Origin of the sequence: Pseudomonas sp. GL-RE-26, from assembly GCF_019956275.1 — a bacterium.
GTDB classification, from domain to species: Bacteria; Pseudomonadota; Gammaproteobacteria; order Pseudomonadales; family Pseudomonadaceae; genus Aquipseudomonas; species Aquipseudomonas grandcourensis.
The window spans coordinates 112,014-169,684 of the sequence record NZ_JAHBDI010000005.1 but is presented as its reverse complement, the minus strand read 5'-3'; the positions used below and the strand labels follow the sequence as shown (position 1 = coordinate 169,684).

General features: G+C 56.9%; 48 protein-coding genes (2 of these 48 cut by a window edge). 20 read left to right on the top strand and 28 right to left on the bottom strand.

What is annotated here, in order from left to right; translation table 11 throughout:
- From tagF to KGB07_RS04200, 12 genes are all read right to left on the bottom strand, one after another.
- Positions 1-199, bottom strand: the 5' end (the start) of a protein-coding gene (gene tagF / locus KGB07_RS04255) for a type VI secretion system-associated protein TagF (RefSeq protein ID WP_223464676.1). Its footprint begins 728 nt before the window's first position; the window shows 199 of its 927 coding nt (coding positions 1-199); it begins with the start codon at positions 197-199; its stop codon lies beyond the left edge, outside the window.
- A 31-nt stretch (positions 200-230) separates the two neighbouring features.
- Entirely contained in the window at positions 231-4,103 is a 3,873-nt protein-coding gene (locus tag KGB07_RS04250) for a type VI secretion protein IcmF/TssM N-terminal domain-containing protein (RefSeq protein ID WP_223464674.1), read from the bottom strand.
- Between the two features lie 30 nt (positions 4,104-4,133).
- Entirely contained in the window at positions 4,134-4,847 is a 714-nt protein-coding gene (gene icmH, locus KGB07_RS04245) for a type IVB secretion system protein IcmH/DotU (protein WP_223464672.1), read from the bottom strand.
- Positions 4,844-6,187: a type VI secretion system baseplate subunit TssK gene (tssK, locus tag KGB07_RS04240; RefSeq protein WP_223464671.1), complete on the bottom strand. Its 1,344-nt coding sequence runs from the start codon at positions 6,185-6,187 to the stop codon at positions 4,844-4,846. The genes icmH and tssK overlap by 4 nt, the downstream gene beginning before the upstream one ends.
- Positions 6,184-6,930, bottom strand: a complete 747-nt coding sequence (gene tssJ / locus KGB07_RS04235) for a type VI secretion system lipoprotein TssJ (protein ID WP_223464669.1) — start codon at positions 6,928-6,930, stop codon at positions 6,184-6,186. Before tssJ ends, tssK begins: the two co-directional genes overlap by 4 nt.
- A gap of 23 nt (positions 6,931-6,953) precedes the next feature.
- Positions 6,954-9,557 carry a type VI secretion system ATPase TssH gene (gene tssH / locus KGB07_RS04230; protein ID WP_223464667.1) on the bottom strand — a complete coding sequence of 868 codons (2,604 nt, stop codon included), beginning with the start codon at positions 9,555-9,557 and terminating at the stop codon, positions 6,954-6,956.
- Positions 9,554-10,624 carry a type VI secretion system baseplate subunit TssG gene (tssG, locus tag KGB07_RS04225; RefSeq protein WP_223464664.1) on the bottom strand — a complete coding sequence of 357 codons (1,071 nt, stop codon included), beginning with the start codon at positions 10,622-10,624 and terminating at the stop codon, positions 9,554-9,556. Before tssG ends, tssH begins: the two co-directional genes overlap by 4 nt.
- Positions 10,588-12,420, bottom strand: coding sequence for a type VI secretion system baseplate subunit TssF (gene tssF, locus KGB07_RS04220; RefSeq protein ID WP_223464662.1), 1,833 nt, complete (start codon positions 12,418-12,420; stop codon positions 10,588-10,590). The genes tssG and tssF overlap by 37 nt, the downstream gene beginning before the upstream one ends.
- Positions 12,420-12,902, bottom strand: a complete 483-nt coding sequence (gene tssE / locus KGB07_RS04215; protein WP_034150988.1) for a type VI secretion system baseplate subunit TssE — start codon at positions 12,900-12,902, stop codon at positions 12,420-12,422. The genes tssF and tssE overlap by 1 nt, the downstream gene beginning before the upstream one ends.
- A 25-nt stretch (positions 12,903-12,927) precedes the next feature.
- Positions 12,928-14,430, bottom strand: a complete 1,503-nt coding sequence (gene tssC, locus KGB07_RS04210; RefSeq protein WP_056723981.1) for a type VI secretion system contractile sheath large subunit — start codon at positions 14,428-14,430, stop codon at positions 12,928-12,930.
- A gap of 10 nt (positions 14,431-14,440) precedes the next feature.
- Entirely contained in the window at positions 14,441-14,974 is a 534-nt protein-coding gene (gene tssB, locus KGB07_RS04205) for a type VI secretion system contractile sheath small subunit (protein ID WP_007978739.1), read from the bottom strand.
- A 68-nt stretch (positions 14,975-15,042) separates the two neighbouring features.
- Entirely contained in the window at positions 15,043-15,795 is a 753-nt protein-coding gene (locus tag KGB07_RS04200; protein WP_046042535.1) for a hypothetical protein, read from the bottom strand.
- A 700-nt stretch (positions 15,796-16,495) separates the two neighbouring features.
- Between KGB07_RS04200 and KGB07_RS04195 the strand changes: the two genes are divergently transcribed.
- Positions 16,496-18,661, top strand: a complete 2,166-nt coding sequence (locus tag KGB07_RS04195) for a M48 family metallopeptidase (RefSeq protein WP_223464660.1) — start codon at positions 16,496-16,498, stop codon at positions 18,659-18,661.
- A gap of 35 nt (positions 18,662-18,696) precedes the next feature.
- Here the strand turns inward: KGB07_RS04195 and KGB07_RS04190 are convergent, their stop codons facing one another.
- The 8 genes from KGB07_RS04190 to KGB07_RS04155 form a co-directional block, all read right to left on the bottom strand.
- Positions 18,697-18,975: a DUF6966 domain-containing protein gene (locus tag KGB07_RS04190; protein WP_223464658.1), complete on the bottom strand. Its 279-nt coding sequence runs from the start codon at positions 18,973-18,975 to the stop codon at positions 18,697-18,699.
- A 34-nt stretch (positions 18,976-19,009) separates the two neighbouring features.
- Positions 19,010-19,357, bottom strand: coding sequence for a hypothetical protein (locus KGB07_RS04185; protein WP_223464656.1), 348 nt, complete (start codon positions 19,355-19,357; stop codon positions 19,010-19,012).
- Positions 19,358-19,396: 39 nt separating this feature from the next.
- Positions 19,397-20,305 carry an immunity protein Tsi6 family protein gene (locus KGB07_RS29570; RefSeq protein WP_317850405.1) on the bottom strand — a complete coding sequence of 303 codons (909 nt, stop codon included), beginning with the start codon at positions 20,303-20,305 and terminating at the stop codon, positions 19,397-19,399.
- A gap of 170 nt (positions 20,306-20,475) precedes the next feature.
- Entirely contained in the window at positions 20,476-20,940 is a 465-nt protein-coding gene (locus KGB07_RS04175) for an SMI1/KNR4 family protein (RefSeq protein ID WP_046042531.1), read from the bottom strand.
- A gap of 239 nt (positions 20,941-21,179) precedes the next feature.
- On the bottom strand, positions 21,180-21,413 hold the full coding sequence (locus KGB07_RS04170; RefSeq protein ID WP_080925365.1) for a hypothetical protein: 234 nt from the start codon (positions 21,411-21,413) through the stop codon (positions 21,180-21,182).
- A 128-nt stretch (positions 21,414-21,541) separates the two neighbouring features.
- Positions 21,542-21,916 (bottom strand): hypothetical protein, encoded by a 375-nt coding sequence (locus KGB07_RS04165; RefSeq protein WP_223464654.1) that lies wholly within the window; start codon positions 21,914-21,916, stop codon positions 21,542-21,544.
- A complete protein-coding gene (locus tag KGB07_RS04160) occupies positions 21,894-22,199 on the bottom strand; it encodes a hypothetical protein (RefSeq protein WP_046042530.1) in 306 nt (101 codons plus the stop codon). The genes KGB07_RS04165 and KGB07_RS04160 overlap by 23 nt, the downstream gene beginning before the upstream one ends.
- Positions 22,200-22,201: 2 nt before the next feature.
- Positions 22,202-23,668: a DUF6861 domain-containing protein gene (locus KGB07_RS04155; RefSeq protein ID WP_223464653.1), complete on the bottom strand. Its 1,467-nt coding sequence runs from the start codon at positions 23,666-23,668 to the stop codon at positions 22,202-22,204.
- A gap of 719 nt (positions 23,669-24,387) precedes the next feature.
- On the opposite strand from KGB07_RS04155, the gene KGB07_RS04150 reads away from it, so the two are divergent.
- From KGB07_RS04150 to KGB07_RS04120, 6 genes are all read left to right on the top strand, one after another.
- A complete protein-coding gene (locus KGB07_RS04150; protein WP_223464651.1) occupies positions 24,388-26,223 on the top strand; it encodes a type VI secretion system tip protein VgrG in 1,836 nt (611 codons plus the stop codon).
- 23 nt (positions 26,224-26,246) lie between these two features.
- Positions 26,247-26,834: a DcrB-related protein gene (locus tag KGB07_RS04145; protein ID WP_046042527.1), complete on the top strand. Its 588-nt coding sequence runs from the start codon at positions 26,247-26,249 to the stop codon at positions 26,832-26,834.
- Positions 26,831-28,063, top strand: a complete 1,233-nt coding sequence (locus tag KGB07_RS04140) for a PAAR domain-containing protein (RefSeq protein ID WP_223464649.1) — start codon at positions 26,831-26,833, stop codon at positions 28,061-28,063. The genes KGB07_RS04145 and KGB07_RS04140 overlap by 4 nt, the downstream gene beginning before the upstream one ends.
- On the top strand, positions 28,060-28,641 hold the full coding sequence (locus tag KGB07_RS04135; protein WP_046042525.1) for an Imm5 family immunity protein: 582 nt from the start codon (positions 28,060-28,062) through the stop codon (positions 28,639-28,641). The genes KGB07_RS04140 and KGB07_RS04135 overlap by 4 nt, the downstream gene beginning before the upstream one ends.
- A 467-nt stretch (positions 28,642-29,108) precedes the next feature.
- Complete coding sequence (locus KGB07_RS04130) at positions 29,109-29,822, top strand: SMI1/KNR4 family protein (protein WP_223464695.1); 714 nt, start codon at positions 29,109-29,111, stop codon at positions 29,820-29,822.
- A 401-nt stretch (positions 29,823-30,223) separates the two neighbouring features.
- Positions 30,224-30,577, top strand: a complete 354-nt coding sequence (locus tag KGB07_RS04120) for a hypothetical protein (RefSeq protein WP_046042524.1) — start codon at positions 30,224-30,226, stop codon at positions 30,575-30,577.
- A gap of 310 nt (positions 30,578-30,887) precedes the next feature.
- On the opposite strand, the gene KGB07_RS04115 is transcribed toward KGB07_RS04120, so the two are convergent.
- The 3 genes from KGB07_RS04115 to KGB07_RS04105 form a co-directional block, all read right to left on the bottom strand.
- Positions 30,888-31,172 (bottom strand): hypothetical protein, encoded by a 285-nt coding sequence (locus KGB07_RS04115; protein ID WP_223464648.1) that lies wholly within the window; start codon positions 31,170-31,172, stop codon positions 30,888-30,890.
- Between the two features lie 137 nt (positions 31,173-31,309).
- Positions 31,310-31,942 (bottom strand): response regulator, encoded by a 633-nt coding sequence (locus tag KGB07_RS04110; protein WP_046042521.1) that lies wholly within the window; start codon positions 31,940-31,942, stop codon positions 31,310-31,312.
- Positions 31,943-31,950: 8 nt separating this feature from the next.
- On the bottom strand, positions 31,951-33,321 hold the full coding sequence (locus tag KGB07_RS04105; RefSeq protein WP_046042520.1) for a cache domain-containing protein: 1,371 nt from the start codon (positions 33,319-33,321) through the stop codon (positions 31,951-31,953).
- Positions 33,322-33,533: 212 nt separating this feature from the next.
- Here KGB07_RS04105 and KGB07_RS04100 point away from each other — a divergent pair, with 212 nt between their 5' ends.
- A complete protein-coding gene (locus KGB07_RS04100; RefSeq protein ID WP_223464646.1) occupies positions 33,534-35,591 on the top strand; it encodes a carbon starvation CstA family protein in 2,058 nt (685 codons plus the stop codon).
- Positions 35,592-35,593: 2 nt separating this feature from the next.
- Positions 35,594-35,791, top strand: a complete 198-nt coding sequence (locus tag KGB07_RS04095) for a YbdD/YjiX family protein (protein ID WP_046042517.1) — start codon at positions 35,594-35,596, stop codon at positions 35,789-35,791.
- A 63-nt stretch (positions 35,792-35,854) separates the two neighbouring features.
- On the opposite strand, the gene KGB07_RS04090 is transcribed toward KGB07_RS04095, so the two are convergent.
- Positions 35,855-36,061 (bottom strand): hypothetical protein, encoded by a 207-nt coding sequence (locus KGB07_RS04090; protein ID WP_223464645.1) that lies wholly within the window; start codon positions 36,059-36,061, stop codon positions 35,855-35,857.
- A 309-nt stretch (positions 36,062-36,370) separates the two neighbouring features.
- Here KGB07_RS04090 and katG point away from each other — a divergent pair, with 309 nt between their 5' ends.
- Positions 36,371-38,566, top strand: coding sequence for a catalase/peroxidase HPI (gene katG / locus KGB07_RS04085; protein ID WP_046042512.1), 2,196 nt, complete (start codon positions 36,371-36,373; stop codon positions 38,564-38,566).
- Positions 38,567-38,694: 128 nt separating this feature from the next.
- Here the strand turns inward: katG and KGB07_RS04080 are convergent, their stop codons facing one another.
- Together KGB07_RS04080 and KGB07_RS04075 are read right to left on the bottom strand one after the other, a co-directional pair.
- On the bottom strand, positions 38,695-39,777 hold the full coding sequence (locus KGB07_RS04080) for a 2OG-Fe(II) oxygenase (RefSeq protein WP_223464644.1): 1,083 nt from the start codon (positions 39,775-39,777) through the stop codon (positions 38,695-38,697).
- 205 nt (positions 39,778-39,982) lie between these two features.
- Complete coding sequence (locus tag KGB07_RS04075; RefSeq protein ID WP_223464643.1) at positions 39,983-40,546, bottom strand: TetR/AcrR family transcriptional regulator; 564 nt, start codon at positions 40,544-40,546, stop codon at positions 39,983-39,985.
- Positions 40,547-40,695: 149 nt separating this feature from the next.
- Here KGB07_RS04075 and KGB07_RS04070 point away from each other — a divergent pair, with 149 nt between their 5' ends.
- The 4 genes from KGB07_RS04070 to KGB07_RS04055 all read left to right on the top strand — a co-directional run bounded on the left by KGB07_RS04070 (position 40,696) and on the right by KGB07_RS04055 (position 47,005).
- Positions 40,696-41,001 carry a LysR family transcriptional regulator gene (locus tag KGB07_RS04070; protein WP_046042509.1) on the top strand — a complete coding sequence of 102 codons (306 nt, stop codon included), beginning with the start codon at positions 40,696-40,698 and terminating at the stop codon, positions 40,999-41,001.
- A gap of 140 nt (positions 41,002-41,141) precedes the next feature.
- Positions 41,142-42,383, top strand: coding sequence for a multidrug efflux RND transporter periplasmic adaptor subunit MexE (mexE, locus tag KGB07_RS04065; RefSeq protein ID WP_046042508.1), 1,242 nt, complete (start codon positions 41,142-41,144; stop codon positions 42,381-42,383).
- Between the two features lie 12 nt (positions 42,384-42,395).
- Positions 42,396-45,587, top strand: coding sequence for an efflux RND transporter permease subunit (locus KGB07_RS04060; RefSeq protein WP_223464642.1), 3,192 nt, complete (start codon positions 42,396-42,398; stop codon positions 45,585-45,587).
- The gene (locus KGB07_RS04055; protein ID WP_223464641.1) at positions 45,587-47,005 is read left to right on the top strand and encodes an efflux transporter outer membrane subunit; all 1,419 of its coding nucleotides are present in this window, start codon (positions 45,587-45,589) and stop codon (positions 47,003-47,005) included. The genes KGB07_RS04060 and KGB07_RS04055 overlap by 1 nt, the downstream gene beginning before the upstream one ends.
- 166 nt (positions 47,006-47,171) lie before the next feature.
- Here the strand turns inward: KGB07_RS04055 and KGB07_RS04050 are convergent, their stop codons facing one another.
- Both KGB07_RS04050 and KGB07_RS04045 read right to left on the bottom strand, forming a co-directional pair.
- Positions 47,172-48,737 carry an aldehyde dehydrogenase (NADP(+)) gene (locus KGB07_RS04050; RefSeq protein WP_223464693.1) on the bottom strand — a complete coding sequence of 522 codons (1,566 nt, stop codon included), beginning with the start codon at positions 48,735-48,737 and terminating at the stop codon, positions 47,172-47,174.
- Positions 48,737-49,369 carry an isochorismatase family cysteine hydrolase gene (locus KGB07_RS04045; protein ID WP_046042501.1) on the bottom strand — a complete coding sequence of 211 codons (633 nt, stop codon included), beginning with the start codon at positions 49,367-49,369 and terminating at the stop codon, positions 48,737-48,739. Before KGB07_RS04045 ends, KGB07_RS04050 begins: the two co-directional genes overlap by 1 nt.
- Before the next feature lie 99 nt (positions 49,370-49,468).
- Here KGB07_RS04045 and KGB07_RS04040 point away from each other — a divergent pair, with 99 nt between their 5' ends.
- From KGB07_RS04040 to KGB07_RS04015, 6 genes are all read left to right on the top strand, one after another.
- Positions 49,469-49,996, top strand: a complete 528-nt coding sequence (locus KGB07_RS04040; RefSeq protein WP_223464640.1) for a winged helix-turn-helix transcriptional regulator — start codon at positions 49,469-49,471, stop codon at positions 49,994-49,996.
- Between the two features lie 183 nt (positions 49,997-50,179).
- Entirely contained in the window at positions 50,180-50,632 is a 453-nt protein-coding gene (locus KGB07_RS04035; RefSeq protein WP_223464639.1) for a cupin domain-containing protein, read from the top strand.
- 428 nt (positions 50,633-51,060) lie between these two features.
- Positions 51,061-54,936: a hypothetical protein gene (locus KGB07_RS04030; protein WP_223464637.1), complete on the top strand. Its 3,876-nt coding sequence runs from the start codon at positions 51,061-51,063 to the stop codon at positions 54,934-54,936.
- A 485-nt stretch (positions 54,937-55,421) separates the two neighbouring features.
- Positions 55,422-55,832: a hypothetical protein gene (locus tag KGB07_RS04025; RefSeq protein WP_223464636.1), complete on the top strand. Its 411-nt coding sequence runs from the start codon at positions 55,422-55,424 to the stop codon at positions 55,830-55,832.
- A gap of 184 nt (positions 55,833-56,016) precedes the next feature.
- On the top strand, positions 56,017-57,207 hold the full coding sequence (locus tag KGB07_RS04020) for a hypothetical protein (protein WP_223464634.1): 1,191 nt from the start codon (positions 56,017-56,019) through the stop codon (positions 57,205-57,207).
- Between the two features lie 304 nt (positions 57,208-57,511).
- A protein-coding gene (locus tag KGB07_RS04015) for a hypothetical protein (protein ID WP_223464632.1) crosses the window boundary here: on the top strand, positions 57,512-57,671 show its 5' end (the start). It continues 752 nt past the right edge of the window; the window shows 160 of its 912 coding nt (coding positions 1-160); the start codon lies at positions 57,512-57,514; its stop codon lies off the right edge, out of view.

Below are 57,671 nucleotides of genomic sequence, written 5' to 3'. Positions count from 1 at the left end.
GTAACCAGTTGCCGCTGCGCGCGCGGTAGCTGAAAAAGCACAGCGGCAACCCGTCGAACAGCTCGCGCCAGTCGTCGCGATGCTGCAGGGCGGCCAGCGCCCCTTGCAGCCAGCTATCGAACTCGCAGACGTCGTCACCCGCACCTTGCAGACTGACGAAGTCCGGGCTCGCGGGCACCTTTCCGAAGCAGCCGATCATTGGCCGCAACCCTGCTTCAAGGCTCGGCGGCTCACAGCGCTTGACCTTCTTTGCTGTTGAGCGCGCTCAATGCCTTGACGTTGGCAAGGTCGGTCAACTTGACGCCGCCGTAGTTGCGCACGGCGAGGCTGACCGGGCCACTGCTGGTGTTCCAGCTGAAGCGCTGCTGGATGCCGTCAAGATCGCTGACCCGCGCGCTGTCGTTCATGCGCAGCAGACCCCAGCGGCCCGGGTAGTCGAACACCGTGATGCGCTCGCCGGTCAGGGTGACCACATCCAGGCGTGCGCCCGGCGTGGTGGTCGTGCCCGGCCACGAGAAGCGGCTCCAGCTGGTCTTGCCGTTGCGGTAGTGCTGCACCTGGCCATCGAGGGTGAAGATGATGTCGGTCAGGTTGGCGGAAGGTTCGAGCATGATCTCGAAGCCGTTGTCGCGGTCCGACAGGCTGGCGATCACCTGGCCCAACGAACTGGCCTTGTCGATGCTGTTGACCATGTTCGGGTTGACCAGCGGCGTTGCCTTGCTGTTGCTGCTCATCCCCAGGCCTTCGCCACCGGACAGATTGCCGATTTCGTTGCGCTTGAAGTTCGGCAGCAGCCCGGATTCCGGGTCGACGAAACGCTGTAGATCCTTGACCGAGGCTTCATTGCGGCTACCGGGCGCAATCGGGTAACGGTGCGCCATGACCTGCTCCCAGGGCTTGGCAATCTGCTGCGCCCAGGCCTTGGCAATCTGTTGGCCGGCCGGGTCGCGCAGGGTTTCCCAGGCAAACTGGATCGGCAGGCTGAACAGGCCCTGCAACGAATCGGACAGACCGCCCTGGCTGGTGTCGACGGTGGTCTCGACATAGTTGCGCACGCTGGTCACTTCACTTGGCAACCCTTCGAGGGTTTCGCTGATCAGCTGCTTGCTGCTCTTGCCAACGTCCTGGGAGCGCTGGATGTTGTTCATCCGCACTTTGAGTTTGCGCAAGGCCGCCAGGTAGCGGTCCATGATCGTGCTGTCGGCGCCTTCGGCGTTCTGCACCGCAAACACCCGCGACACTGGCTCGAAGCGTTTGGCCAGGCTGCCGTCGTCGACCGCCGGTAAAGGCGAAATCAACGTACTTGCCGATGAATTCTTTCCATCGAAGATCCCGGTGACGCTGCTCCAGAATCCGTCATCGGGCTTGATGCCCGCTGGCAGGGTTTCGCGGGGGGCAGGGACGTCCCATTGAGTGTTGTCGTTGATCGCCGCCAGGAGGATTTTCACCGGCGAGTTCTGCACGTCGCTGAGCAGCGACAGTTGCTGGGTCGCATTGGCCATGTCGGTGAAATGACGAACGCCGACGCTGTCGATGAAGGTGTACCAGGCTTGTGTGTAGTCGCGCTTGTAGCGCGTCATGAACTCACGGATGAAGTTGGCTTTCTGCACGATGCTGTCGCCGCCTTCGCCGTCGAGCACCCAGTCCGATTCATTTTGCAGGTTGCCCGACACCAGCTTGATCAGCTCGGGCTTGACGAACTGTTCCCAGCCCTGGCGGGTGAAAATCGCCGGGACCGCCTCGGTGCCGTACAGCAACTGACGGCCTGGCATCGGCACCAGGTCGCTCAAGCCCACGGCCGGGAACTGACGGCTGGATTCCAGTTGCAGACGCAGGTATTCACGGTCCACCAGCGAGCTGGAAATCATGAAGGACTTGAGGCTGTTGCGAGTTTCGCTGATCAGCTGCTCGTTACGCGACAAGGTCGGTGCCTGGCCATTCTTGAGCAATTGCACGTAGACCGGTGAGTTGTCCTGAATCACCGCGGTGCTGACAGGATTGTCGGCACTGGCGGTATTGGCCCAGGCCACCGGCAATGCAGCGCCGACGAACTCCGGATCTGGATGGGTGCCGGGTTGCGTGAGCATCAGGTAGAGCTTCAGCGCGTTGTAGGACTCGATGATGGACGCGACTTGGCGCTCATCCAGCCGGCCGAGCATTTCCTCGGACAACGACAGCCCGCCGGTGGTCGCCGACAAATCAGCGGCATCGCTCGCCGTGGCTGGGTTGCGCAGTGCCGTCAGCGCATCCCCCCGTGCCTTGTTGGCGGCACCCTTGGCGGCACCGGTCAGGCGGCTGGCCACATCACCGCCACTGCGCGGCAGGTTGTTCAAGCGCACTGGCAGTTTCTGGCCTTGCGCGCGGGCTTTGACCGGGTCGGCTTTGTTTGGCGCAGGCGCAAAGCTGTTCTGCGCGTCCATGGTCTTGGCGAACTCATTGAAGGCGCGCATCTGCAATTGCAGTTGCAAGGTGACCGGTTCCAGCGCCTGGGTGCGCAGTTGCTGCAAGTAGGCAGTCTGCGCGACGCGGTAGATGTCGTCACCACGATAGAGGCCCGCGCCGAGTTGCAGCGGCACACCTTTGGCACGGTACTTCTCGATGGCCGAGAGTTGATCGCGCAGCAGTTCCAGGCCCTGGCCCGAGGCGAGCAGCCCGGCACGGTCCGGGGACTGTTGCAGTTCGGTCAGTTGCTCGCGCAGTGTGGCCAGCCACTGACGGTTGTTCTGGAACGACAGGGCTTGCCAGCCAATGAACGCAACCCCGGCCAGCACCGCCAGGCCCAGCAGGGCAGGGCTGGCGGAGGTGTTCTTGCCCAGGCGCGACTGATAGAGGGTCAGGTCACGGTCCGGGAAGATCACCCGACGGAACGTATCGGTGATGAAGTAGCTGCGGTCGCTGATTTTCTTGCCGCTGCTTTGCTCCAGTTGCTCATGCTCCGCTTGCAAGGCAAACGACTCGGCCAGGTCGTCTTCATACACCTGGCTCAACTGCTGGTCGGTCTGCAAGGCGCTGGTGAAATACAGCCCGCGCAGCAACAGCGGCGCACCGTTGCGACCGCTCTCGGCGAAGTGCTGGAGAAACTGCTCCAGCACCCCCGACAGCTCGGCGAAATAGTTCGGGAAGTTCAGCAGGGCGCTGTTGGCATCGGCACCCAAGGCAATCATCTGGGCGTCGACGTGACGACGAATATGGCCGTGCAGGTTGGCCAGCTTGGCATCCAGCACCGGGCGCAGGCCCTGGTTGCGGATCTCGGACAAACCGAAGGTCATGCCCAGCGGTTGCTGGCGCTCGTTCAGGTCCAGGCCTTCAAACGCCTGGCTGAAGCCCGGCAGTTGATCGGTCTTGCTCAGCATCAGGTAGATCGGTGGACTGGCGTCCAGGCACTCGTTGTATTCCTCGATGCGCGACACCAGTTGTGCGGCCAGTTCGTTGCGCTCGGTGGCGCTACACGCCAGCAGTTCCGGCAGGCTCACCACCAACACAAAGCCGTTGACCGCGGCTTTGCTGCGCTGCTTTTTCAGCATGCGCAGGAAGGCGGCGAACTCGCTGGCCGACGGGTCGTCCCGCAGGTAACGGCCGGCCGTGTCGATCATCACGGCCTCGGGGCTGAAATACCAATCGCAATGCTGGGTGCCGCTCTCGGTGTCGTTGGCGCTGCTGGCAATGCTCGCGGACAGGCCGGAGCGGGTCAGCAACGAGGTCTTGCCCGCTGCCGACATGCCGATGACCAGGTACCACGGCAAATCATAAAGCGCCGACGAGCCGCCGCCACCGGCCGAGCGATCAGCGCGCAGCATCGCGATGGCGTGCTTGAGGCGTTCGCGCAGCACTTGCTGATCGCGGAATTCACCGGCGGATTTGAGCGAGCGATCGACTTCGATCTGCACCAGGTTTTCAAGGTTGTGCTCGGCGCGGATGCGCTTGTACTGACGCAGCACAATGATCAGCAGATAGAAGGCACTGACGATCGCCATCGCTTCCAGCGCATAACCGCGCAGCCAACTCACGTGCGGGGCCACGAACCAGCAGACCGCCAGGCTCGCCAGCCACAGGACGGGAACGAGGAACCAAAAACTTTTCAACGAACGCAATAATGTCTTCATGTCTTCCTGACTCGATTACCTGACCTGTTTTCAGGCACTGAACAGCTGGCTGATTTGTTCGGACAATGCGGCTACGTCTTTGGCCAGCAACCAGTCCAGCGTCAGGTAGACACCCGCGCAGACCAGCGCAATCAGCGCCAGGTAGAGCCACAGGGGAACCTCATGGCGCAGCATCTGCGAGACCTGGTCGGGCAACGCCCAGTCAGGCGAGAGGGCCTTGGGCGTCTTGCGAAAACGCGCGATGTCCTGGCCCAGGGTATTGGCCAGGTAGCGCAGCTGGTCCTTTTGCCCGAGGCTGAACTTGCCTTCGAAACCCAGGGCCAGACACAGGTGGTAAACCTCGAGCACATCGAGGTTCTGTTTGACGTCGCCACGCAGCGCATCGATTTTTTCGAAGAAGCCTTCGCCGGCCAGGTGCACGCCGAAATAGCGGAACTGCAGCGGCTGCAATTCAAAGTGCCGACGCAACTCGTTGTCCCCGGAGCGCAACACGCTTTCATCAAGGAACGCACACAGGGCGTACTGGGTGTCCTTCACCTGTTCAACGCTGTAGTTGGCGCCACGGGCATCGCGTTCCAGCGCCTTGAAGAAGGTATCGACGCTCGCCTCGAAGGCGCTGACCGAAGTCACCTGGCGACCCTTGCGCACGATCAGCGCCATGCTGATGAAGTCCTGCACCAGGTCTTTGAGTGTCGGTTTTTCACGGGCGGCCGCAACGGCGCCTTGCAGTACGGCTTCGGTCATTTGAGTACCGCCATCAGTTCAAGCTTGAGGTTGGTGAACGCGCTGGGCGCATAGAAAGAGATGGCCTGGGCACTCATCATTCGTTCGTAGACCCGACCATGGGGCTCGATGGAGAAGTAGTGATTGTCCAGTCGCACCGGAATCGCATTGGGCAGGCGGGTCGAATGATTGAGGGTGACCCCAGGCATGGCGCTGTTGACCACCACTTCGATGTCTTCCGGCGAGCCGACCTTGAACGCCCGAGGCACCAGTTCCAGCAGGCTCGCCCCCAGCATGTCGGCGTGCACGGAGATGTAGAAGTCCGCCTCCGCCAACCGTGGGTCGTGCAACTGCCCTTGCCAGTAGGAGGGTTTGGTCTGGGTCAGGTTGATCACCACACACTGGTTCGGCACCACGTTGTCGAGCAGCACGCGAATCATTTCGTCGAGCTTGACCAGCGAGGCCGCCGGGTCGTGGTGGTCGTACTCGGGGATGTCGTTGAGTTGGGTGTCCAGCGAGAACGTCAGCAATCCGCCGGCGAGTTCGGCCAGGAACAGATACAAGCGCTCGGGGTGCAAGCGCGGGTGCGCAAGCAGGTGCGCCAGGGCCGGGTGGGCACGGTTCACTGTGTTCAACAGCCAGAACAGGGTCACGTCGCTGGAGCCGAACTCGGCGATCTGATCCGCACGCTCGCGGCGACGGCCCGACAGCGCCTTGCTCTTGGATTGCAAGGCACCGAGCAAACGCTTGCCCAGTCCGATCAGGGTGTCGTGGGTGCCCAGGTGCAGCGTCGGGTGCACGAAATGCCCATCGAGGTTGAAACCGCCGATGTTGTTGCGCGACAGCCGGGCAATCGGGCACCAGGTGTAGCCATCGAGGTTGTCGCCGTCGATCAGCATCACCACGTTCAGGCGCAGGCTGGTGATTTCGTTTTCCAGGTCGCCTTCGTTGAGGTCCGGCAAGGTGTCGAACTGCTTGCGAAAGCGCCGCCCGGTTTTTTGCTCCTGGCCGTCTTCGACGTAGTTCAGGCCGAAAGGCTCAGGCAGTTTCAGCGCGGCGTAGACCTTCAGGTCGTTACCCTTGAGCAGGTCCTTCAAGTCCCGGGCGGCAGGCAGCGGATCGTGCTGCGGTGCGTCGAACAGGCTGCCGTCGGGAAACACCAGTTTCAGCCGCTTGAGCTGCAGGGAACCGGTGGCGAGGGCTTCCTCGTCCACTTCCAGCAACTGCACGCCCCAGTGAAAAGGCGTGTTGCGCAGGGTCGCCTGCGCCAGCTGATGCTGGTGGAACTCATCCTGATACTGGAAATGCTGTGGCAAAAGGAACATGCCTTCGGACCACATCACCCGGCTTTGCTTACTCATTGAGCGCCTTCCAATAATGAATTCAATTTCGAGTCCACGGCTTTTTGCGCGGAGGCACTCGCCTGGTCCTGGGCCTTCTGCACCACAGCGTCCTGCACACGGTCGGTCAGCGTGGGTTCGGCCGGTTGCTCAGCGGCTTTGGCCAGTTGTTCCTGGGTCTTGGGTTTGTCCAGCACGTCGACGCCGCTGACGGCCGACACGGTGTTGTTGTCCGCCAGCACCCGCAGGCCGTCGGAGGAGAACCAGATGCCGTCCTTGCGCAGGGAGTTGGCGTCAAACGCGACCTTCCAGCGACTGTTCTCATCAGTGCGGAAAAAAGCCGCGACGCCGACATAGCCGGCTGCTTTGTTCAGGGGCCACTTGTCGACTTGCCCCATGCCCGGCAACAAGGTGATTTCGCGGTTTTCCAGCAGGGTATTGCCGAGAGCCTTTTGCGGGTCGTCCCACAGCGAGTCGGCATCCACCGACGCAAAGCGCTCCAGCGATGTCAGCTGGTACACGCGCAGCACCACCGAAAGCGGCTTGCCGGCCGCGTCGGGATTGAGCTGGTTGCCGCCGTCGGACGTCAGGATGACTTTCTCGTTGTCGTCGAACAGCATGTCGCCGGCCCACGTGTCGTCGACCCGCTTGCCGACCCGGTCGGTGACGCCACAGGCGCTCAGTACCGCCATCATCACCACCGCCGTCAGGCATTTAGCCAACGCCGTCTTTTCGGGACGCTTCCCTGGATATCTCTTGTCCATGACCACTACCTGTAAATGCCCGATCAGTTCAGGCGATAGGCGAAATCGCCGTCGCTGCCCAACTCGATGTTCAAACTCTGAATCGGTTTGTCCTGCGCCATGCGCTCCAGGACCCGCTGGGCCAGTTCCGGCATCAGGGTCTTGGACAAAATGTTGTCGATGTTGCGGGCGCCGCTGTCGACTTCCGTGCAGCGCGAGGCAATGGCCTTGACCAGCGCCTCGTCATAGCTCAGGACGGCCTGATGATTGCGCTCGAAGCGCTGGCGAATGCGCGCAAGCTTGAGCGCGACGATGCGCTCCAGGATCGCGTCCTTGACCGGGTAGTAGGGGACGATGGTCAGGCGGCCGAGGAAGGCCGGCTTGAACACTTGGTTCAACTCGTCACGCAGCCCTTCGACGATGTCTTCCGGCGTCGGTTGTGGCTGCGCATTGAGGCACCACTGCATGATGCGGTCGGTCCCGGTGTTGGAAGTGAGGATGATCACGGTGTTGCGGAAGTTGATCTCGCGACCTTCGCCGTCATCCAGCACGCCTTTGTCGAACACCTGGAAAAACAGTTCGAGCACGTCCGGGTGGGCTTTTTCCACTTCATCGAGCAGCACCACGCTGTAGGGCTTGCGTCGCACGGCTTCGGTCAGCACGCCGCCCTCGCCATAGCCGACATAACCCGGTGGCGAACCCTTGAGGCTCGAAACCGTGTGGGCTTCCTGGTACTCGGACATGTTGATAGTGATGACGTTACGCTCGCCGCCGTACAGGGTGTCGGCCAGCGCCAATGCGGTTTCGGTCTTGCCGACGCCGCTCGGGCCGAGCAACAGAAACACGCCGATCGGTTTGTTCGGGTCTTCCATGCGAGCTCGGGAAATCTTGATGCGCTTGCCGATTTCCTGCAGTGCGTGGTCCTGGCCGAGCACACGCTCGCCCAGCAAAGCCGGCAGGCGCTGCACGGTTTCGATTTCGTTGCGCAGCATCTTGCCCAGCGGGATGCCGGTCCAGCCGGAGATCACTTCGCCGATGGTGCCGCCATCCACCAGGGCATGCACCAGCGGTTGCTCACCCTGGACGCTGGCCAGTTCGGCGCGCACCGCGGCAATCTCCTGGGTATCCGGTGCCTGGTTCTCCGGGTGGCTGAGGGCGCCGAGTTTTTCCACCAGTTGCAGCTCGCGTTGCCACTGTTGCTCGAGGGCATCGCGAGTCTGCTGTTCGCTCAGCAGTTCGGTGTTGAGGGTGGCCAGGCGTCGGGCATGGTCGCTGCCTTTGGCGGCTTCCTGCTGCAGTACCGAGATTTCCGCCTGCAAATTGTCGATCTGGCGTTTGCAGTCTTCCAGCGGCCCCGGCTGCGCCGATTGCCCGAGGGCGACCCGGGCACACGCGGTGTCCAGCACACTGACAGCCTTGTCCGGCAGTTGGCGCCCGGTGATGTAGCGATTGGACAGGCGCACGGCCTGCACCAGCGCTTCGTCCATCACCGTGACCTTGTGATGCTCCTGCATCTTGGCCAGCAGGCCGCGCAGCATGTGGATCGCCTTGTCTTCGTCCGGCTCTTCGACCTTCACCACCTGGAAGCGGCGGGCGAGGGCGGCATCTTTTTCGAAGTACTTCTTGTACTCGGCCCAGGTGGTCGCCGCGATGGTGCGCAGTTCGCCGCGAGCCAGGGCTGGCTTGAGCAGGTTGGCGGCATCGTTCTGCCCGGCCTGGCCACCGGAGCCGATCAGGGTGTGCGCTTCGTCGATGAACAGAATGATCGGGTGCAGGCTGCGCTTGGTTTCTTCGATGACTGACTTGAGGCGGTTTTCGAATTCGCCTTTCACCCCGGCTCCGGCCTGCAACAAACCGAGGTCCAGGGTATGGATGGCAACGCCCTTGAGCACCGACGGCACGTCCCCTTGCACGATGCGCAGGGCCAGGCCTTCGACCACGGCGGTTTTGCCGACGCCGGCCTCACCAGTGAGGATCGGGTTGTTCTGGCGGCGGCGGGTGAGGATGTCGACCATCTGCCGCACCTCGAACTCGCGACCGAGCACAGGGTCGATCCAGCCTTCGCGAGCGCTTTGCGTGAGGTTGATGGTGTATTGATCGAGGGCCGGGGTCTTGCCGTTGCCTTTGATCGGGCTGGTGCTGGCGACGTCCGCAGTGCCCAGCGGTTTGGCCAGGGCCGATTCGGCGCTGCCTTCCACCAAGGCGTTGAGGTTCAGGCGCAAATCGTCGGCGTTGATCTTCTCCAGCTCGGCCGCGCCCGCGATCACCACTCGGCGCAGTTCGTCGTCATCGAGCAACGCCTGCAACAGATGACCGGTGCGGATCTGCGCCTGGCCGAACTCGATCGACGCCAGCACCCATGCCTGCTCGATCATGCGGGTCAAGTGCGGCGACAGTGCCGGGGTGCGGGTGTTGCCCTTCTTGAACGTCCCCAGTGCCGTCACCAACTGCGCCTGCAGGCGCTCAGGCACCACGTCGTAATGCCGCAGGATGGCCGGCAGGTCGTTATCGTGGCTGCCCTGCAACTGCAACAGCAGGTGCTCGATTTCGACATCGTAGTGGTGTTCCGACAGGCACAGCGCCGCGGCGCTTTCGGTGGCGGTACGGCTGGTGTCGTTGAGCTTGGCGAACAGGGACTTCAGGTTCACAGGGAGACCCCATCAAAAGGAATGTGAAAGAGCGCGCAACGGGAGGGTTCCACGTCGACGCCTGGTCGTTTGAGCCAGCCGAGCCGGCCCAGCGAAAGGTTGCCCTGGCGACCCAGGCGGGCGACGGGTACGGACTGCGGTTTGAGCTTTGGCGCCAACTGGAAGTCGAGTTCCGCGCCGACATAGAAACGCACCAGTTCCACCAGCTTCTGGTAGTCCTCGGTGCCTGGCTGGAAGCGTTGATAGTCGCCCAGTTCCAGCGGGCCCATCTCGATGCGCACGCATGACTGGTAGTCCCAGACCCGATTGCCGGCGACGGCGCTTTGCCCGAGCACGGCGTTCTTGCGCCCTAGCTGCGCACATTGGCTGGCGTCGAGTTTCAGCCAGCGACCGGCAAACGGCTTGACCTTGAACGGCAGGGAAAAATAGAAGCTGAGCATCACTTCCAGGTTCAGCGCGTTGCGTGGTTTCTGGGCGAACAGGCCGGAGAAGTAGCTGAACAATTCACGGCGCAGGGGCGAGCCTTGTTTGTCGAATTTCTGCTTCTGCGCCTCGGGGCCGAAACCCACCAGATTGAGCAGGTAACGGTCGAAATCCGAGGTGCCGTTGCGTTCGTACTCGATGTAGAACTTGTACTTTTGCCAGGCCTCGTAGAACAGCGTGGTCATGCGGTGCGAAAAGATGTCGAGGAACGCGTGGGCCGCGTCGTCCCGGTACTGGATGTGTCGCTCGATCAACAGCTCGGTGTACGGGCGCGGCAACACGCCCGACGGCCCGACCAGCCCCATGAAGGTGACTTGCATCTCGGACAGCGGCAGGCCGGCCACGGAGACCTTGCCTTCACGCTCGAACTGCAGATCGCTGACTTCACTGGCCGGGAAGTTGAGCGACAGCTGCGAGCGAAAACGCAAAGGGTCTTCGTGCGGTCGGGTTTCCAGGTCCATACGCCCGGTTCTGCTGTAATGCAGGCGAAGCAAGCGCACCAACTGGAAAAACTCGAATCGGTGCGGCTCAGCCCGTGCCTGGTCGATCAGACCAGGGGTTGATCGCCGGTTCGCGGTGGCCATTGGACGACTCTCTTTTCGCGCTGCAAGGTGCGAAGGGTTAATTGGGTAAAACTGTTCATCGAGCAGTACTGACCAAAGAAGTGATCGAGCACCATGCCGAACAAAAACACACCGCTGCCGGTGTACTGGCTTTCATCGAAATTGAGGGTGATGCCGACGCCGCGCACGAAGTTTGGCCGCGGGTGGCCGATGCGTGCGACAACCGGCTCGCTGTTCACCGAGACAATGCCGTTGATCTGTTTGCGGATCGCCGACACGTTGCGATAGTTGTAGAGCGACAACAGTTCCAGCAGCACTTCGCGACCACGGGACACCAGCGACATGTGGTTCAGCGACAGGTGTGAAATCAGCCGCCAGATCACGCCGTTGCCCAGCGGTACGCGCGCGGTGGCGGTGGGCTTGCGCAGGCAGCGGATGTCCTTGATCACCGAGTTGCCCGGAATATTGAAATCGCCACGCTCGCCACCGAACGGCAACATCAGGGGCAGGTCACGGTTGCTGCAGGTCAGGCGGATGCTCAACGCATCGTTGTTGGACTCCATCAGCCCCAGCTCGCGATCCACCACCCGGATGAACACGTTCGAGCCGTCGCGCTGGCCGCTCTGTACCGCACGGCGCCGGGCAATCCAGAAGCTTTGGCCCGGGCCCTGATCGCCTCGGGGTTCGAAAAACGGATGGCAGGTGCCGACCTGATCGATGCCGCCGACCTTGCGCACCCGGCGTACGCGATCGATGGACACCACCTCGGCCGAACCTTGCAGGCGCACATCCGGCGTCACTGCGTATTCGTGCTGGGCGTGGGTCAACTTGATCGGCTCGGCCTGCTGGCGGAACAGGTTGATGATCGGCGTGCAATTGAGCTTGAAGTTATTGCGCCCGATGTTTTGCGTCAGGCGCGCCAGGCGGTCGCTCAGGTCGTAGTCGGAAAAGTAGAAATTGACTTCGACTTTCTCGACGACCTTGCCCGCCAGAATCCGCGCAAAACCCGACAGGTCGAAGAACATGAACTTGTCGGGGAAGGTGAAGTACTCGTGCAGCAGGCGGTAGCCGAGGAACGAGCGCTCGGAGTAGTCCACCAGGCCTTCGTCCAGACCATAACCGACGGCTTTCAAGGCGTTGGCCGGCAAGACGACTTCGCGGGTACGCCCCTGATCTTCGAAGGTCAGCGTGGCCTTGGCCAGGTTGTTGAACAGCAGTTCGTACAGTTGCAGCATCAACGTGCTTTCGCCGTCGAGGAAGAACCGCAGGCTGTCCAGTTCCAGCTTGCCGAACATCACGTCGGAGGTGGCCATCAGGCCGATGCGCAAGCGTGCGACCAGGTCAGCGCTGTGGCCGTTGAACGCCGAGCGTTCCATCTCGATGAACGATGCCTGTTGCACCGCCACCGGCCACAGCTCGACCGGGTAGCAGGTGCGGAATTTACACACCACGCCATCGATCGGGTTGGCGCTGAGTTCGGTATGCCGGGGCACGCGGAACGCTTCGGTGACTTTTTCCTGTTTGCCCAGGTTGAACTCGACGATCGACATCGACGGGGTAGGGCGCAGGTAATGCGGGTACAGCACTTCGAGAAACGACTCGACGATTTCCGGCAGCTCGTCGTCGAGTTTTTTATGCACCCGCGCCGACAGGAACGAGAACGCTTCGATCAGGCGCTCGGTATGCGGGTCTTCGCAGTTATCGCCCTCGATGAGCAACCGCGAAGCGATTTTCGGATACTGGCTCGCAAACTCCTGGCCCAAAAAGCGCAGGTGCGACAGTTCCTTTTCGTAATAGGGCAGCAGATCGTCGAGCATCAGTTGAGGTTCTGCACTTTGTATTCCTGGGTGTTGACCTGCAGCACCGCGTCGAAGGACACCTGACGGGTGACGTCTTGCAGGCGCAGGACCGCGTCCACGCGAAAGGTCAGCATGCGTTGGCCGGTCTGTTGGGCGAGCAGTTGCACTTTGACGCTGCGAAAGCGCCGGTCGCCGACCGTGATCGCTTTCTCCAGTTGCCGCTGGATCAGCAGGCGATCTTTCGGATCAAGCACGCTGCGGCTGGTGAAGTCCGGCATGCCGTAGTCGAGGATGCTGCCGCTCAGGTTGACGAAACCGTCCAGTTCGTTGGCGACCAGGGACTGGCGGGTGTTGACCAGGATTTCCAGGTCGCGAACGATGCTGGCCTTGTAATCGGCCAGCGAACACAAGCGCTGCGATGACGCTTCGATGGACTGATGCGGACGATCGTCCAGCAATCGGTCCAGCAGTGATGGCAACAGCTTGTGTTGACTGGTCATGGTGCCTCCCTGGCAATGTGCTCGATCAGCCGCGGGTCGATTGCGGCAATTCAGCGACCAGGCGCAATGAAGCGGTCAGCTCGTCCAGTTGGTAGTGCGGGCGCAGGTAGGTCACAGCCTTGTACACCCCCGGCTTGCCCGGTACTTCGAACACCTCGGCGCGGGCTTCGCGCAGCGGGAACTTGGCCTTGGCTTCCTGGCTGGCGGTGTCGTCCAGCAGCACGTAGCTCGACAGCCACTTGTTGAGGAACAGCTCGACGTCCTTGCGCGAAGCAAAGCTGCCGATCTTGTCGCGCATGATCGCCTTCATGTAGTGGGCGATGCGCGAGGTGGCGAAGATGTACTGCAACTGCGCGGAAAGCCGGGCGTTGGCGTTGGCGATGTCGGTGTTGTACTGCTTCTGCTTCTGCGCCGACTGGGTGCCGAAGAACGCGGCGTAGTCGGTGCCTTTGCAGTGCACCAGCGGAATGAAACCGAGGTCCGACAGCTCTTTTTCACGGCGGTCGGTGATGGCGATTTCGGTCGGGCACTTGAGGGCGATTTCACCGTCATCGGTCTTGAACGTGTGGGTCGGCAGACCTTCCACCAGGCCACCACCCTCGACACCACGGATCGCCACGCACCAGCCGTAACGGGAAAACGCATCGGTGACCCGGGTGCCCAGCGCGTAGGCGGCGTTCATCCACAGGTACTTGTTGTGGTCACGGCCATCGACGCTTTCGACGAAGTTGAATTCCTCGACCGGCGTGGTATCCGGGCCATAAGGCAGGCGACCGAGCACGTGGGGCAGGGTGAGGCCGACATAACGCGAGTCTTCGGAAGCGCGGAACGACTTCCACTTGGCGTATTCGACGGTGTCGAAAATCTTCGCCAGATCCCGTGGGCCGGACATGTCGGTGAACGAATCCCAGCCGAACAGCTCAGGCGAGGCCGCCGAGATGAACGGTGCGTGGGCGGCCGCGGCGACGTGGGAAATCTCTTCGAGCAGGTACATGTCTTCCGGGCTGCGGTTGAACTCGTAGTCACCCAGCAGCATGCCGAACGGTGCACCACCGAAGGTGCCGTATTCTTCTTCGTAGATCTTCTTGAACAGCGCGCTCTGGTCGAATTCGGAAGCGGCCTTGAGGTCGCGCACCAGGTCTTTCTTCGACGCATTGAGCAGGTGGATCTTCAGCGTGGTGCTGGTCTCGGTCTGGTCCACCTGATACTTCAGGCCGCGCCAGGACGCTTCCAGCTGCTGGAACTCACTGGCGTGCATGATCTCGTTCATCTGCTCGGAGAGCATCGCGTCGATCTCGGCGATGCGCGCATCGAGCACGGCGATCAGGTCCTTGCTCGGCGTCATTTCGCCTTCCAGGATCTGGTTGACCAATTCGCCGATCAGGTCGCGGGTACGGGTGCGCTCGGTCTCGGAACGGGCCACTCGGCTTTGCGAAATGATGCTGTCGAGCAACGAGGATTGCGCGGTGAAGCTGTCCACTTCAACCAGCGTGCTGTCCTGTTGAGTCACGGTTTGCTTGTCGTTCATCGTCAGGCTCCTACGCTTTGCCGTCGGTGGCTGGAACGGCGGCTTCGCGGCCGAATTCCTTGCCCAGGGTTTTCAACTTCTCGGTGTTCTGCAACACGTCCATCAGTAGCTCTTCGAGCTTGTCGTTGCCGCCCATCTTGTTGCGCAGGTCCGCCAGCTTGTTGCGCACTTCCAGCAGCTTGCGCAGCGGCTCGACCTGCTTGACCACGTTCTGTGGTTCGAAGTCTTCGAGGGCGTTGAAGTTGAGCTCGACGCCCAGTTGCGTGCCGTTCTTGGCCAGGGTGTTGTCGACGCGGTAGGTCAGGCGCGGCTTGATGCCCTTGAGCACGCCGTTGAAGTTGTCGCGGTCGATGAAAATGAACTTGCGGTCCTTGAGCTTCGGCAGCGGCTCCAGCGGGTTGCCGGAGAAATCGCCCAGCACACCGACGACAAAGGGCAGCTCTTTCTTTTCCTGAGCGTCACCGATATCCACGTCGTAGGTGATGTGGACCCGAGGCGCGCGAACGCGGTCGAGTTTGTGCTGGGTACTTTCCTTCTTCGCCATCGTGATCTCCTGTGCGAACAATTCGCTGCAAGTCGTTTGCGTGTCGGTTCAATGGGTGGCCGAGCGCGTTACATTCCTTCGATCGTCAGCAGCAGGCGCTGACGGATTTCATCGTTCATTTCCATGATGTTTTCAAAGCCCACCAACTCTTCGAAGCTGGTGTTGCCGGCAATCTGGGTGCTGCTGCGGATCACGGCCTCGTCGGGCAACTGCGAGCGAACCGGCGAGCTGATGACGCAGAAGGGCAGGTCGCCGAAGTCCTTCAAGCGTTCGAAACTGACGGGAAAACGCAGGCCTTCGAGCAGGCGGCTGATGCCGGGCGACTTGCTCAGGCAGTAGAACAACACGAGGTAATGCACCACGAAGCGGTACAGCTCGGCGCTGCTGCGATTGGGGTCTTTGATGACGGTACGAAAACGGGCCAGGTCGAACGAACTGAAGCCCACCACCCAGCGTACGGGGCTGGTGATGCGAATGGATTGGCCGCTTTGCGACAGCACCTTGTCGTACTCCAGCGCAAACAGTTGCGGAGTGGTGCTGAGCAGGTTGAGGGGCACTTCGAGTTCGTTGACCAGCTGGAACGGAGCGCCCGAGCCGATGCGGTCGTAGAGCTCCTTGAGTTCCTTGAAATGGTGCTGGGTCTCGCGCCCGCTGCTGCGTTGCGCACCCTGCAGGTACTCACCGAAAAACGCTTGCGGACGGATCAGCAAAGCCAGGGTCGCCAGATAGTCCGAAGCCTGCGCCTTGAGCGCATCGGAAATGGCCCGGGTCTGGCTTCGCAGCTTGATCAATGCTTCAACATCAAAAAACGTCTGAGTCATCGGTACATCGTCCTTGAACACTACGCGACGACTACCCGGATATACACGGGAGTGCGTGCGCAGCGACTAATTTCTCGATTGAACACCTGTTCACGAGTTGTGATCGCTGATGTTTGACATCAAAAAATCACACTGCCAGGAATCATTGGGAGTGCGATGCTGGCATATGGATATCGAGTTGCCAGTAACGTCGTGTATGGCAACAGGATGTGTAGGAAAGTTCCTACGCGGCGCGGATTTTTTCTTTTTTTTGATACATGTCGCAATGATGTCTTGTTGCCATCACTTGCTCGAACTGAATGCCGGAAGTGTCTGAAACCCAATTAATTCAATGGTTTCAGGTCGATAATGGATCCAATTTTTAATTGAAAAAAATTGAAAAAAGGTGAACCGGTTCACCCAAAGCCCGCTTGATGTTCCGCTGAGGAAAAGGTTGAAGGATAAGTGTCATATAACCGGCAAGGAAGTGATGGCATCTCAGGGGGGCGGGATATACAACGCATCCTTTCCATTGCTGAACGAGTGTTCGGGCAATATGGCGTTACATATCGTCGATATTTCTGTATAACGCGCCGGGTACGAGTGCGCCCCGTAACTTTCATGTCGGGCCGTGCAATAGCGTGAGGGCTTTCGGCCTTCGTTAAATGGAATTTATGCTCGCCACGGATGTAAGGCGACGCGACTATTGAGGCCCTGTCTCATGAGAACGTTGAAACTCATTGCCGTACTTATTCTCCTGCCACTTTGCCTGGGTTTGTTTGGTGTCTGGGAGTTACAACGCAGTACCGAGAGCATCACGGAGTTCGCGGATATCAACGCCGAACTGAGCGAGATGCGTGTTGAACTCCAAGCGATGGCTGCAAAGCCGGGATCGAGCTCGGCAATGGTCGATATCAATGGCAAGCGCATGAGTGTTGCCATGGCTCTATCGCGTATTACTGACGCCGAGCACGACCTGACCATCCTGCAACCGGTAAGTGCCGTGATGAGCAACCTGGCCAAAGGCGTCATCGTCCTCGGCCTGCTGGCCTCGCTGGTCGGCGTACTGGGGCTGTCGGGGTTGCGATGGGCAGGTGCCCGCGCGAGTCATTCCCGTGAACGATTGCTGCACACCTTCAGCCGGGTGAGCCGCCTGTTGCCGTACCTGCTGGTGGGGCACATCGTCGCCATGGGCGCGGCGGTGGCGGCCATCCTCGGTTTCGAAGGCCTGGGGTTGTGGCACATGGGGAAAATGGCCACCGGTGAATTCAAGCTGATGCTCATCGTGTTGATGCTGATGCTCGGTTTCCTGTATTCGATCTGGCAGATGGGCAAGCAGCTGCCGGTCATGCTGCGCATGTTCCAGTCCACGCCGATGAACGTTCTGGGCCAGGTGGTCACACCGCAACAGGCGCCGGCGCTGTGGGCCTATGTTCGCGAGCTGGCGGACCAGCTCGGCGCGCTGGCACCCGAGCACATCGTGCTGGGCATGACCGAAGGCTTTTACGTCACCTCCAGCGACGTCACCCTGCTCCCGGCAGGCACCGCGCTCAAAGGCCGCACCCTGCACGTGCCGATTCTGTACCTGGGCTTGCTCGATTCGGCAGAAACCGGCGCGGTCATCGGTCACGAACTGGCCCACTTCGCCGGTGCCGATACCGAGTTCAGCCTGCGTTTCGTACCGATCTATCAGGGTATCGGTCGCAGCCTCGGCGTGATTGCCGAAACCATGCTGCAAAGCGATTTGCTGCAACGCACGACGCTGTGGCCGGCGTTCATGCTCGGTGAGTATTTCATGGAGCGTTTCGATCACGCGGTGAACCATTGGAGCCGCGTGCGGGAGCTGGCGGCGGACGCGGCGGGCGCGAAGCTGACGGGGAATATCGCCATCGCTTCGGCCTTGGTGCGCATCTCTGCCATCGACCCCTTGTTGCAGCAGGGTGTATCGACCCATGTTGCCCGCGTGACCAACCCCAGTGCTGAATACGTGCTGACCGGCGACTTGCCAGGCAGCCTGGTGCAGGAGCTGGCCGCGCAGCCGCTGACCCTGCCCGAAGAGGAAATGGCAACCAGCCTGCCTCATCCGTCGGACACTCATCCCTCCAATCGCGAGCGGCTAGCGTCCCTGCAAGTCACGGTCGAAGAGGCCGTCAGCCGCGGCACCCGCCCGATTATCGCGGCACAAGCCTGCGCCGCGATGGATCACTATTTCGCCGATCCCCAGGCATTGCGTGCCCGCATTACCGAGGACTTTCTCGGCCACTACATGGAGCAGGATGCGGCGGTTGTGCAAGAGTTACGTAGCCATGCCAGCAATGCCACGGAGGAAGTCCGGCTACATGAAGGCGCACGATTGCGCGGGTGGATTACCCTGATTTGTTTCTCGTTTTTCATGTTGCTGGGCTTGGGCCTGCTGGTCTTGCCGTGGCTGTTGCCGCAGGCTTCAGGGAGTAACAAATCGATGATACTGGTCGCTGGTGGGGGGCTCGTCGTATTGATGGCATGCCTGCTGCCGTTCTCGTTGCGCTTGCTCAAGCGGGCGAACAAGACAGCGTTGTTGCTGACGCCCGAGCACTTCGTTTTTGCCAACCTCAAGGCACCACTGCCGATCCGGCACGTCGCTGATTTTGGTCTGCAAATGGGCCAGGGGCTGCACTTGAATCTGCTGCTGGAAGACGATGCTCCGATGCCTGAGTTGGCCTCGCGCTCGTTCTTTTCGCCTGATGCGAAGCTCGACAAGAAAAAGCGCTGGGTCCAGTTACAGTTGATTCAGTTCTGCCGGGACGACAAAAAGCTCAAGAATGAGCAATTGGCGGAACTGATCGGAACCTACCTCAATGCAGGCACTGCGCGACATCTGCTGCAGCAGCGATTTGAGCAGGCCTGAATGCTTTCAGCATTGGCAAGCGTGGGACGCCGGGTTCAATGGCTCCCTGCGCAAAGCTGATGAAGAACTGATAGCAGCCCTTGCAGTTCGTTGTTTTCGTCCAGCAAGGGTTTTGCGTTTTCATACAGAACAACGTCGTTGATTGAGCCCATGCCGCCGTACAGCGACATCAGTCGAGAAAACGCGTACGCCGTATCCTGGGGCAGCGCTAAGCTGCACTCCTCAAGTCTGTCTGCCCATTGCGGGTGGCCGAATGTCCTCAGCAGTTCTGCTGTTCGGGCAAGGGTCGTGGAGATCTTGCGGATGTCTTTCATGGTGACAGCCCTGAGCCGTTGTGTTTTCGGTGGGTCACTTATCAACGCTCACAACGCTGACGGAGCCATTGTGCCAATCGACCAAGTAGCTGACGCCATTCCAGTTACCAGCGATCAGCGCCGCGTTTTTGTCGCAGTGAAGGCTCATGTAGGGTTTATCGGCTTGTGTACCGTGGGGACTTTCCTGGATGTACCAAAGCACTGTTCCATGCCGCGATAGGGCAAGGATGTTTTTGTTGGAAATGACATTTGGTGGGGGCTCGATCAGGATCGCTAGCCTGTCGTCATGCGGCAAGGCGACGTTGACCGGGTGAGGCAGGTGAATGGGTTGATTCGCTATCCATAGGATTCCGTTGTCAACGCGGTACCACGTTTCGGTCATAACGTTACCTTTAGTGTTATCGATGAAGTCGCAGCAATGCTATGTGCGTGGAAGACTTTCCGGCGGCAATCCATTCGGCAGCTGAATCTTCAGGCCGCGTGCAATCTGAATGCCTATGTAGAAGGCATCCCCCAGTGCGCTGGCAAGTTCAGGATCGTCGGCTTCAAACTCCTTGCTGGCCCAAACGCCGATAGTCAATTGGTGCAACCGGGCTTTATCTTTTTCAACGCCCAGCAACACGTTCCTGATGAATTGCAATTGGATTAACGAGCTTGAGTAAATCTGGAACTCTGGACAGCCGTTGTATCTCAGGGCGGTGATGGCTATCGCATTGTCGATGTAGTCGAGGGCCGTTATCGGCGTTTTCAGAAGGCGGTCCTTCCCGGCTCCAGCGGTTTGATAGCTGCGCGACGCTACGTATTCATCAAACATACGAATCTGCACACCGGTCAGGGCGCAGTCTCGATCATAACCAACGTGTTTTCTATAGGTCAGGAATTGTTCTGATTCTGGTCCATGGGACAGCAGCGAAACAATCGCCGCACATTGCACGAGCCAATAAATTTCGAACGAAGATTCGGTGCCTCGACAATAACCAAGATCTGTCGCTTTGCCGTACAAGTCATGCGCCAGTTGGCTGGCGTAATCGCGGTTTATCGTGGTCTCTGAAGTCCCGTCGGCCGGGTCATTCGCTATGACGAAAACCCGATAACGCTGCAGCAGGAGGGCATCCACAAGCTTCAGGTCCGGGCAGGCGGGAGGCATCAGCGGCACAAAAACATCTGGCTCACGATTGATCGGCAGCCAGGACAGGTTCCTTTCCACTCGGGAAAGTGGCTTGTCCGCTTCGGTGTGGGGGGCTGCATCGACAACCTGCTCGGTGGGGGCGGGTGGAAGAGCGGTCTTTTGCCCGAAAAGGGTTTTCAAACGATGCAGTAGTTTTGACATGGGATATCCGTTCAAGGATTTTGATTTTGAGGACAGCGATCCAAAGGGCCGGAGTGACGGTTTGTCTTAGATAGCCGTTCCTCTATTGGTCCCCGGCTGCACAATCAGCAGATCATCCAGCTCTCCGCGGCGACAACTACCCTGACACCGGGGACACGACAAAGCGTCCCTTATGGCAAAAACGCCTTAATTCTCTTGGCGAGAAATTCGTAAAAATTGTTCGCATACAATAAGTTCTGCCCCGACGGGATTCTAATGAAAATCTGGCATTCTTCGCCGTTGTATGTGTCGTAGTCGAAGAAAAAAACCTCGCCCAAGTCGGTTTCGCTGATGACTACTTTTTTAGCGGTTGTTGATTTATGTTTGAGGCCATTGAGGTGCTGGAAAACTATATCTCCACCATTGATGTCTTCGAAGTCCATTCCATAGATGCTATATATTTCCTCCGTCCCGACTTCTCCTCCTGCATAATTGAGAAGGAACCATTTGTAGGATGCAGGCAGTTTATGGCGGATTTTTTTCTCGGCTTTTACCAGCCAGTCATCAGACACGGCGTCAGCGGGTGATCCAAACGCGGCGATATCCGGATGTTGTTTGATCAGGTTCTCTAGTTCAAGTAATGTTGGTTTATTCATTGCCTGTCTCGGACGTTGTTTTTTTTGTTTTTAAGTGAGGGTTTTTTGTCCGTAAATAGTCGTTTTGGATTCAGTTTTGATGGTGTGCGACGAGCATTTCGAGTTCTTTTGCGGGTCGCTGTTGTCAGTCGCTCAATGTTCATTTTTTTTCATCGTGCGGTGAAGGTCAGAAATTTTTGTGAAGCGGTATTTGCCACATTACGGAGGTGTAACCGTCGATAGTGTGACATCACGTACCATCATCGGCGAGAGCGACCTCTATTGTAATCTTGGCGGGTGATTCCCTCACCGAAGCGCAGCGCTTCATTGAATAAACGGTTGTCATGAGGGACTGGTTGAGTGCTCTCTTCGTTGCCGTAGAAACGTACGAATATCTGCTTTGAATGATGATCCCAACGATAGGTAACTTCTTCGTATGGGTAGTCAATAAAAATGTCTTCGTTTGCGAAACGCTCACCTTTCTCAATTGCCATTTAATTCTCTCGCGACGCTGTAGTACTGCGATCGCTGATCGTGAACCCCATCTGAAAACCCAAGAACAACAAGAACTTTTAAAAATCTCGGCACCAGGCAATGATCTGTCACGACATATCGCCTGATTTCAGACCCGTTCAAATGCGTCCCATAACATCTGTCGAATAGCATCCAGTCTTGCGTTAGCTGCGACACGTTGCTCAGAGGTACCTCGAACAATGTAGACGTCTGAGAAACCTGATTTACTGCCTGCCATTGTTCTATAAATTGAAGTCGCTTGTGCCCATTCATTGCTGTTCGGCAAAGGGTCATCGGAAAGTAGGCGGATTATCGCGTTTATTCCCGAATCAAAATTTCGGCAGTTCTCACCGTGAAAAATCTCTGTGAGCGAAATAAGCACTTCGATCAGATGTGAGTTTGTCATGCGCTTTCCGATACCAAGCTCACTGTTGGGTTCTAAAGTCGGTCTGGAGTTTACGTTATTGCTGCCTGCGTTGCTCACGAAAGAGCTTCAGTGCCGGAGATTCTCCACCTGTAATCTCAATTGAAAATTTTGCGTAAGCCTCTTCAAGCTCTTCAAAAATTTGAAGGCCTTTTTCAGTGAAAAAATATTGGCCTGGGATTTCGCCCCATTCAATGGGCGTTACGATTTTTCCGGTTTTTACTAATTCTAATAAGGGTTTCAAGCCCCTGTACAAGTCTGCGGCATCAGGCGTCAGAGTTGAGTGTCTGATGAGTTGTTGCTCTAGGTCTATTGCTGAGGCTTCCAGGTTTTTAATATTCATGGCTAATTTCCTATGTTGCCAATTAGCTTGGCTTCTGACCAATTTGTCCGGTTGGGGATAACGTATTGTAAAGCACCTCCGGATCGAACAATCGCGCCTCCCAGTTCGCGGGTCGGAGCTACTTCACTCACATATACTTTGCTCGGCGAGAATGGAGCTATCTCATATAGGTCGTATTTTGGGGCCTCACTACCAAGTGGTAGACCCAGCGAGTCTGCTAGTGTTTTTCCCGAATTAGCTGCTTTATTTAACTCTTCGTAAGTCGTGAAGTAAGGTGAGTGATCTGGCTTGTCACCTCCATGGACCACGATTTTGACGAGAGGTGTATTTACGACCTTTGCAGTTGGCAAGGTCTTCCCGGATGCAAGCTGACCTGCGGCCCTCGCATAAAGAATGTAGTCAGATTTGGCTGGGTCTGCCGTAGCAACCTCATTGAGGTACATTCTGCCCTCGGGAGTCATCAAGTAGGCCTCGATTTTGCTGGTTTTAACGCCCAATGTCTCTAAGGTTTTGACGTCTTTAATCTGTTCTGCCAAAGGTACAAAATCTGGATCTTGCCGTGCATATTGCTCCCTTAGCGTTTGCGGTTCCGGCTCAGCCTTCACCAAAGGCGCTGGTTCCTTCACCTGCAACTCAGCCTGAGCCAGCAACTTCTGCTCATTCCTTGCCAACCAACCCGCCAACTGCTTGTTCGAAATCTCTGCCTGAAGCTTCGCGCTGCGGGTCGCGATGCTTTCCATGCTGTTCATCACACCCGCTTTCATCTGACCCCGGGTCAGGTAGGTGACGATGGCGGTGAGCAACAGCAGTACCAGTTGCTCCTGTCCGCGAGCCAGTTGTCGTGCCGCGCGTTCGATACGTTCCTGTACCAGTGCGGCGGAACCACCGCTGGGGTCCAGGCCGGACGGTTTGACGCCTTCTTCGGCGTGCCAGGCCGTGGCGATGCCTTCCTGCAAGGTCGAGAGGCAGGCGGGCAGGCCCTGGTAAAAATACTCGGCGATGGCGGACAGGCCCAGGCCCATGAGAATCAGGTTGCCGACCTGCAGGCCGATACCGGCCCCGGCGGCAGCTCCCGGGGCCGCGCCGACGCCAAATGCGAAGGCCCCCGCTGCGCCGCCGGCCACGGTGCCGATCGCCACGCTGCCGCCGAGAATCATCGAGACTTCTTTGACCAGTTGCAGCAGTACCGGCAGGATCTGCTCGATTTCAATCGAGGCCCACTTGCGCTTGAGGTCCATCTGGATGATCGGGTAGGAGAGGGTCATCGCCTGATGCACCGCATCGATGCGATGACCGCCCATGTAGCCATAGGCCTGGCTCGCGCCATTGCTGACACGCCGGGTGAAGCCGTTCCAGTTGTCGTGAACGCTCTGCAGGCCGTCGTTGACGCCCTGGTTCAGCTCGCTGAATTTCTGGTCGAGATTGCGTTCGACATCGGCCCAGCTGGGCACGTTGGCTAAAAGATCCATTTACTCGTCACTGTCCTTGGGGGAAAGGCGCTTCCTTGTTGCTGCGGTCGAGCTGTCGAATATCCGACTTATCATCAATGCCGAAGTGATGGCTATCTGCCGCACTTCAGGCTGCGCGGCGGGATGGAAAATTCAACATGGATCCCATTTTTTGTTATTCGCATTACATTCGGCAATGATGGCAATAAGGCATTAGTTGCCAATCAGTGGTACCTGACTTCCCGTTCATCCTTGATATATCGGCGTTTCTGGCCAGCCAGCGGGGCGATAATTATTTTTCAGGGATTGTCCTGAACTGAGTTCGAAGTGCGTGGAAGTACCCGCATACACTGAGAGTGGGTTGACACAGTGCATGACATGGGTGTCTCCTTCCCGCGTTCAGAACCTGTGATACCTGCAAAAGTGTGACAAATTTCTCAAATATTTTTCTGAGTGATGGCACTTTCATACTGTCTTGTGGTCGCAGTACCTGACGTGACATTTCGTGTGAGCAGTTTCGCTCGATGTTTAAGTGAATTCGATGAAAATGAAGAGTGTTCTGTAGGTTGTGTCTTACAAAACATACAGAATGATTCATGCCGCAGTCCGAAAACATAGAGTGGCAAAGTGTTCGCCCAAATCAATGTTGCGGCAAACAGGGTTTAACCCCCTTATCTGATTCGTTATGCGCAGTGGTTGAGAGAGGGCGGTAGCTTTCCACTGTTTTCAAGGAGATACACATGTTGATGGACCTTGCCGCAATGCTTTCCCCACAAAATCGGCGCCTGTTCAAATTCAAGAACCTCGCCAACCCCGAACAGCAATTGTTGCTTGAGTCCTTCAAGGGGACTGAAGGTCTGTCTCGTGCGTACAACTTCGAGTTGTTGCTGGTGTGCCAGGACTCCGACGTCGAGTTGAAGTCGATGATGGGCCAGCACGTGGTTCTGGAAATCGAGCTGGCAGACGCCTCGCCTCGTTACCTGGCAGGCTACCTCACGCGGTTTGCCAGTATCGGCAGTGACGGCGGCATGGCGCGTTATACGGCGACGCTGAACCCCTGGTTCTCGATGCTGAAAAACCGCTTCGACACGCGCATTTTCCAGGGTTGCACGGTGGAAGATGTCGTCACCCAGGTGTTTGCCTTGTGCACCGCGTTTTCCCGCCATGAGTTCCGCCTGAGCAAGCCGCTCAAGCATTACACCTACATCACCCAGTACCGTGAATCGGACTTCAATTTTGTCCAGCGCCTGCTGGAAGAAGAGGGGATGTTCTACTACTTCGAGCACACCGCCGAAGGCCACACCATGATCATCTGCGACGACTCCAGCACGCTGGTGCCGTTGCCTGAACAGCCGCAGATCCGCTACCACACGGCATCGGTCACCGAGACCGCCGACTCCATTACGCAATGGAGCGGCAATCGCCAGTTGCAGTCCGGAAAAATGGCGGTCCAGACCTTCGATTATCGTCAGCCGTCCAATCGCTTGCCGGTCGCCATGAAGAGCCTGAACAAGCAGGGTGATGTCGACGACTTCGAAATCTATGATTTCCCTGGCCAATACACCCACGGCACCTACGACGAAGGCGAAGCGCTGCTGCGGTTGAGAGTCGAAGCGCTAGAGCTCAAGGGCAAGAGTTTCCACGGCGCCAGTAACTGCCGCGCGATGAAACCCGGCTACACCTTCGAACTGCTGCAGCATTACGATCACGACCAAGGCCCCGCCGATGATCGACAGTTCCTGCTGATGAGCGTCGAAAGCGAAGGCCACAACAACTACCTCAGCGGGCATCAGGCGAGCTACTACAACACCTTCGCCTGCGTGCGCAAAAAGATCGTCTTCCGCCCTCAGCTCACCACCCCGCGCCCGACCATCTCCGGCCCGCAAACCGCGATCATCGTCGGCCCGCCGGGGGAGGAAATCTTCACCGACGAACTCGGCCGCGTGAAGGTGCAGTTTCACTGGGACCGCAAGGGTGAGCACAACGACAAGAGCTCCTGCTGGGTCCGCGTCGCCCAGTCCGGTGCCAGCGGCGGCTTCGGCAGCATCCAGATTCCCCGTGTGGGCGATGAGGTCGTGGTGGTGTTCCTCGACGGCAACCCCGACCGCCCGCTGGTCATGGGCAGCCTCTACAACAGCCAGAACACGCCGCCGTGGTCGCTACCGGCGAACAAGACCCAGAGCGGGTTTTTGACGCGGTCGATGAAGGGGAAGGGCAGCAATGCGAATTTTTTCCGCTTCGACGACAAGGCGGGTGCCGAGCAGATAATTGTCCATGCCGAACGCAATATGGATACGGAAATCGAAGCTGACGAAACCCTTAAGGTTGGTGGAAGTCGCCAGATCAAGGTCGAAGGCAAGCACTCGGAAACAATCAAGCTGGAGACCAGCATTGCCGTAGAGGAGGGATCGTATTACGTCACCGTCGATAAAGGCGAAGTGAAGATCAAGGCTGCGACATCCATCACTCTGGAAGTCGGCGCCAGCAAGCTAGTCATGAATAAGGACGGGACGATTACCCTGTCCGGCATCGTGGTTGATGTGGAAGGTAAAACCGTCATCAACCTGAACAAATAAGCTGACGGATAAGGGACTGCCGCATGCGAACCAGTATTTACGACCGAATCTCCGAGCAAAGGATTCGTGAGGAACAGCGACTCGAAACAGAGCGCTTGGAGCAGGAGGCACTCGACGCACCACCTCCACCTCCCGAACGCTTTCAGACCAATGAGTTGAGCTTTGTTCGTCCGCCAGGTTTCAAGGACAAAACATTTCATGTATTTACGCTCACTGATATAGGGCCAAGCCCCTTATCCGTGGTAATTGGTCGAACACCTATCGAAAGCGACAGTGATCTTGAATCAATGGCGCAGCAGTTGCTTGCTGATCTGAAAAAAGCCCTATCACATCTGGAGTGGGTTGAGCCTTTGAGCCCTGCCGAACTTGCAGGTGTTGAAGCTAGACGTGTCGAATTCAAATGGCGGCAACAAGGCCAACCGGTGCACCAACTTCAGTTGATCTTTCTCCATCACGACGAACTTCGGCAGCCGCTTCTGATGCAAATCACAGGTACAAGCAACAATCCCAAAGGCATGACGTCTGAAGAGCGAAGCGCGTTCTATGAGTTAGTCGAATCGCTTGAACTGCGGCACGTCCAAGATGGCGGTGAATCGGTAGAGCAGGCATGAGCGCTGCTGCACGCCTGGATGATCCGATTGAGCACACCGGATCACTAACGGGGTTGCTTGCAGGACTCGCCGTTGGTGCCATTGGCGCTGCTCTGATCGTGGGTACCGGCGGATTGGCAGCGGTCGCAATTGTCGGCGCTGCCGCGGCGACGGGAGCAGGCATAGGTCAGTTGGTTGGAAGTTTGTCGTTTTGCAGTCACGAAGCCGGCCAAATCGTCAGTGGGTCTGGCAACGTTCATACCAATGGCAAGCCCGCCGCCAGAGCGCACCTGGACAAGGCGAAATGTGACGAGCACGGCTCTGCGCCGCAAATAGTTGCGCAGGGGAGCAGTACCGTTCATATCAACGGTCAACCAGCGGCCCGGGTCGGTGATTGCACCGTGTGTGATGGGAAAATCAGTTCCGGATCTGGCAATGTATTCATCGGAGGAGGCACCGATACGACCGACCCGATAGATCCCGAAGTCCCGGAGTGGCTGGAGAGAGCAGTTCTCGTCGTTGGTTTGGCGAGTGCCTTTGTATTGGCAAGCCCGGTGGTTGTGGTTGCAGGGCTTGTTGGCGCTGTCGCAGGGGGATTGGCTGGAAACTGGGCTGGCGGGGAGTTGTTTGGTCAAGGGTCCGATGGACAGAAACTGATGGCCTTTGGTGGCGCTTTGTTGGGAGGAGGGCTAGGGGCTAAAGGGGGGAAGTGGTTTGATGCGCGGTATGAGATTAAGGTTCAGGGGGTTGGGTCGAATCTTGCGAATGTGAAGATTGTCCCAAAAGGTTCAGAAAAAGTTGCGAGCATTGCGGAATCAGAAGCCGCATTAGGTCGCGCGAATCATGCCAAAACAGAACTACCTTCGAGCAAAGAATATAAAGTAAAAACCGTATCATCGAACGACAAAAAAACATTGAGTGGATGGGGTGACAAGAAACCCGAGGGGTACGAAAAAGTATCAGCAGAGCATGTAAAGGCGAAGTCAGAAGAAATTGGGCACGAAGTGAAGTCACACCCATATGATAGAGACTACAAAGGGCAATATTATTCGTCTCATGCGGAAAAACAAATGTCTATAATCAGCCCGGATCATCCTATAGGCGTTTCTAAACCAATGTGTAATGACTGCCAAGGTTATTTTTCAAAATTAGCGCAGTATAAGAATGCGGAGCAGGTTGTTGCCGATCCAAAGGCGGTTCGGATCTTCAAGCCTGATGGGACAGTTGAGACAATTTTGAGGTCGGAATGAACAAAAAGTCTGAAGTGTTAGTTAAAAGATTGTTGGTTGAGGTGAAAAACTCGCCGTCGGGTGAGCTGATTTTACCTTTAAGAAAGCTTTTGTGGAACACCATTACGGTTGATGAGCCTGACGAGGTGAAAAGGCTGATTCTTACCAAGCTGGATTATATTTGTGTAAATCATGGCGCAGCCATCTGGTCACATAAGTTTGGAAGTTCTCAGAATTTAATCACGGTTCTAACTGTAGCGCTTGATACCGTTGAGGGGAAGCTCTCTGAAGTGAAGGCCCTGAGTATTCGAGATGATTTCTATGTTGAGGTAGTTGAAAATCAAGAATACGAACCTGACGAGTATCCAGCAATGTTCGTTGGTCATGCTGCTGCCAATACAATTGCTACAGCAACAGCTGATTTTGTGTTTGATCCTTCTGATGATCGTGATGATCGTGACCTCGATCCTGACGCATTCGAACCTAGCTTTTTAATGGCTTCTGCTTTCGCCGGGGGATTGGACGATAGTGGCGATTCTGAGTTGCGGCGTAGATTTTGGGAGTGGTATTTGTCGAGTGCAATAAATCAGGTGGTTTGAATTTCTATTAGTCTGGAGCTTTTATGTTGTTTTTTTTGTTGCGGAACTAATGTGGGGATTTTCAATGTTTTATTATTTAGAGTCAGAAGTTTCGGATAAGGCTAAAAGCGCTTTGGAAAAACATCAGTTGCAGTATGCTGATTTTGAGAATTTCGTTGGGTAGATTTAGTGTTTGCGGTAGCTAAAGGGCTATCAGGACATTTTGTCAGCGTCGGATGCGGCGTTGTATAGTTCGCTGCGCCGCTATGTTCAACTACTTTTTTCAATGCTTAAAATTTTTGATGTCCAGAACTTCAAGTCTGATTGGGCAGTTTATAAAGCTCTGAGATGGGAATGAACAAAAAACCAGAAATGTTAGTTAAGCAACTAATAGGTGAGGTTAGGAATTCGCCGTCAGGCGAACTGATTCTGCCTTTAAAAAAACTTTTGTGGGACACCATTGCGGAGGATGAGCTTGAGTGTCGAAAATGATTACATTGGAAAACGTGGTGGAACAAGTTAAAACTTGTTTTGTCGATCGTGATGTGTATTTTTCGCCGAATGAATTGCCCGCGGATGTGGTTGTTCCGACGGGGTGGAAAGAGTTTGGTGCCGTTTTTTCTGAGCAACCCAAGTTTTCCGTTGCATGGTATTCTTTTGCCGATAAATTGCCTTGGGTGTTGTCCTTGCTAGATACTTGCTTGATCGGCACGTTTGTCTTGTGTGGGGAAAAAATTGAATTGTTATATGTTTTTCATGACGCCAATGGTCTTTATTACTATGTGGGTGGGTTGCCACTAAGTAGTTGTCCATTGAAGTCTGATAAGATTAACCTGGTTGCGGGTAGGTTGTCGGATTTCTATTTGCATGTACACAATGGGTTCACTTTTTTCCCCGCGCAATCAATGGGGCCTCAAAAAATAGAAGATTTATCACGTGTAGCAGATTTAATTGATGAAGAAGAAACGAGCTTTGCGGAGAGTTGGATTACAGTTTTTTCTAATGGGGGTGGAGATTATTTAGCCGTGGATATAAATAACCAGGCGGAAGATAAAGGTGTTATCTGGTGGCATGAGCAATCCATGGAGCCGGAATTGGGAATAGATGTTTTTGAGGTTATGGATACGTGGATCTCTATATTTCTGGAAGACACACAATTGCGAAGTGATATATTGATAGAAGAATCTAATTTCAAAGCTTAAATTCGTCTGAAGCAAGTAGCTTGGCGTGTGACACCTAGGTGAGTTAACCCGACAACAGGGCCTGGCGCACCCCAATAGCAACCTCATCGCCGAAGTCGACGCCTTCGGTCACACAACCGAACACCTTAACGGTGATGACGGCCTGCCGCACCTTCATTGATGCCAGCCACAAGTCAAAATACCCGTGGTGGAACACCTGGCATAGGTCGAGCGCTTCCAGAGTTCCTTGGGTAAAACACCACGTTTCGGTTCGACGAGCGCCAGGACCTGATCGCCGTCACCGACGTGCTGGGCCATACCACCAAGCTGGATTTCGAGAAACTGTTGTCTGGTCAAAAGGTCGATATATTCGATTTGGATGGAACGGCGGCGTCATTAAGTTGATTTTTGGAGTGCTTTTTATGCCTGTTATAGCAATAGTTCTTGAAGGGGAAGTAACTCAGGCACAAAGTCTTCTGAAATTTCACAAAACGCTTGGTGTATCACTGCATTCGTTGAAGGACTCGTGGTTGAACGAACGTCCGATTGTGGAGGTGGAGATTTTTGAAGGAGATTACCAAGAGAAAGCAAAGATTATACGCTCAGTCCTTAAAATTATTCATGAAGAGCATCTAGTTGCGAAATTTTATGAAATTCCTTTTGGCGAGCAGTATGCCGGTAATTCGCAGCTCCAGACTTGGGAGGTTGATGCTGCACTCGTCGGCGGTATATTGGATGCTGCCGATAAGGAAGTAGATCGACAGTTGGATAATTGATGTTTCATGGGCATTGGTTTGGCTTTATTTATGAAGGATGTAGTCATCCTTGGCACTAAAACAGAGTTATCAGAAATGCTCTATCTGTATTGATGTCATGAACTATCATATTTTTCATTGATTAAATACGATGGGTTCTTGTGTTTTATTGTGTGGTGCCTGGAGATGTCCTGCTGGATGCTCAACGAGCAAGCAGCGACGAGACTGTCGAGAGCCTGGCCTGAAGTTCTCAAGGTACCCTCAGGCTGAACAACAAAAAAACCGGCTGATCAGGCCGGTTTTTTTTTGGGGCGGTGGTAGAGCAATTTATTCAGGCGGTGCGATTCTGGATCAGACGATCCGAGCCACCTTCGGCAACGCGATTCTGCAGCAGTTTGTCAGAGCCACCTTCGGCGACGCGGTTCTGCATCAACTTGTCAGAACCATCGGCGGCGACGCGGTTTTCGATCAGGCGATCGGAACCACCCTCGGCCACACGGCTTTCAATCAGACGATCCGAGCCGCCTTCAGCGACCACTGGTTGAGCGGAGTTTGCGGCGAAAGCGTTAACTGCGAAAACCGAGAAAGCGATGCTGAGGAGGGTCTGGCGTTTCATGATCGTGTGCTCCGGGGTGCTTATGGGGTGGTATGGAGCAGATGTTACGCCGGAGATTTTTTAAGAGAACTTCATTGAGTTGATGGTGACTATTGATGCAGTCAATGGATGATTCGCTCCCACAGGAGGGTGAGGTGTTAGCGGGAGATGAGCCCATGATCAAGGGCGTATTTGACCAGCGCCGCCGGCTTGTCGATGTTGAGCTTGCGCCGGATGCTCAAGCGGTGTGTCTCCACCGTGCGCACGCTGATGTCCAGTTCCCGGGCCATTTCCTTGTTGTTCAAGCCTTGCGCCATCTTCGACAGCACCTGGCTTTCCCTCGGGGTCAGTTCGTTGTCGGTGTTCCTGTCGGCGATCAGCCGTTGGGCGATTTCCGCGCTGTAGAAGGTTCCGCCGCTGCTGATGGCTTCGATGGCGGCGATGATTTCCCGTGACGGGGCGTTCTTCAGCACGTAGCCGCTGGCGCCGGAGCGCACCGATTCACTGACGTATTCGTAATTGTCGTACATGCTCAGCACCAGCACCTTGAGCGACGGGTACTGGCTGCGCAGTACACGGGTCAGTTCCAGGCCGTTCATGTCCGGCAGGCTGATGTCGACCAGCAGCAGGTCAGGCTGGCAGCGGCCGACCATCTCGATGGCCTCGGCGCCGTTTTCCGCTTCGCCGACCATTTCCAGGGGCGACATCACGGCCAGCAGCGCCTTGATGCCGTCGCGGACCAGGGAGTGATCGTCGACCAGGGCGACGCGGATCGGGGAGGGCAGGTTCATGCAAGGTCTCACTCTTGTAGTTTTGCGCCAGGTTTCATCGGCAGCCGTACGTCCAGCTCACTTCTGCCCGGCATCGAGATCAGATCGAAGCGCCCGCCAAAATGTTCGACGCGTTCGCGGATGTTACGCAAGCCAATGCCGGCCTGACGACGTTCGACCTGGGCGACGTTGAAACCGATACCGTCATCGACCACCGTCAGCCGCACGGACTCGTCGCAGCCGCGCAGTGTAATGGACACGTTCTGCGCCTGCGCGTGGCGTTCGATGTTGGTCAGGCCTTCCTGGACGATGCGGAACAGCGACACAGCCGCGCCGTCCACCAGTTGGCAGTCGAATTCATTTTCGTCGTAGGTCACGGTCAGCCCGCTGCGCTGCTCGAACTCTGCGGCCAGTTGGCCGATGGCCGCCGGCAGGCCGAGGGTGTCGAGCAAGGATGAGCGCAGGCCGTGGGAGAGGCTGCGGACTTCGCCGATGGCATCGCCCAGGCGCTCGGTGGCGTCCTTTAGCGTGCTCAAGCCCTTGTCATGGGCTTGTCCGCGTTCCAGCAGGTGGCTGGCCAGTTCGAACTGGAATTTGATCGAGACCAGCACCTGGCTGATGCCGTCGTGCAACTCGCGGGACACCCGGGATCGTTCCTCTTCCTGCAGGCTGACGATGCGCTGGGTCAGGCGCTGCAGTTTCTTGTCCGCCAGCCGATGTTCGCTGACGTTGAGGGTCATGCCGGTGGCGAACACGAACAGTACCGCGACCAGGGCGACCACGGCGATGGCCATCATGGTCTTGCGGATGCCCATGGCCACCTCGGCGCGGGCCTGCTGGGTGGCGCGTTCGACGTCTTCGAGGTAGATGCCGGTGCCGAGCATCCAGCCCCAGCGATCGAGCATCACCACATAGGCGAGCTTGTCGGTCACCTGGCCGGAGGAGGGCTTGTTCCAGGCATAGCGTTGGAAGCCTTCGCCCGACTGTGCGCTTTTCAGCAGCGCCTGGATCACCGGCAGGCCGTGGGGGTCTTTCATGTCCCACAGGTATTGGCCCACCAGTTCCGACTGGCGTGCGTGCATCAGGCTGCGGCCTTCGTGGTCGTAGACGAAGAAGTAGCCGTTGATGCCGAAGCTGAGCTTGCGCAGTTCTTCCAGCACTTGTTGCTGGGCGTGGGCATCGCCGTGGCCGTCGTCGTACAGGGGCGCGATCAGGCTCTGGGCCATTTCCACGTAGTTTTTCAGCTCTGCGCGCTTGCTCGCCAGAATGCTGTCTTCGATCAGTTGCGCCTGTTGATCGCCCAGTTGGCGATTGAGGGAAATCACCAGCGCACAGATGACGGCAATGGCCAGCACCAGCGGCAGTATCCCGAGGGCGACGATCTTGTGTTTGAGCTGCATGTTGACTCCTGCCCACGCGAAGGCTCGGATCATATGCCAAAGCGGCGTCCTGTAGGAGCGGTGGTGTCTACGTAGAACTACGTAGACACCACGTACGTAGTAACGCGGATTTATTTGTGGACGACATGCGCAGATATTGGGCCAGCTCCGCACTGCGGACACAATTATAAAAATTACCGCCGCAGTCACTGGCTGTCGGCAGGAGACACGCTATGCCCCGTCTGGCTAAACACCTCGCCTGGTTTGCCGTGGCTGTCCTGGGAGCGATTGCGCTGAGTGTCGTGGCCCTGCGCCGCGGCGAAGCGATCAACGCCCTGTGGATCGTAGTCGCAGCCGTCGCCATCTACCTCGTTGCCTACCGCTACTACAGCCTGTTCATCGCCAATAAAGTGATGCAGCTCGACCCCAATCGGGCCACGCCGGCTGTGCTCAATAACGATGGTCTGGACTACGTGCCGACCAACAAACACGTGCTGTTCGGGCACCACTTCGCGGCCATTGCCGGTGCAGGTCCGTTGGTCGGCCCGGTATTGGCGGCGCAGATGGGCTACCTGCCCGGCACGCTGTGGCTGATCGCTGGCGTGGTGCTGGCCGGTGCCGTTCAGGACTTCATGGTCCTGTTCATGTCCACCCGCCGCAACGGTCGTTCCCTGGGCGACATGGTCCGCGAAGAAATGGGCCGCATCCCTGGCACCATCGCGCTGTTCGGCTGCTTCCTGATCATGATCATCATCCTCGCGGTGCTGGCGCTGATCGTCGTGAAAGCCCTGGCCGAGAGCCCGTGGGGCATTTTCACGGTGATGGCGACCATCCCGATCGCGATGTTCATGGGCATCTACATGCGCTACATCCGCCCGGGTCGCATTGGCGAAATCTCGGTCATCGGTGTGCTGTTGCTGTTGGGTTCGATCTGGCTCGGCGGGCAGATTGCCGCTGACCCGGTGTGGGCCAAGGCCTTTACCTTTACCGGTCTTCAGATCACCTGGATGCTGATCGGCTACGGTTTTGTCGCGGCGGTATTGCCGGTGTGGCTGATCCTGGCGCCCCGTGATTACCTCTCCACCTTCCTGAAGATCGGCACCATCGTCGCCCTGGCCATCGGCATCCTGGTGACCATGCCCGAGCTGAAAATGCCGGCCCTGACCCAGTTCATCGACGGCACCGGCCCGGTATGGAAGGGCGGTCTGTTCCCGTTCCTGTTCATCACTATCGCCTGTGGCGCGGTGTCGGGCTTCCATGCGCTGATCGCTTCCGGCACCACGCCGAAATTGCTCGCCAGTGAGGGGCATGCCCGTTACATCGGTTACGGCGGCATGCTGATGGAGTCCTTCGTGGCGATCATGGCCATGGTCGCGGCTTCCGTGATCGATCCGGGTGTGTACTTCGCCATGAACAGCCCGGCGGCTGTAGTCGGTGCCGATGCGGTGGCCGTTGCACAAACCGTCAGCAGCTGGGGCTTCGCCATTACCCCGGAAGCCCTGCAAGCCGTAGCCCACGACATCGGTGAAACCACCATCCTGGCCCGTGCCGGCGGTGCACCGACCCTGGCGGTCGGTATCGCGCAGATCCTGCACCACGTGTTGCCGGGCGAGAACACCATGGCGTTCTGGTACCACTTCGCGATCCTGTTCGAAGCGCTGTTCATCCTGACCGCAGTCGACGCCGGCACCCGTGCCGGGCGTTTCATGCTCCAGGATTTGCTCGGCTCCTTCGTCCCGGCGCTCAAACGCACCGAATCCTGGACCGCCAACCTGATCGCCACCGCCGGTTGCGTGGCCATGTGGGGTTATCTGCTGTACCAGGGCGTGATCGATCCACTGGGTGGCATCAACACCTTGTGGCCGCTGTTCGGTATCTCCAACCAGATGCTGGCCGGTATCGCCCTGATGCTCGGCACCGTGGTGCTGATCAAGATGAAGCGCCAGCGTTATGTCTGGGTGACCTTGCTGCCGGCCGTGTGGCTGCTGATCTGCACCACGACAGCGGGCTTCATCAAGCTGTTCGACGCCAACCCGGCGATCGGCTTCCTCGCACTGGCGAAGAAGTACAGCGATGCCTTGGCTAACGGTCAGGTGCTGGCCCCGGCCAAGAGCATCGACCAGATGCAGCACGTGATCTTCAACGCCTACACCAACGCAACGCTGACCGCTTTGTTCCTGTTCGTGGTGTTCAGCATCCTGTTCTTCGCGCTCAAGGTCGGTATCGCCGCCTGGGGCACCAAGGAGCGTACGGACAAGGAGGCGCCATTCCACGCGCTGCCGGATGCCTGATCATGTTCAATGACCTGAGTCGCCTCGGTAAATACCTCGGTCAGGCCGCGCGCCTGATGGTCGGCATGCCCGACTACGACAACTACGTCGAGCATATGCAGAACAAGCACCCGGACAAACCGGTGATGGACTACGAGGCGTTCTTCCGCGAGCGCCAGGAAGCCCGTTACGGCAGTAAAGCCGGACCGAAGTGCTGTTGAATGAAATAAAAAAAACCGGCTGAAAGGCCGGTTTTTTATTGAGTTCAGGAACACCTCGATGGCTCAGACCCCATGGCGATGGGAATCGTCGTCGCCACCGTTGTCCCGGGTCATGGAAACATTGTCAGGCATTCGTCCCTGAGGCTGATGATCCCGTTTGGCGATCTTGAGTGCCCGGTCGGCGACCTTGGCGTTATGCACCAGGCGGCAGAGCACGGCAACGATGATGATCGACAGTAATGACCAGATGACAATGGCGTTTAGGAGCATGGCGAAACCTCTCGCGTCAAACAATCCTTCCGATCGCCAACATCCTTGTAGCAAATAGTATTAATCCATTGTGGCAGGAGTTCATGAACTTGCACTTTCTTGCTGATTTGCGCTGTTTTTCAGCTATCTCCCCAGATGAAGCGACAGTTTCCCCGACCGGTACTTTAATGGATGGTCTGGAGCGACTGATCAAGGGGCTGTCATAGCCTTAATGCTATGGATCCCATACCGAAAAGCTATTTCATCAATCGGTGATCCGGATCCACGCTCAAGGGTGGTTAGCTGAAAACAAAATCAAGAGGAGATGCCATGTCAACTGAATCGAAATGCCCGTTCAATCACGCCGCTGGCGGTGGCACGACGAACCGCGACTGGTGGCCGAACCAACTGAACCTGAAGATCCTGAGTCAACACTCGCCAAAGTCTGACCCGCTGGGGGGCGACTTCAACTACGCCGAAGCCTTCAAGAGCCTGGACTTCCAGGCGCTGAAAAAAGACCTGAATGCGCTGATGACCGATTCCCAGGACTGGTGGCCGGCGGACTTCGGTCACTATGGGCCTTTTTTTATTCGCATGTCCTGGCACGCCGCAGGCACCTATCGCACCGGTGATGGCCGGGGTGGCGCCGGTTCCGGCCAGCAACGCTTTGCACCGCTCAACAGCTGGCCGGACAACGTCAGCCTCGACAAGGCCCGTCGGCTGCTCTGGCCGATCAAGCAAAAGTACGGCAACAAAGTCTCCTGGGCCGACCTGATCGTCCTCACCGGCAACGTTGCACTGGAATCCATGGGCTTCAAGACCTTTGGTTTTTCCGGCGGCCGCCCGGATGTCTGGGAACCGGACGAAGACGTCTACTGGGGTTCTGAAAGCAAGTGGCTGGGGGGCGACGTGCGTTATGGCAAAGATGCCGGGCAAGCTCCCGTAGAGCGCAATCTGGAAAACCCACTCGCCGCCGTGCAGATGGGCCTGATCTACGTAAACCCCGAAGGCCCTGAAGGCAACTCTGATCCGGTCGCCGCCGGAAAGGACATCCGTGAAACCTTTGCGCGCATGGCCATGAACGACGAGGAAACCGTCGCGTTGATCGCTGGCGGTCATGCCTTCGGCAAAACCCACGGTGCCGGTCCTGTCGACCATGTCGGGCCTGAGCCCGAAGGCGCCGGCCTCGAACTGCAGGGCCTGGGCTGGAAGAGTACGTTCGGTACCGGTAGCGGTGCCGACGCCATCTCCAGTGGTCTGGAAGTGACCTGGACGACCACGCCAACCCGGTGGAGCAACAACTACCTGGAAAACCTGTTCGGTTACGAATGGGAACTGACCAAGAGCCCGGCGGGGGCAAACCAGTGGAAGCCGAAAAACGGCGCTGGCGCCGGCACCATTCCAGATGCCTTTGATACGTCCAAACGGCGTGATCCGACCATGCTGACCACGGACTTGTCGCTACGCTTCGACCCGATCTACGAGCCGATTTCCCGGCGCTTCCTGGCCAATCCAGACCAGTTGGCCGACGCCTTCGCCCGTGCCTGGTACAAGCTGATTCACCGTGACATGGGGCCGCTTTCACGCTACCTCGGCCCGGAAATGCCGAACGAAGAACTGCTGTGGCAAGACCCGATCCCTGCTGTCGATCATCCGCTGGTCAATGACAGCGATGTGGCCGCGCTCAAGGGCAAAATTGCGGCCTCGGGGCTGTCAGTCTCACAGCTTGTATCTACAGCTTGGGCGGCCGCTTCGTCTTTCCGTGGCTCCGATAAACGCGGCGGTGCCAATGGCGGTCGCCTGCGCCTGGCGCCACAGAAGTCTTGGGAGGCCAACCAGCCAGAACAACTGGCCCGCGTGCTGGCAAAACTCGAAAGCATCCAGAACGAGTTCAACAGTGGCGGCAAGAAAATCTCCCTGGCCGACCTGATCGTGCTCGCCGGTGGCGTGGGCGTGGAACAGGCCGCGAAAAATGCCGGCCAAAGTGTGACGGTGCCTTTCACGCCGGGACGCATGGACGCCAGCCAGGAACAGACCGATGTCGAATCCTTCGGTTTCCTTGAACCGATTGCCGACGGTTTCCGTAATTACCTGAAGCAACAGTACCGTGTGCCGGCCGAAAAATTGCTGATCGACAAGGCGCAACTGCTGACGCTCAGCGCGCCGGAAATGACGGTATTGCTGGGTGGGCTACGGGTGTTGAACGCCAATGTCGGCCAGAGCAAACACGGTGTCTTCACCTCACGGCCGGAAGCCTTGACCAATGACTTCTTCACCAACCTGCTCGATATGGGGGTGGAGTGGAAGCCCGTGTCGGATGCCCAACAGGAGTTTGAAGGGCGTGATCGCAAGACCGGTGCAGTGAAGTGGACAGGGACGCGGGTTGACCTGGTCTTTGGTTCCAATGCGCAGTTGCGTGCGTTGGCCGAGTTCTATGCCACCGCCGATGCGCAGCAGAAGTTCGTCAAGGACTTCGTCGCTGCGTGGACAAAAGTGATGAACCTGGATCGCTTCGATCTGAAATAGGAGAGGTTGTCGTAAATTTGGAGCCGGCACGACTGCCGGCTCCAATCACAGATGAAGGCTTTCAGCACTATCAGTTCGCCGGTATTCAAGGCCATCTGTAATGACAGCTCAATTGTGTTGAGCACGAGTCAGCCGTCAAGAAATGGGAGATTCTCTTTTCGAACGACGCGAGCAGCATCATCGTATAGAAACGGGAGAAACATATAACGGCGACCTTTGGTTACCGGAGTGGCTTCGTGCAAAAGTGAACACGAAAACACCACAGCTCCTCCTGTTGGAGCGCTGTAATGCATTTTTCCAAACTCTGGAAAATGCAGAAAACCGCCTTCGTACTCTCCCGTATTAAGAAACAGGGAAACGGCAAAACGGCGATGCGCTGTACCCTTCGTGGTGTTATCCCTATGGGGCCGGAAATGCCCGCCTTCATCGCTGTTGTAGCAGGCCACCATATAGCGCTCCATTCGAGTGGCATTGAACTGGAACGCTTTATGTAGCTCTGGAAGCAGACGGTTGGCTATACGCAACGAACATGCTTTGGATAGAGCCTCGTCTTCAATAATGCAGTCACGACGTTGCTTGTGGCCATGGTCGGTGACGTGGACGGTTTTACCCGACTGCTCCACCATAAACCCGGACTCCTCTCCGCCACGTTCGTCGTAGTGACTTATTAGTGCTTTACACAGCTTGGGCTCAAATATACGGGGAATCACCAGGACTGGTGCGTGTGGAGTGGCGGCATGTGGCGGTGCCAGTGCGGGTAATCTATCCAGAAAGCGCATTAAAGAGGGGACATGGTTATCAACCGGCGTCTCGATCGGGACGATGGCCAGGATACGTAACGCAGGATCCAGCACATAGGTCATTTGCCTGATGCTGCCGTCTATCTGCAATGTACCGTAGAGCTTACTGACTGACCGATCGAAGTCCCAGATGAAGCGCATGCCAGGTATCGAACTTTCTACCCGCTTCAGCTTTTCATCATCTGGATCTACGGACACACCGAAGAAGCAGACGTGATCGTCATTGAACCGCTGGCGATGGGCCTGAACAGCTTCCAGAACTTTAATTGATGTGGGATCAGCCGCAGAACCAAAAAAAGTAAGCACTACATACCGACCGGCAATAGTGTCGAAACAAAAGCGCTCTCTTTGTTGAGTGCGGCAATGGAACCAAGGGGCAGGTCCACCGACTGAAAACGCTGTGGCGCGCATCACAACTCCTTGCCGGCAGGCAGTGGATCGCTAGCAGGAAGAACTCCAGGCACTCGAAACTTGCAGGTAAAGCTAGTTCAGACTTGTTGAAGCTGCCTGGAGCGCTGATGGCGACTCCTCATTCATGACTTGTATCTCTGGTTTTTTGCAGAGCAAGGTGCGGTCTATCCGAGACGCCCAGGGCTCTGGCAATCATCCAGGCTTATCAAGCCTCGGCGCTGGCAGACCAGGCATCGATCACCGATTGCAGGAACTGCTCCGACAACCGAGGGTTGTCCAGGGCCCTGGCGATCAGTATGGCCCCGGTGATCGATGACAGGATGCGCAAGGCCTCCTGGTGTTTTTCATCATCGGTTTGGCCGTCGACCAAAGGCAGCAGCGTTTCGATCAGGGTCTGCACGCCTTGGGTGAACGAGTGGCTGACGGCACCGCCGTTGCGCGCGACATCGGCCCCCAGGGCAGGGATCGGGCAGCCTTCGGTCCAGTTGCTCAAGTGGCTTTGGGTCAGGTACCCCTTGAGCAGTTCGGGGATGGATTTGGCTGCTCGCCAGTCTTCGATGTTGGTTTCGAACGTGCGGCTGACCGCCTCTGACGCCAACTGCTCCTTGCCGCCGGGGAACTGTCCGTAAAAGCCGCCATGGGTCAGGCCCACCGAGCGGGACAGTTCGCCGATACCGATGCCGTCGATTCCTTTTTCCCGGTACATCTTCGAGGCTGCGCCGAGGATCGCTTCCTTGTTGGCTGCTGCCTTGTCTTTCGTCACTTTCATGAGTGGGGTCCTGTCATCCGATGAGCGCCCTGGCAAATTTTTGCTGAGGGGCTGGCATTGATGATGATCATAATATAAATTCGCGGCAATGGCTTTGCAGGCCGACGAGCCCGTGGCTCAAGTCAGAACACCTCACAGGGTGCCGCCCCATGAAACGTCATGATCTGCGCAGTATCGACCTCAATTTGCTGGTGATTTTCGAGGCGCTCATTCAGGAACGCAACGTCACGCGGGCCGCGGAAAGACTTTCCCTGGGCCAGCCGGCGGTCAGCGGCGCGTTGGGTCGATTGCGTACGCTGTTCAACGACCCTCTGTTTAAACGCATTGGCCACAAAATGGAACCGACCACCCGGGCCTTGCAGGTGGCGCAAACCCTTGGGCCCGCATTGGACTGTATCTGCGCTGTCGTCAGTCTGACGGCTTCCAATAAAAACCCAGTTGATTCAGAGGCTTGATCTGAGCATTCATTTTTTTTGCCCTTAAACATGATAGTCATCATTAATGATGATAACCAAGTTCACTCCGTTCAATTCGTCGCTGCCCCCTGTGCGGCCGAGAATTCTCCAACCCCTAAACCGTCAGGCGGACACTACCCATGCAACAGTCACTCAAACCTTTGCGTTATCCCCTTGCTGCATTGGCGTTGGCGACCCTCACTGCTTGCGGCCACGCACCCGATGCCGCCAAGGCTCCGGGTGCGCCGCCTGTCACGGTCGCCAAAGTGCTCGAGCAACCCATCACCGAATGGGATGAAGTCACCGCCCGCCTGGAAGCACCGGAAACCGTCGTGGTTCGCCCGCGGGTCTCGGGGCAGATCGATCGAGTCGCCTTCACCGATGGCGAGTCGGTGAAGAAAGGGGATTTGCTGTTCCAGATCGATCCACGTCCGTTCGAACACGAAGTGCATCGTTTAGAGGCGCAATTGCAACAGGCTCGCGCCACGCTGGTTCGAACTGGCAATGAAGCGCAACGGGGACAGCGCCTGCTGAGCAGCAATGCCATTTCGGCGGAACTGGCCGACACGCGCAACACCACCGCCCAGGAAGCCCGTGCCGCCGTCGATGCCGTGCAGGCGCAACTCGATCTGGCACGCCTGAACCTGAGCTTCACCCGCGTCACCGCGCCGATCAGCGGCCGGGTCAGTCGTGCTGAAATCACCGCCGGCAACATCGTCACCGCCGACACCTCGGCGCTCACTAGCGTGGTCTCCACCGACAAGGTCTACGCCTATTTCGACGCCGACGAGCGCCTGTTCCTCAAGTACGGCCAACTCTCCCGCCAAGGCCGGCGCAGCCAGTCGACACCGGTGTACATGGGCTTGTCGAACGAAGAGGGCAATAGCCACCTGGGGCAGATGAACTTCGTCGACAACCAGGTCAATCCCAAGACCGGCACCATCCGTGGCCGCGCGGTGTTCGACAACACCGACGGCCAATACACCCCGGGGCTGTATGCCCGATTGAAGCTGGTGGGCAGCGCAGCCTACGCCGGCTTGCTGATCAAAGACGAAGCGGTGGGCACCGACCTGGGCAAGAGGTTCGTGCTGGTGATCGACCAGGACAACAAGGCCGTGTACCGCAGCGTCGATCTGGGACCGAAGCTCGAAGGCTTGCGCATCGTGCGCAGCGGTTTGCAGAAAGAAGACCGCATCGTCATCAACGGCCTGCAACGGGTTCGTCCCGGCGCGGTGGTCGCGCCGCAGGACGCGCCGATGGCCGACGCAGAAACCGTCGCCACCCTGGCTCGTCAACGCCAGGCCATCGAGGCGGGTAATCAGCCCGTCGCTCCGTCCCCGGCACTGGTGAAAACGGATACAACCGTTTCGCCTCGTGGATAAAGGAACACCGTCATGAAGTTCTCACAATTCTTTATCACGCGGCCGATCTTCGCTGCGGTGTTGTCGCTGCTGATCCTGATCGCCGGCGCCATCGCGCTGTTCCAGTTGCCGATCAGCGAATACCCCGAGGTAGTGCCACCGACCGTGGTCATCCATGCCAACTACCCGGGTGCCAACCCCAAGGTGATTGGCGAAACCGTAGCTGCACCTCTCGAACAAGCGATCACCGGCGTCGAGAACATGCTGTACATGTATTCGCAGTCCACGGCCGATGGCCGGCTTACCCTCACGGTGACCTTCGCCCTCGGCACTGACCTGGACAACGCCCAGGTGCAGGTGCAGAACCGCGTGACCCGGACCGAGCCAAAGCTACCCGAAGAAGTGACGCGCATCGGCATCACCGTGGACAAGGCGTCGCCCGAACTGACGATGGTGGTGCACCTGACCTCGCCGGACAAACGCTACGACATGCTGTACCTGTCCAACTACGCGATCCTCAACGTCAAGGATGAGCTGTCGCGCCTGAACGGTATCGGTGACGTGAAGATGTTCGGTATCGGCGACTACTCGCTGCGTATCTGGCTCGATCCGAACAAGACCGCTTCACGCAACCTGACCGCGACTGACGTGGTCAATGCGGTCCGCGAACAGAACCGTCAGGTCGCTGCCGGCCAACTGGGCGCACCGCCTGCGCCCAACGCCACTAGCTTCCAGATGTCGATCAACTCCCAAGGGCGGCTGGTCACAGAGGAGGAGTTCGAGAACGTGATTGTCCGCAGTGGTCCGGACGGCGAAATCACTCGCCTCAAGGACATTGCGCGGATTGAACTCGGTTCCAACCAGTACGCCCTGCGCGCCTTGCTCAATAACCAGGAAGCGGTGGCGATGCCGATCTTCCAGCGCCCGGGTTCCAATGCGATCGACGTTTCCGATCAGGTGCGGGCGAAGATGGCCGAGCTGAAGAAGAGCTTCCCGGAAGGCATGGACTACGAGATCGTCTACGACCCGACCATCTTCGTGCGCAGTTCGATAGAAGCGGTGGTTCACACGCTGTTCGAAGCGCTGATTCTGGTGGTGCTGGTGGTGATTCTGTTCCTGCAAACCTGGCGCGCTTCGATCATTCCATTGGTGGCGGTACCGGTGTCGTTGATCGGCACCTTTGCCGTGATGCACCTGTTCGGCTTCTCGCTCAATGCCCTGTCGCTGTTCGGTCTGGTGCTGGCCATCGGGATCGTGGTCGATGATGCGATCGTGGTGGTGGAGAACGTCGAGCGCAACATCGAGTTGGGCCTCGAGCCGATCGAGGCAACCAAGAAAGCCATGGGCGAGGTGACCGGGCCGATCATCGCCACGGCGTTGGTATTGTGCGCGGTGTTCGTCCCTGCTGCCTTTATCTCCGGTTTGACGGGCCAGTTCTACAAGCAATTCGCACTGACCATTGCCATCTCGACGGTGATCTCGGCGTTCAACTCCTTGACCTTGTCGCCGGCATTGGCCGCGGTATTGCTCAAGGCCCACGGCGCGCCGAAAGACCGTTTCTCCAAAGTGCTGGACCGATTGTTCGGTGGCTGGCTGTTCAAACCCTTCAACCGCGTATTCGAAAAAGCCAGCCATGGCTATGTGGTTGCCGTCGCCAAGGTCATTCGTGGCAGCAGCGTGGCCTTGCTGGTGTATGCCGGGCTGATCGCCATGACCTACATGGGCTTCAGCACCACGCCGACCGGTTTCGTGCCGACCCAGGATAAAAAGTACCTGGTGACCTTCGCGCAACTGCCGGACGCCGCCAGCCTTGATCGTTCGGAATCGGTGATCCGGCGCATGAGCAGCATCGCCATGAACGAGCCGGGCTTCGACAGCGCCGTGGCGTTCCCGGGGCTGTCGATCAACGGCTTCACCAACAGCCCGAACGCCGGTATCGCCTTCATCGGCTTGCGGCCCTTCGATGAACGCAAAGACCCGAGCCTGTCGGCAAAGGCGATTTCCGCTTCACTGAACGCCAAGTTCGGCAGCATTCAGGACGCCTACATCGCCGTGTTCCCGCCACCGCCCGTTCAAGGCCTGGGCACCATCGGTGGCTTCAAACTGCAGATCGAAGACCGCGGCAACCTGGGCTATGAAGCCCTGTACAAAGAGACCATGAACGTCATCGCCAAGAGCCGCAGCGTTCCGGAACTGGCCAATCTGTTCACCAGCTTCACGGTGAACGTGCCGCAGGTCGATGCCGCGATCGACCGGGAAAAAGCCAAGACCCATGGCGTGGCCGTCAGCGATATCTTCGACACGTTGCAGGTGTACCTGGGCTCGCTGTATGCCAACGACTTCAACCGTTTCGGCCGCACCTACCAGGTCAACGTTCAGGCAGACCAGCAATTCCGCCTGGAACCGGAGCAGATCGGCCGGTTGAAGGTGCGCAACGACCATGGGGAAATGATCCCGCTCGCCACCTTCATCAAGGTCAGCCCGACGTCGGGGCCTGATCGGGTCATGCACTACAACGGCTTCATCAGTGCGGAAATCAACGGTGCGGCGGCTCCCGGCTTCAGCTCCGGCCAGGCCCAGAAAGCCATCGAGAAACTGCTCAAGGAAGAACTGCCCAACGGCATGACCTACGAGTGGACCGACCTGACCTACCAGCAGATCTTGTCCGGCGACACCGCGTTGCTGGTGTTCCCGCTCTGCGTCCTGTTGGCGTTCCTGGTGTTGGCTGCACTGTATGAAAGCTGGAGCCTGCCGCTGGCGGTGATCCTGATCGTACCGATGACGCTGCTGTCGGCGATTGCCGGGGTGATCATTTCCAAGGGCGACAACAACATCTTCACCCAGATCGGCTTGATCGTGCTGGTGGGCCTGGCGTGCAAGAACGCGATCCTGATCGTCGAGTTCGCCAAGGACCGGCAGGACCAGGGCTTGTCGCCGCTGGATGCCGTGCTGGACGCCTGTCGCATGCGTTTGCGGCCGATCCTGATGACTTCGATCGCTTTCATCATGGGGGTGATTCCGTTGGTGACTTCCACCGGAGCCGGTTCGGAAATGCGTCGCGCCATGGGTGTCGCAGTGTTCTCCGGAATGCTCGGGGTGACCTTCTTCGGGTTGCTGCTGACGCCGGTGTTCTTCGTCCTGATTCGTCGCTACATCGAACGTAAAACCGCGCGCAAGGCGGCCCGGGTTCAAGCACTCAACGTTATTGATTCGGAGGCACACTGATGAACACTTTCAAGCTCTTCCTTCCCGGCCTCCTGGTGACGGCATTGGCCGCCTGCACCGTAGGGCCGGATTACAAAACCCCGGACACAGCGCCTGCCCATGTCGTCTCGGCACAAGGGGCCCACTACGATCAATCGCGTTTTGAAACGGTGTGGTGGCAGCAATTCGACGACCCCACGCTGAACCAGTTGGTTGGCAAAGCGCTCAATGGCAACCGCGATCTGCGTGTGGCCTTCGCCCGCTGGAAAGCCGCCCGGGCCATCCGCGATGACGTCAGCAACGACAATCTGCCGGTGGTCACCAGTCGGGTCAGCAGCGTGCAGGGCAAGTCGCAGGTGCCGGGCTTGACCGAGAGTCGGGTCAATACCGAACGCTACGACCTGGGCCTGGACATGGCCTGGGAGATCGATCTGTTCGGGCGCATCCAGCGTGAGCTGGAATCCAGCGACGCCCGGGAAGACGCCACGGCGGCGGATCTGTATCAACTGCGGGTGACCATGATCGCCGAGTTGGTGGACGCCTATGGTCAGCTGCGCGGTGCGCAATTGCGGGAAAAAATCGCCCTGGCCAACCTGAAGAATCAAAGCGAATCGCGCGCCGTGACGGTGAGCCTGCGTGACGCTGGTGTGGGTAACGAACTCGACGTGGTGCGCGCCGATGCCCGATTGGCGGCGGTCGAAGCGAGCGTGCCGCAACTGCAGGCGGAACAGGTACGCGACAAAAACCGCATCGCCACTCTGCTGGGCGAACGCCCGGACACCCTGAGCATCGACTTGAGTCCAAAGGATTTGCCGGCCATCGCCAAGGCATTGCCGATTGGCGATCCCGGCGAACTGTTGCATCGGCGCCCTGATGTGCTCGCGGCAGAGCGCCGGTTGGCGGCGTCAACGGCTGATGTCGGCGTGGCCACCGCCGACCTGTTTCCACGGGTGAGCTTGAGCGGGTTCCTCGGGTTCACGGCGGGGCGCGGTTCGCAGATTGGCTCCAGTGCCGCCCGTGCCTGGAGCCTGGGGCCGAGCATCACCTGGGCCGCGTTTGACCTGGGCAGCGTGCGGGCGCGCATTCGTGGCGCCAACGCCGACGCCGAGGGTGCATTGGCGACCTATGAACAACAGGTGCTGCTCGCACTGGAGGAATCGGAAAACGCCTTCAGCGACTACGGCAAACGCCAGCAACGCCTGCTGTCGCTGATCAAGCAAAGCGAGTCGAGTCGCGCAGCGGCCGATCTGGCGGCGACGCAATACAAGGAAGGGGTGGTGGACTACCTGGTGTTGCTGGATGCGCAACGTGAGCGCCTGAACGCCGAGGATGCCCAGGCACTGGGTGAAACCGATCAGTACCGCGCCATTGTGGCGATCTACAAATCCTTGGGCGGTGGTTGGGACAGCGGCGATACCAGGCTGGCGAAAAACAACTGACAGGAGCGTAATTCCGTTCATTCAAGAGACAGAGCGAACAATAAAGAACCTGTGGCGAGGGAGCTTGCTCCCGTTGGACTGCGTAGCAGTCCCATTTTTGGGGCCGCTTCGCGCCCCAGCGGGAGCAAGCTCCCTCACCACAGAAAGAATGTTCGTCTTTTTTTCGTCAATGACCATCCACAACTCGCGGCAGCCCCAACGGATTACCCTCGCGCAGAGCCTCCGGCAGCAGGGCATCGGGAAAGCCCTGGTAAGCCACCGGGCGCAGGAAGCGCTCGATGGCGGTCATGCCCACCGAAGTAAAACGACTGTCCGAGGTCGCCGGAAACGGCCCGCCATGCACGGTGGCGAAACACACTTCCTGCGGATGGGCGAAGGCATTGACCACGATGCGTCCGGTGCGTCGCTCCAGGGTTGGCAGCAAGCGACGGGCCAGTGGCAAATCGTCCTGTTCAAGATGCAGGGTCGCGCTGAGTTGCCCCTTCAATGAGCGCGCGACCCGCAACAGTTCATCTTCATCCCTGACCTTCACCAGCAGCGCGAACGGGCCGAATACCTCCTGCGAAAGCAACGTCTCGGCGAGAAAGCGTTGGCCATCGACCTCGAACAGCGCCGAGCGGCCATCGAATTCTGCGGTCGATGTCGAGCCAACGGCGACGAGGCTGGCGCCGGCGCTTTCCATTGTACACAGCCCTTTCAGGTACGCCCCATGGATGCCCGGTGTCAGCATCGTGCGTGCCGGTGCTTCGCTCACGCGTTTGCTCATGGCGTGGCGCAGCGCTGCAAATCCTGGACCTTCGACGGCAACCAGAATGGCCGGTTTGAGGCAGGCTTGCCCGACGTTGACCAGCATGCGCTCAACAAAGCCATCACCGATCTGCGCGCCGCGTTCGGCGAGAGCCTGGGGCAGGATGAAGGTCGGGTTGACGCTGGTCATTTCGGCGAAGACCGGAATCGGATCGGAACGTAACTGCGCACGCCGATACAGCGCCATGCCACCTTGTTCGGAACCGGTGAAGGTCACGGCCTTGATCAGCGGATGATCGACCAGCGCTTCGCCGATGGCATTGCCGGAGCCGCGCACCATGGAGAACACGCCTTCGGGCAATTCGCTGTCTTGCACCGCCTGGCGGATAGCGCGGGCCTGGATTTCCGAGGCGCCGGGATGCGCGTTGTGCGCCTTGAGAATGACGGTCGAACCCGCCGCCAGCGCCGACGCAGTATCGCCGCCGGCCACCGAGTAGGCGATGGGGAAATTGCTCGCGCCGAAAATCGCCACCGGGCCGATGGCGATTTTTTGCAGGCGATGGTCCATGCGCGGGCGTGGCTGGCGCTCCGGTTGTGCGGGATCAATGGCCAGTTGCAGGAAGCGCCCGGTGCGCACCACATCGGCGAACTGGCGGAACTGGGTGGCCGTTTTGATTGCCTCGCCTTCCAGTTGTGCCTCGGGTACGCCGGTTTCCAGGGCGGCCCGTGCAGCCAGCGCTCCACGAACGCTATCGAGATTGTCGGCGATGCGTTCGAGAAACGCCGCACGCACGGCAAGCGTGGTATGGCTGTAGACATCGAATGCTTCATCGGCCAGGGTCGCAGCCCGGTCGACATCGGCCACACCACCCAGTGCGAACGCCGGTTCAATCGGCTGGTTGATCGCGGGATTGAGCGCCTTCAGGGTGCCTTCGCTGGCGGCGACATCGCTGGCACCGATCAGCAGTTTGCCGGTCAACTGCATCACGCACCTGCCTTTGCCAGCGCGGCAACCAGTTCATCGGTGGTCAGGATGGCGTGAGCGAAGGTCGGGCCGTTGAGCTCATGGGCCGAATGCATCATTTCCGGTTTGAAGGCGGCGGTCGCATCCCGTACCAGGGTGACGTGATAGCCGAGTTCCTGAGCGTAACGGGCGGTTGCCTCGATGCAGGTATTGGCCAGCAGGCCGACGATGATCACGTGGGTGATACCTTTCTGCTTGAGGCGGAAATCGAGGTCGGTATTGGCAAAACCGCTGGAGCCCCAATGCTCCTGCACGACGATGTCGCCGTCCTTCGGCGCGAAGTCGGGGTGCCATTCACCGCCCCATTCGCCCCGTGCGAAGTGGTGCATATGCATGACCTTGCACTGGGTGGGGCTTGGGTGATCCCAGTTTTCGTAGTCGCCTTTTTCCCAGCGGCGGTGCGGTACGATGACCACCGGGATGTTGAGCGCGCGAATGGTGCGATCAAGCGTACGCAGGTTGTCGAGCAGGCCGACTTGCTTGGCAATGGGCTCGATCAAGGGGTAGATCTTTCCGCCGTCCGACAGAAAGTCGTTGTAGGGGTCGACCAACAGATAGGCAGTCCGGTCAAGAGGGTAGGTGGCATTGGACATGACGGTTCTCCGCAAAATAATCCGTGGATGGTGAAGTGTAGTTGCTCAAAATTTACGTAGATATGATAATCATAGTAACTAGGAAAGAGGCAATACCGCATGTCGGTGAAAACAACTGTTTCTGAAACCCTGTGTCCGATTTCCCGGGCCGAAGCCGTCGTGGGCGACCGCTGGACGGTGCTGGTCTTGCGCGAACTGTTCATGGGCAGCCATCGCTTTGACGACATCCAGGCGCAGACCGGCGGTACGCCGCAAATGGTCGCGGCGCGCTTGAAAAGCATGGAGGCCGACGGGCTCGTAGAGCGCCGCGCTTACAGCGAACGGCCAAAACGCTACGAATATCACCTCACGGAAAAAGGCGACGCGTTTTACTCGGTGGTCCTGGCGTTGCGGGCCTGGGGTGAAACCTGGTGCAAGTCGCCCGAGGAAGGCCTGGCGGTGGTGTATACCCACCGCAGTTGCGGCGAGCCCGCCGGGCTCGGTCCGCTTTGCGCCCATTGCGGGCAGCCCCTGCGCCGCGCCGACCTGATCAGTGAGCCAAGTGCCGCCTATGTCGCCGAACGCAGCGCCCGGCGCGAAGCGTTCAAGGGCAGTCGCGGGGCCGATCCGGTAACAGCGAGGGAATAAGACCAACGACGTGCCGGCAGTTGCGGCTTTGTATCCGCAGGTATCCGCAACGCCCGCCGTTACCCCAGCATACAAAACCGCCGTTTCCCGACACCCGGGCGATACACGACAGCCTTCAAATGGAACCACCGGCATCGCGCCACTTTCGGCGCGACCCGGCGTGGTTCAACTGGAGGAAAGACAATGTTGCGTACCCACACCCGTCACACCCTCGGCAAGCTTGGTCTGGTCCTGGCCGCCGCAGGGCTCGCGACCGTAGCGAGCCTCTCTCAAGCCCAGGAAACCCAGCCGGCCCCGGCGATGAAAAGCTGGCAGCAGGGCCTGCACCGCACCGACCTGGTACACGAAGACCTGGGCGCCGCCAACCGCGAAGTCCTTCAGGTGCTCGTGGACTTCGATCCGGGCGTGACGTCGCCCAAACATGCTCACCCGGGTGTAGAGGTGGCGCATGTGATCAGCGGCACCTTCGAGTATCAACTGGAAGGGCGGGCACCGGTGACGCTCAAGGCCGGTGACTCGTTGTACATTCCCGAAGGCGTCGCCCATGTGGCGAAGAACGTGGGCCAGGGCAAGGCCTCGGAACTGGCGACCTACATCGTGAACAAAGGCGAGCCGCTGCTGATCCTCAAGCAGTAGGCGAGTGTTTGTAGGAGCGAACTCGCTCGCGATGGTCTTGAGAGCGCTGCGTTTAGCCAGTAAACACGCGTTATCGTTAACGACCATCGTCGGTGCGTAATTACATTACTACTGACCAGGCATTTGCGTTCGTGGTGATCACCGTTTGTATTCGGTTGACCAATGCCCGCACAAGAGACGAGCGACAGAGAGCGGCCAGAAGCGGTCATGCACTGTCGACAAAATAAGGGCAATTCGCAGCTATCACTGTAAGTGCTCTGACAGTCGCCGATTTTTTAGGGGGCCAATGTCCTCAACCTCGTCTGGCTATACGGTATCATCGAAATCTCAATGCGCGATTGCCAGGATTCGCCATCACAGATGACTGTATTTGTGACCAAGAATTCCGAGCATGCGCAATCGGCAAGACGTTCAGTAAGGATGCAGGAATGGACTGGTCGTTTGTGAAAAGAATCACTCAGTTGCTGAGTAAAATTGGCGCTGAGGTTAGCTCGAAGGTTCAGCAGATAGCGAGGCGTAAACCCCTGTGTCAGTCGAAGATGCTGGCAATGCACAAGCTCCCTGTTGATCAGTCTCACACCAATGTTTTTGAGCCCTTGACGCCCGTTGTAATGTCGGATGAGCAGTCTGGTCGTTACCTAAACGAACTTCGTCATGCGTTGATGAACGATCAAGTACGAAATATCGCGATTACAGGCGACTACGGCGCCGGTAAAAGCAGCTTGATTCGAACGTTTGTAGCGAAGCATCCGGAGCTTACCTACGCATGGATCTCCCTTGCGACCTTCGGAAAAGACGGGGTCGTTGATTCCCCGATATCATCACTGCAAAGCGAAGGCGATGGGAGAGCAGATGTTTCCTCCAGCCAGTCCGAGGCGAAGGCAGAGGCAAAATTAGTTGAAAGGATAGAGGAAACCATCGTTCAGCAGTTGCTATATTCGGTTAAGGCAAAGGATTTGCCCAAGACCCGACTTAAGAGAATCGTCCAAGCTTCGAAATCATCCATCCTGTGGACATCGATTTTTTTAAGTGCTGTATTGATTGGCGGTACTCGACTATACGCGGAAAACCTGACAACCATTTGGGCAATCGAGCCAAGCTGGTTAGTTGATTTGCTGCTTTGTATTCCTGATTGGTTAGCCGCGTCATTGGTGGGTATTGGTGCATTCTTACTCATCTATCGTTTTACGAGCCTATTCTCGGCATTCAATATTGATGGCCTGACTGTGAAAGGTGGCAAGTTGGAGGCTACGAATCACGGATCGGTTCTTCATAAAAACGTCGACGAACTTATATATTGCTTCGAGCGGAGCAATATCGATGTGGTTTTGATTGAAGATCTGGATCGGTTTGGAATTCAGGACGTTTTCTTCAGGCTGCGCGAGATAAATCTCATAATAAAAAACTCACCTCAAATAAACAGGCCTATATTCTTCGTGTACGCCCTGCGCGATGAACTGTTTGTTTCGAGCGAAAAGACAAAGTTTTTTGATGTCATTATACCTGTGATACCGGTCGTCAATTTTGAAAACTCTCAGCAAAAGCTGATAGAACTGCTTTCAGTTCGCAAGATTAAAAATGAGACATTGTTTGATGGACTAGATCCAGTGCTGGTAGAGACTATTTCATACTATATCGACGATATGCGACTACTGAAAAATATTGTTAATGAATTTGATATGTATGCCAGTTTGTTGGCGTCGGAAATGAATTTAGACAGGAATAAGCTGCTTGCTATTATTTTTATAAGAAATTTATACCCTAAAGAGTACGCTGGATTGCTGCGCCGCGCTGGAGTTATTTATGATTTATTCAAGATTTTTGATTTGTGGAAGCTCGAACAAATATCTGACATAGAAGCCAAAGCTGACACTGAAAGATTAGAAATTAATCTCAGAAAAGAACTTGTCGCTAAAAATGTTATCGAATTGCGCGAACAACTTTGGTTCGAATTGCTCAGGCTGGCTGGAGCAGACTATGCTTCTCACTTTCAAGTGGATACTGGGCATGTCTACTCTATGTCACAGTTTTTGAATGACGAGATATTTGCCGAACTTGAAAAGGATGACGTGACCATCGCTGTGGGTAAGCCCGATTACGGATTTCAACAAATCGGTAAGCGAGTGAAGTTTTCGGCGGTTTTGAACATGAGTTCACCTTCATATTCGAAAAAGGTTAGCTTGCTTTCTACTAGCGCCGGGACACTCGCTTCTACCCTCAACAAACTGGGCGAAGAAAAAGACCGGGTGCAGCGATTACCGCTTAAAGGTGCGCTAGATTATAGAACTTTCAATGAGAAGGTTGTCAGTCATTTCTCCTCGATGAAGGCAATGAGCTATCTGGTCCGGGCTGGCTTTTTTAGCACCGACTACGCTGCCTACGTCGGTTACTTTTATGCAGGAGCATTGGGGATGGAGGATATGAACCTCATCCTAGATCTGAGGGCGGGGAGATTACCTGCTGTTGGCAGCTCTCTAGTCAACCCTAAACTAGTACTTTCAAAGTTGTCACATGCTGATCTTGAGGGCGGCAGAGGACTACTATCAGGTTTTATCGAATACCTTTGTGGTCCTTTGCAAAGTGACAGCATAGGCAAGCAGAAGCACTCTGCATTGGAGTCGATACTTGAGGGCAGCTTCGACCACCTAGACCGTATCTCAGAAGTAATTACTACGTTGTTGGATAGCGATTCGCTCTTGGGCTTTATGCGAGCTATCTACCACTATCAGGTCGGCCTTTACCAAGCAATATTGAAAACCAGTGAGCAATTCTCTGGCATACTGAGTCGCCAGAAACTTTTTATGGGTATATTATCATCGCTTAATATCGATGAGATTGACGACGTCGAAAGCGACCCCGAGGCCAGCTTTGTACCGTTGCTTGAGGCGCTTGACGATGTTTCGCTTTTGATTCCAACGCTCCTAGATCTAACGGGGGGCTGGAAGTACTTCACAACGCATCCTGTCGAGTTTCACAGTTTGGGTATAGGGCAGTCGGCGGAATCAATCAAACATTTGATAGGCTTGGGTTTCCTTAAACTAAATCTTCCAATGCTGGCTTTGGTAGAAGCCACTCTCGCACCAGACCGTCCGGCTGGCTCGGGCATTTCATACTATTCACTTAGTCAGCTGTCCATACCGGGGCTTGAGCGTTTGATCATGCGTAATTCATCATCATTTGTTCAGGTGTTACTCACTCAAGAGGGCATGCTTGCTGAAACCTCAGCGTCTTTGACGTGGCTGTTCAACAGTATCGATAAGCATCAGGATCTTATGTTTGAGTTGCTGGAGCGAACGGATGCTATCTTTGAAATGATTGAGTCTGTGCCAGAGGTCTTGTGGCCTAATATACTCAGTAGCGACTCGATTTTGCCGTCAAAGGATACGATCTATATATGTTTTGATTATTTTTATTACACTGAAGATGGTGAGTTTGTGGCAGCTGATCCTGCTTCGGATGAGACGACCAATATAGAACAGACGTCTGCTTTCCTCGGGTTTGTGACTAGACATGCAGATGCGCTTAAAAGCGTCTTATGGACGGATAAAGGGAATGCTACTAATGATCTGCAAAAGACACTGTTGTCGGATAGCCGAGTTAGCGACGCTTCAATCCGCATGCTTCTTTCAGAGACTGTGCTGGAAGATTTTTCGGTGCTGTCGGAAATAAAACCAAGCCGCTGGGCGATGTTAGTCATTTTGGATTACCTTCCTTACGACCAGGCGGTGCTGGCTTGCATCACTGAGAAAGCTCCGCTATGCATTGCTACCTATCTGACTGAGCGATGGACTGAAGCAGCGAAAGATTTTGATCCGCTGACAGCCAGCATGGACGTCCTGATTGGGGTGACTAAGAGTGCGGCGGTGACGATCATGGAGAAGGTGGATCTCTGGAAAGGTATCAGTGGCGACCTTTTCAAGGAGCACGCGGGAGCTAGGGCAGAGATCGCTAGAATTTGTGAGGTTGGTAATCGGACTAACGTGACCTTCCCATCGTCTACCTGCGTTCACATGCTTTGGTTCGTTTCGACTGACACCTCCATACCTTCCAGACAGCGTATTGAGGCGTTTTTGCAGGTCGTGGCCACAAAGGGGGTGGAGTGGTCCCACGCGGCCCAGTTCTTGGAAAACCTTGATGAAGATGGATTCAAAAGGCTCGCCAAAAAAGACCGCAGATTCACTGTCCTTAACTCGGATGTAAATCTGCGTCTGATCAATGCTCTTAGGGCAAAGGGCTTTGTCGGCAAGGCCACTGAGAAAAAAGAAAAGATCGTCGTCAGCGTGATGACCAGCGCGCTGAAATAACGGCGTGTTCTGCCCACCGGCCGACATGTCGGGAAGGTGAAGCTAGCGATCTGCTAGCGCTTCATTGGTCGAAAAAAGACTAAGGTCAATTGCGTTGTAGTGTTGATCGCCTCCCACGCCGTGGAGTGCGGTCAGATCGTGGTCCTATCCACCGTCACGGTTTTTGGAATTTCGGGCTGTGTAGTCGAAAGCAGCCCCTCGTGTCAGGCAGCAGTCGACTGATTACTGCCCTTGGCGACAGGCAGAAAACGGCCAAAAGCGGTCGTCGAATTTCTAGAAAATCCGAAGCGATTCAGAGGCGTCTCGCGGACAAGGCCAGACTATTCTGTACGGCTGAGGCATCTGCACTCCTGGTGTGACAACCATCCGCCTTAGCTCAACAAAATCTGCGTCCAAAAGGTTTCTGAAATGCTCAGCCTCTTCCGGCAAAGTTAAAGAGATGTACTTTTCCGCCGATACACTCTCGGGCTTATTGAGGGAACATCATGCTTGGATATCTTGGCATCACCGGAACAGCTATTGAGGCTCTGTTAAAAGTTGTATCCGCTAGCGGCGCCACAGCCGCACCGCCAGCGGAGCTGGATCACGCGAGGGTGCAAGCCGAAACAATGGCAAGCATTGTCCTTGCTCAAGCAAAAGCCCAGCAGGAGCAGGCTATTGCGCTCCGAATAGCATGTGCCGAAGAAGTACAAATCGAAGAGTTTTACGATACCTCGGGTAAGGGGCAACTTGGGGTTTCCGTAAAGGAGGAGGGGTTTACAGCCGGATTGACTGGAGACGGTCGTCGTGTGACGAAGCGGATCATCCGATTTACAGGTAACCCGTGCCCGGAGGAGATTTACCAAGATTTTCTTCTAGGGAATGGCTTCAAGGCTCAGCCTAAACGTGAGCAATGATTACCTGCTCTAGTAAATGTCAGCATGGTCACCGTTGCTATATACCGAAATGGTGCCAACCGGCGTTACGCTCAACATGTAGGTTTTCGCGGCCAAACCTTTATTATGGCGGCCGCCTGTTGAGAAAATCATACATGTTAAATCTCTTGTGCTGTGCTGCATTCATACGTTAAAGGTATAGATCATGGATAGATCCGAAGAGCCGAGTTTAAAAGCGTACGGCTTTCTTGAAGCAGTGACGTTTCCAGGAGAAAAGTCCAATCCGAGAGGGCGAATAAACCTCGTCTTAGACTCAATTAAAACTGAAGCAATCGAAACCGGTACTGCCCATAACCGACTCGCCGCCGATTTACTGATTGTTCGCATCCTTACTACCCGCGGTCGACTGGAATCGTTATTCCCTACCGTGAACTGGGATGAGGGGGAATGGGTAGAGCTTGAGTTACAGGATAGCCCAGGCTTTCCTCGCGCGTGGTTCCTCTCAGCTGAGGCTAACTATAGCGGCTCAGTAGTCAGGACCAACCTCATCAGCGCCACCGCTTTATCCGGCAATCCTCTAAGACCTACCAAGGTGGTGGACAAGCTACAAGAGCTCTGTGCGCCGACTGCCGCCGTTCGCATTCAAAAGCAGAACCAACATTCTCCAAAAGATCGTATCTCCGGCCCATTCGTGAGAGTCGTCGACGTAGGTCATGCTAGTTTTTCAACGGTTCATGAGGGCAATCACATCGACTCAAAAATACTTGGCTATTTCGATGTGGGTGGTCCTGTATTTTTCCATCACCGAACCTTCCCCACTAGATTTTTGGAGGCAGGACGAGTACCCGCCTCAGGCTTCGTAGTCCTGTCGCATTGGGATTTCGACCATTACTCACTTGCAGTAAGCAAAGTTCCAGCACTCAGATCGCTTAACTGGTACGCCCCGGATCAACCAGTAGGCCCTAATGCGGCTTCTTTACAACTGAAGCTTGGTTCAAGGTTGTCCTTGATGTCGGCACCCACCTACTCGCTCACTCCCAGCATCCATCTTTGGAAGGGAAATGGTGCTTTGACCGACAGAAACGGTAGCGGGTATGTGATGACGATTACCAGAGCTGGTGGCGATGTCCTGCTTTCCGGTGATGTGCCCTACTCTATGCTGCCACCTGGCGTGGGAAACCAGCTAGTTGCGCTTGCGGTGACGCATCACGGCGGCTCATTTACGGGTAGCCCACCAGCGCCACTCAAGACAGGAGCTACTGCGGCGGTTTCATATGGCTTACCAAATCGCTATCACCACCCGCATGCGCCCTCGATTGATTTGCATAAGACAGCAGGATGGAAAATAGCACCAACTTACATAACAGCGAAAAAGCGCGGAGATGTCTGGTTATAATGAAGATGGTTATTGCCTCGAGCTGTAAGCGCAGTGAAGCAGCGTGCTTTGCCGGTCAAATCCGGACTAAATTGGTCTTTTAAGAGAAAGACCAAAAGCATAAAATGACTAATAGCTGTCTAAGGACGATTTACGTCACCGTAAAAATGAGACATGGAGTTAAATGCGATTCACTTTATTGTCAACTGCTGTGTCAAACGGCTTGCCTGATGACCCATTAAATGTGTGAGTCAGCCGCCACAGCTACGCCAGCCCATAACATCATGGACATACTAGAAAATCCATAACGGAGTATTAATTTAAAATGATTAGTGCTTTAAGTATTTTAAGCGGTGTTGCATTTAGCTTTACACTTCAAAGAGCAGGAAAAGCTTGGGATTTCTGGCTTGGCGAAAAGAGCATTGCCGAGGAAAAGAAAAAATACGAGTTAGAAAAGTACTGGTTTGCCTTCGCTCGGCAATCGT

Coding starts and splice junctions, on each gene's coding strand:
- KGB07_RS29570 (WP_317850405.1), bottom strand. CDS start 20,305: ATGTCAAAACTACTGCATCGTTTGAAAACCCTTTTCGGGCAAAAGACC.
- katG (WP_046042512.1), top strand. CDS start 36,371: ATGTCAACTGAATCGAAATGCCCGTTCAATCACGCCGCTGGCGGTGGC.
- KGB07_RS04090 (WP_223464645.1), bottom strand. CDS start 36,061: ATGCTCCTAAACGCCATTGTCATCTGGTCATTACTGTCGATCATCATC.
- KGB07_RS04050 (WP_223464693.1), bottom strand. CDS start 48,737: ATGCAGTTGACCGGCAAACTGCTGATCGGTGCCAGCGATGTCGCCGCC.
- KGB07_RS04030 (WP_223464637.1), top strand. CDS start 51,061: ATGGACTGGTCGTTTGTGAAAAGAATCACTCAGTTGCTGAGTAAAATT.
- tssF (WP_223464662.1), bottom strand. CDS start 12,420: ATGCTCGACGATCTGCTGCCCTATTACGAAAAGGAACTGTCGCACCTG.
- mexE (WP_046042508.1), top strand. CDS start 41,142: ATGCAACAGTCACTCAAACCTTTGCGTTATCCCCTTGCTGCATTGGCG.
- KGB07_RS04025 (WP_223464636.1), top strand. CDS start 55,422: ATGCTTGGATATCTTGGCATCACCGGAACAGCTATTGAGGCTCTGTTA.
- KGB07_RS04140 (WP_223464649.1), top strand. CDS start 26,831: ATGAGCGCTGCTGCACGCCTGGATGATCCGATTGAGCACACCGGATCA.
- KGB07_RS04100 (WP_223464646.1), top strand. CDS start 33,534: ATGCCCCGTCTGGCTAAACACCTCGCCTGGTTTGCCGTGGCTGTCCTG.
- tssE (WP_034150988.1), bottom strand. CDS start 12,902: ATGACCAGTCAACACAAGCTGTTGCCATCACTGCTGGACCGATTGCTG.
- KGB07_RS04070 (WP_046042509.1), top strand. CDS start 40,696: ATGAAACGTCATGATCTGCGCAGTATCGACCTCAATTTGCTGGTGATT.
- KGB07_RS04045 (WP_046042501.1), bottom strand. CDS start 49,369: ATGTCCAATGCCACCTACCCTCTTGACCGGACTGCCTATCTGTTGGTC.
- KGB07_RS04175 (WP_046042531.1), bottom strand. CDS start 20,940: ATGAATAAACCAACATTACTTGAACTAGAGAACCTGATCAAACAACAT.
- tssC (WP_056723981.1), bottom strand. CDS start 14,430: ATGAACGACAAGCAAACCGTGACTCAACAGGACAGCACGCTGGTTGAA.
- KGB07_RS04200 (WP_046042535.1), bottom strand. CDS start 15,795: ATGACTCAGACGTTTTTTGATGTTGAAGCATTGATCAAGCTGCGAAGC.
- KGB07_RS04145 (WP_046042527.1), top strand. CDS start 26,247: ATGCGAACCAGTATTTACGACCGAATCTCCGAGCAAAGGATTCGTGAG.
- KGB07_RS04055 (WP_223464641.1), top strand. CDS start 45,587: ATGAACACTTTCAAGCTCTTCCTTCCCGGCCTCCTGGTGACGGCATTG.
- KGB07_RS04105 (WP_046042520.1), bottom strand. CDS start 33,321: ATGCAGCTCAAACACAAGATCGTCGCCCTCGGGATACTGCCGCTGGTG.
- KGB07_RS04130 (WP_223464695.1), top strand. CDS start 29,109: ATGATTACATTGGAAAACGTGGTGGAACAAGTTAAAACTTGTTTTGTC.
- KGB07_RS04250 (WP_223464674.1), bottom strand. CDS start 4,103: ATGAAGACATTATTGCGTTCGTTGAAAAGTTTTTGGTTCCTCGTTCCC.
- tssJ (WP_223464669.1), bottom strand. CDS start 6,930: ATGGACAAGAGATATCCAGGGAAGCGTCCCGAAAAGACGGCGTTGGCT.
- KGB07_RS04115 (WP_223464648.1), bottom strand. CDS start 31,172: ATGAAACGCCAGACCCTCCTCAGCATCGCTTTCTCGGTTTTCGCAGTT.
- KGB07_RS04060 (WP_223464642.1), top strand. CDS start 42,396: ATGAAGTTCTCACAATTCTTTATCACGCGGCCGATCTTCGCTGCGGTG.
- KGB07_RS04095 (WP_046042517.1), top strand. CDS start 35,594: ATGTTCAATGACCTGAGTCGCCTCGGTAAATACCTCGGTCAGGCCGCG.
- tssG (WP_223464664.1), bottom strand. CDS start 10,624: ATGGCCACCGCGAACCGGCGATCAACCCCTGGTCTGATCGACCAGGCA.
- KGB07_RS04110 (WP_046042521.1), bottom strand. CDS start 31,942: ATGAACCTGCCCTCCCCGATCCGCGTCGCCCTGGTCGACGATCACTCC.
- KGB07_RS04195 (WP_223464660.1), top strand. CDS start 16,496: ATGAGAACGTTGAAACTCATTGCCGTACTTATTCTCCTGCCACTTTGC.
- KGB07_RS04155 (WP_223464653.1), bottom strand. CDS start 23,668: ATGGATCTTTTAGCCAACGTGCCCAGCTGGGCCGATGTCGAACGCAAT.
- KGB07_RS04150 (WP_223464651.1), top strand. CDS start 24,388: ATGTTGATGGACCTTGCCGCAATGCTTTCCCCACAAAATCGGCGCCTG.
- KGB07_RS04135 (WP_046042525.1), top strand. CDS start 28,060: ATGAACAAAAAGTCTGAAGTGTTAGTTAAAAGATTGTTGGTTGAGGTG.
- tssK (WP_223464671.1), bottom strand. CDS start 6,187: ATGAGTAAGCAAAGCCGGGTGATGTGGTCCGAAGGCATGTTCCTTTTG.
- KGB07_RS04120 (WP_046042524.1), top strand. CDS start 30,224: ATGCCTGTTATAGCAATAGTTCTTGAAGGGGAAGTAACTCAGGCACAA.
- KGB07_RS04040 (WP_223464640.1), top strand. CDS start 49,469: ATGTCGGTGAAAACAACTGTTTCTGAAACCCTGTGTCCGATTTCCCGG.
- KGB07_RS04160 (WP_046042530.1), bottom strand. CDS start 22,199: ATGAATATTAAAAACCTGGAAGCCTCAGCAATAGACCTAGAGCAACAA.
- KGB07_RS04020 (WP_223464634.1), top strand. CDS start 56,017: ATGGATAGATCCGAAGAGCCGAGTTTAAAAGCGTACGGCTTTCTTGAA.
- KGB07_RS04080 (WP_223464644.1), bottom strand. CDS start 39,777: ATGCGCGCCACAGCGTTTTCAGTCGGTGGACCTGCCCCTTGGTTCCAT.
- KGB07_RS04035 (WP_223464639.1), top strand. CDS start 50,180: ATGTTGCGTACCCACACCCGTCACACCCTCGGCAAGCTTGGTCTGGTC.
- KGB07_RS04170 (WP_080925365.1), bottom strand. CDS start 21,413: ATGGCAATTGAGAAAGGTGAGCGTTTCGCAAACGAAGACATTTTTATT.
- tssB (WP_007978739.1), bottom strand. CDS start 14,974: ATGGCGAAGAAGGAAAGTACCCAGCACAAACTCGACCGCGTTCGCGCG.
- KGB07_RS04190 (WP_223464658.1), bottom strand. CDS start 18,975: ATGAAAGACATCCGCAAGATCTCCACGACCCTTGCCCGAACAGCAGAA.
- KGB07_RS04185 (WP_223464656.1), bottom strand. CDS start 19,357: ATGACCGAAACGTGGTACCGCGTTGACAACGGAATCCTATGGATAGCG.
- KGB07_RS04075 (WP_223464643.1), bottom strand. CDS start 40,546: ATGAAAGTGACGAAAGACAAGGCAGCAGCCAACAAGGAAGCGATCCTC.
- icmH (WP_223464672.1), bottom strand. CDS start 4,847: ATGACCGAAGCCGTACTGCAAGGCGCCGTTGCGGCCGCCCGTGAAAAA.